The sequence below is a fragment of the Cellulomonas sp. CW35 genome (genome assembly GCF_052378485.1).
GTDB classification, from domain to species: domain Bacteria; phylum Actinomycetota; class Actinomycetes; order Actinomycetales; family Cellulomonadaceae; genus Cellulomonas; species Cellulomonas uda.
Map to the genome: position 1 here is coordinate 3,087,900 of NZ_CP199000.1, position 55,907 is coordinate 3,143,806.

General features: G+C 74.6%; 52 protein-coding genes and 5 pseudogenes (2 of these 57 cut by a window edge). 12 read left to right on the plus strand and 45 right to left on the minus strand.

What is annotated here, in order from left to right; all coding sequences use genetic code 11:
- Nucleotides 1-455, plus strand: the final stretch of a protein-coding gene (locus ACT17Q_RS14070) for an ABC transporter ATP-binding protein (RefSeq protein ID WP_444663186.1). It extends 673 nt beyond the left edge of the window; only the last 455 of its 1,128 coding nucleotides appear in the window; its start codon lies beyond the left edge, outside the window; the stop codon is at nt 453-455.
- 202 nt (nt 456-657) lie between these two features.
- Nucleotides 658-1,947 (plus strand): DUF4032 domain-containing protein, encoded by a 1,290-nt coding sequence (locus ACT17Q_RS14075; protein WP_444663188.1) that lies wholly within the window; start codon nt 658-660, stop codon nt 1,945-1,947.
- 66 nt (nt 1,948-2,013) lie between these two features.
- On the opposite strand, the gene rlmB is transcribed toward ACT17Q_RS14075, so the two are convergent.
- The 5 genes from rlmB to ACT17Q_RS14100 are packed head-to-tail and all read right to left on the minus strand — an operon-like array spanning nt 2,014 to nt 7,572.
- Nucleotides 2,014-3,009 (minus strand): 23S rRNA (guanosine(2251)-2'-O)-methyltransferase RlmB, encoded by a 996-nt coding sequence (gene rlmB, locus ACT17Q_RS14080; RefSeq protein ID WP_444663190.1) that lies wholly within the window; start codon nt 3,007-3,009, stop codon nt 2,014-2,016.
- Complete coding sequence (gene cysS / locus ACT17Q_RS14085) at nt 3,009-4,442, minus strand: cysteine--tRNA ligase (RefSeq protein ID WP_444663192.1); 1,434 nt, start codon at nt 4,440-4,442, stop codon at nt 3,009-3,011. Before cysS ends, rlmB begins: the two co-directional genes overlap by 1 nt.
- 28 nt (nt 4,443-4,470) lie before the next feature.
- A complete protein-coding gene (locus tag ACT17Q_RS14090; RefSeq protein ID WP_141320765.1) occupies nt 4,471-5,649 on the minus strand; it encodes an alanine racemase in 1,179 nt (392 codons plus the stop codon).
- Nucleotides 5,636-6,958 carry an MFS transporter gene (locus ACT17Q_RS14095; protein WP_444663194.1) on the minus strand — a complete coding sequence of 441 codons (1,323 nt, stop codon included), beginning with the start codon at nt 6,956-6,958 and terminating at the stop codon, nt 5,636-5,638. The genes ACT17Q_RS14090 and ACT17Q_RS14095 overlap by 14 nt, the downstream gene beginning before the upstream one ends.
- A complete protein-coding gene (locus ACT17Q_RS14100; protein ID WP_444663196.1) occupies nt 6,955-7,572 on the minus strand; it encodes a TetR/AcrR family transcriptional regulator in 618 nt (205 codons plus the stop codon). Before ACT17Q_RS14100 ends, ACT17Q_RS14095 begins: the two co-directional genes overlap by 4 nt.
- Before the next feature lie 132 nt (nt 7,573-7,704).
- Here ACT17Q_RS14100 and ACT17Q_RS14105 point away from each other — a divergent pair, with 132 nt between their 5' ends.
- Together ACT17Q_RS14105 and ACT17Q_RS14110 are read left to right on the plus strand one after the other, a co-directional pair.
- On the plus strand, nt 7,705-9,027 hold the full coding sequence (locus ACT17Q_RS14105; RefSeq protein WP_444663198.1) for a D-arabinono-1,4-lactone oxidase: 1,323 nt from the start codon (nt 7,705-7,707) through the stop codon (nt 9,025-9,027).
- Nucleotides 9,028-9,122: 95 nt separating this feature from the next.
- Nucleotides 9,123-10,118 (plus strand): NADP-dependent oxidoreductase, encoded by a 996-nt coding sequence (locus tag ACT17Q_RS14110; protein WP_444663200.1) that lies wholly within the window; start codon nt 9,123-9,125, stop codon nt 10,116-10,118.
- Nucleotides 10,119-10,154: 36 nt separating this feature from the next.
- Here ACT17Q_RS14110 and ACT17Q_RS14115 read toward each other — a convergent pair whose 3' ends face one another.
- Nucleotides 10,155-11,060 carry a LysR family transcriptional regulator gene (locus ACT17Q_RS14115; RefSeq protein WP_094181799.1) on the minus strand — a complete coding sequence of 302 codons (906 nt, stop codon included), beginning with the start codon at nt 11,058-11,060 and terminating at the stop codon, nt 10,155-10,157.
- A gap of 72 nt (nt 11,061-11,132) precedes the next feature.
- Here ACT17Q_RS14115 and ACT17Q_RS14120 point away from each other — a divergent pair, with 72 nt between their 5' ends.
- Nucleotides 11,133-12,173, plus strand: coding sequence for an EamA family transporter (locus tag ACT17Q_RS14120; RefSeq protein ID WP_444663203.1), 1,041 nt, complete (start codon nt 11,133-11,135; stop codon nt 12,171-12,173).
- Here the strand turns inward: ACT17Q_RS14120 and ACT17Q_RS14125 are convergent.
- From ACT17Q_RS14125 to ACT17Q_RS14135, 3 genes and pseudogenes are all read right to left on the minus strand, one after another.
- A pseudogene (locus tag ACT17Q_RS14125) lies at nt 12,113-12,556 on the minus strand (2-C-methyl-D-erythritol 2,4-cyclodiphosphate synthase); the annotation flags it as partial. The gene ACT17Q_RS14120 and the pseudogene ACT17Q_RS14125 sit on opposite strands and share 61 nt — an antisense overlap.
- Entirely contained in the window at nt 12,553-13,335 is a 783-nt protein-coding gene (gene ispD / locus ACT17Q_RS14130) for a 2-C-methyl-D-erythritol 4-phosphate cytidylyltransferase (protein ID WP_444665400.1), read from the minus strand. The pseudogene ACT17Q_RS14125 and the gene ispD, both read right to left, overlap by 4 nt.
- Nucleotides 13,336-13,431: 96 nt before the next feature.
- Entirely contained in the window at nt 13,432-13,914 is a 483-nt protein-coding gene (locus ACT17Q_RS14135; protein WP_048341557.1) for a CarD family transcriptional regulator, read from the minus strand.
- A 447-nt stretch (nt 13,915-14,361) separates the two neighbouring features.
- On the opposite strand from ACT17Q_RS14135, the gene ACT17Q_RS14140 reads away from it, so the two are divergent.
- A complete protein-coding gene (locus tag ACT17Q_RS14140) occupies nt 14,362-14,931 on the plus strand; it encodes a hypothetical protein (RefSeq protein ID WP_444663205.1) in 570 nt (189 codons plus the stop codon).
- 110 nt (nt 14,932-15,041) lie between these two features.
- On the opposite strand, the gene pstB is transcribed toward ACT17Q_RS14140, so the two are convergent.
- The 7 genes from pstB to ACT17Q_RS14175 all read right to left on the minus strand — a co-directional run bounded on the left by pstB (nt 15,042) and on the right by ACT17Q_RS14175 (nt 21,675).
- Nucleotides 15,042-15,821, minus strand: a complete 780-nt coding sequence (gene pstB, locus ACT17Q_RS14145) for a phosphate ABC transporter ATP-binding protein PstB (RefSeq protein ID WP_094181797.1) — start codon at nt 15,819-15,821, stop codon at nt 15,042-15,044.
- 10 nt (nt 15,822-15,831) lie between these two features.
- Nucleotides 15,832-16,803, minus strand: a complete 972-nt coding sequence (gene pstA / locus ACT17Q_RS14150) for a phosphate ABC transporter permease PstA (RefSeq protein ID WP_094181796.1) — start codon at nt 16,801-16,803, stop codon at nt 15,832-15,834.
- Nucleotides 16,803-17,831 (minus strand): phosphate ABC transporter permease subunit PstC, encoded by a 1,029-nt coding sequence (pstC, locus tag ACT17Q_RS14155; protein WP_444663208.1) that lies wholly within the window; start codon nt 17,829-17,831, stop codon nt 16,803-16,805. The genes pstA and pstC overlap by 1 nt, the downstream gene beginning before the upstream one ends.
- A gap of 116 nt (nt 17,832-17,947) precedes the next feature.
- On the minus strand, nt 17,948-19,072 hold the full coding sequence (gene pstS / locus ACT17Q_RS14160; protein WP_141321761.1) for a phosphate ABC transporter substrate-binding protein PstS: 1,125 nt from the start codon (nt 19,070-19,072) through the stop codon (nt 17,948-17,950).
- Between the two features lie 125 nt (nt 19,073-19,197).
- Nucleotides 19,198-19,917: a response regulator transcription factor gene (locus ACT17Q_RS14165; RefSeq protein ID WP_141321763.1), complete on the minus strand. Its 720-nt coding sequence runs from the start codon at nt 19,915-19,917 to the stop codon at nt 19,198-19,200.
- Entirely contained in the window at nt 19,914-21,146 is a 1,233-nt protein-coding gene (locus ACT17Q_RS14170; protein ID WP_444663211.1) for a sensor histidine kinase, read from the minus strand. Before ACT17Q_RS14170 ends, ACT17Q_RS14165 begins: the two co-directional genes overlap by 4 nt.
- Before the next feature lie 103 nt (nt 21,147-21,249).
- A complete protein-coding gene (locus tag ACT17Q_RS14175; protein WP_141321767.1) occupies nt 21,250-21,675 on the minus strand; it encodes a DUF6325 family protein in 426 nt (141 codons plus the stop codon).
- A gap of 211 nt (nt 21,676-21,886) precedes the next feature.
- On the opposite strand from ACT17Q_RS14175, the gene phoU reads away from it, so the two are divergent.
- On the plus strand, nt 21,887-22,546 hold the full coding sequence (gene phoU, locus ACT17Q_RS14180) for a phosphate signaling complex protein PhoU (protein WP_444663213.1): 660 nt from the start codon (nt 21,887-21,889) through the stop codon (nt 22,544-22,546).
- A 15-nt stretch (nt 22,547-22,561) separates the two neighbouring features.
- On the opposite strand, the gene ACT17Q_RS14185 is transcribed toward phoU, so the two are convergent.
- The 5 genes from ACT17Q_RS14185 to ACT17Q_RS14205 form a co-directional block, all read right to left on the minus strand.
- Nucleotides 22,562-22,918 carry a hypothetical protein gene (locus ACT17Q_RS14185; RefSeq protein ID WP_268533102.1) on the minus strand — a complete coding sequence of 119 codons (357 nt, stop codon included), beginning with the start codon at nt 22,916-22,918 and terminating at the stop codon, nt 22,562-22,564.
- Nucleotides 22,919-23,075: 157 nt separating this feature from the next.
- The gene (locus tag ACT17Q_RS14190) at nt 23,076-23,813 is read right to left on the minus strand and encodes a phosphoglyceromutase (RefSeq protein WP_141321773.1); all 738 of its coding nucleotides are present in this window, start codon (nt 23,811-23,813) and stop codon (nt 23,076-23,078) included.
- An 89-nt stretch (nt 23,814-23,902) separates the two neighbouring features.
- Nucleotides 23,903-25,234: a glycosyltransferase gene (locus tag ACT17Q_RS14195; RefSeq protein ID WP_444665401.1), complete on the minus strand. Its 1,332-nt coding sequence runs from the start codon at nt 25,232-25,234 to the stop codon at nt 23,903-23,905.
- A gap of 182 nt (nt 25,235-25,416) precedes the next feature.
- The gene (locus ACT17Q_RS14200) at nt 25,417-26,592 is read right to left on the minus strand and encodes a lactonase family protein (RefSeq protein ID WP_444663216.1); all 1,176 of its coding nucleotides are present in this window, start codon (nt 26,590-26,592) and stop codon (nt 25,417-25,419) included.
- Nucleotides 26,593-26,629: 37 nt separating this feature from the next.
- Nucleotides 26,630-27,853: an ROK family protein gene (locus tag ACT17Q_RS14205; RefSeq protein WP_444663218.1), complete on the minus strand. Its 1,224-nt coding sequence runs from the start codon at nt 27,851-27,853 to the stop codon at nt 26,630-26,632.
- An 81-nt stretch (nt 27,854-27,934) separates the two neighbouring features.
- On the opposite strand from ACT17Q_RS14205, the gene xylA reads away from it, so the two are divergent.
- Both xylA and xylB read left to right on the plus strand, forming a co-directional pair.
- Nucleotides 27,935-29,125, plus strand: coding sequence for a xylose isomerase (xylA, locus tag ACT17Q_RS14210; protein ID WP_094181786.1), 1,191 nt, complete (start codon nt 27,935-27,937; stop codon nt 29,123-29,125).
- Nucleotides 29,126-29,154: 29 nt separating this feature from the next.
- Entirely contained in the window at nt 29,155-30,585 is a 1,431-nt protein-coding gene (xylB, locus tag ACT17Q_RS14215; protein ID WP_094181785.1) for a xylulokinase, read from the plus strand.
- Between the two features lie 67 nt (nt 30,586-30,652).
- On the opposite strand, the gene ACT17Q_RS14220 is transcribed toward xylB, so the two are convergent.
- The 3 genes from ACT17Q_RS14220 to lysS all read right to left on the minus strand — a co-directional run bounded on the left by ACT17Q_RS14220 (nt 30,653) and on the right by lysS (nt 32,794).
- Entirely contained in the window at nt 30,653-30,985 is a 333-nt protein-coding gene (locus ACT17Q_RS14220) for a histone-like nucleoid-structuring protein Lsr2 (protein ID WP_094181784.1), read from the minus strand.
- Between the two features lie 76 nt (nt 30,986-31,061).
- Complete coding sequence (locus tag ACT17Q_RS14225; RefSeq protein WP_094182451.1) at nt 31,062-31,256, minus strand: hypothetical protein; 195 nt, start codon at nt 31,254-31,256, stop codon at nt 31,062-31,064.
- 2 nt (nt 31,257-31,258) lie between these two features.
- Entirely contained in the window at nt 31,259-32,794 is a 1,536-nt protein-coding gene (lysS, locus tag ACT17Q_RS14230; protein WP_444663220.1) for a lysine--tRNA ligase, read from the minus strand.
- 146 nt (nt 32,795-32,940) lie between these two features.
- Between lysS and ACT17Q_RS14235 the strand changes: the two genes are divergently transcribed.
- Both ACT17Q_RS14235 and ACT17Q_RS14240 read left to right on the plus strand, forming a co-directional pair.
- Nucleotides 32,941-33,510, plus strand: a complete 570-nt coding sequence (locus ACT17Q_RS14235) for a sigma-70 family RNA polymerase sigma factor (protein ID WP_141321785.1) — start codon at nt 32,941-32,943, stop codon at nt 33,508-33,510.
- The gene (locus ACT17Q_RS14240) at nt 33,507-34,892 is read left to right on the plus strand and encodes a hypothetical protein (protein ID WP_444663222.1); all 1,386 of its coding nucleotides are present in this window, start codon (nt 33,507-33,509) and stop codon (nt 34,890-34,892) included. Before ACT17Q_RS14235 ends, ACT17Q_RS14240 begins: the two co-directional genes overlap by 4 nt.
- 104 nt (nt 34,893-34,996) lie before the next feature.
- On the opposite strand, the gene ACT17Q_RS14245 is transcribed toward ACT17Q_RS14240, so the two are convergent.
- The 14 genes and pseudogenes from ACT17Q_RS14245 to folP all read right to left on the minus strand — a co-directional run bounded on the left by ACT17Q_RS14245 (nt 34,997) and on the right by folP (nt 48,934).
- Nucleotides 34,997-35,629, minus strand: a complete 633-nt coding sequence (locus ACT17Q_RS14245; RefSeq protein WP_268533125.1) for a hypothetical protein — start codon at nt 35,627-35,629, stop codon at nt 34,997-34,999.
- Complete coding sequence (locus ACT17Q_RS14250) at nt 35,626-36,714, minus strand: hypothetical protein (RefSeq protein WP_444663224.1); 1,089 nt, start codon at nt 36,712-36,714, stop codon at nt 35,626-35,628. Before ACT17Q_RS14250 ends, ACT17Q_RS14245 begins: the two co-directional genes overlap by 4 nt.
- 143 nt (nt 36,715-36,857) lie before the next feature.
- Nucleotides 36,858-37,622, minus strand: a pseudogene (locus ACT17Q_RS14255) (ABC transporter ATP-binding protein); the annotation flags it as partial.
- A gap of 36 nt (nt 37,623-37,658) precedes the next feature.
- Nucleotides 37,659-38,156, minus strand: coding sequence for a hypothetical protein (locus tag ACT17Q_RS14260; protein WP_444663226.1), 498 nt, complete (start codon nt 38,154-38,156; stop codon nt 37,659-37,661).
- A 122-nt stretch (nt 38,157-38,278) separates the two neighbouring features.
- Nucleotides 38,279-39,223 (minus strand): carboxylating nicotinate-nucleotide diphosphorylase, encoded by a 945-nt coding sequence (nadC, locus tag ACT17Q_RS14265; RefSeq protein WP_444663228.1) that lies wholly within the window; start codon nt 39,221-39,223, stop codon nt 38,279-38,281.
- Between the two features lie 34 nt (nt 39,224-39,257).
- On the minus strand, nt 39,258-40,994 hold the full coding sequence (locus ACT17Q_RS14270; RefSeq protein WP_444665402.1) for an L-aspartate oxidase: 1,737 nt from the start codon (nt 40,992-40,994) through the stop codon (nt 39,258-39,260).
- 206 nt (nt 40,995-41,200) lie between these two features.
- Nucleotides 41,201-41,635: pseudogene (panD, locus tag ACT17Q_RS14275) on the minus strand (aspartate 1-decarboxylase); the annotation flags it as partial.
- Nucleotides 41,632-42,540: a pantoate--beta-alanine ligase gene (panC, locus tag ACT17Q_RS14280; protein WP_444663230.1), complete on the minus strand. Its 909-nt coding sequence runs from the start codon at nt 42,538-42,540 to the stop codon at nt 41,632-41,634. The gene panC and the pseudogene panD, both read right to left, overlap by 4 nt.
- Nucleotides 42,541-42,796: 256 nt before the next feature.
- Nucleotides 42,797-43,756: pseudogene (locus ACT17Q_RS14285) on the minus strand (Rossmann-like and DUF2520 domain-containing protein); the annotation flags it as partial.
- The gene (locus ACT17Q_RS14290) at nt 43,753-45,291 is read right to left on the minus strand and encodes a PH domain-containing protein (protein WP_444663232.1); all 1,539 of its coding nucleotides are present in this window, start codon (nt 45,289-45,291) and stop codon (nt 43,753-43,755) included. The pseudogene ACT17Q_RS14285 and the gene ACT17Q_RS14290, both read right to left, overlap by 4 nt.
- Nucleotides 45,288-45,899, minus strand: coding sequence for a PH domain-containing protein (locus ACT17Q_RS14295; RefSeq protein ID WP_094182449.1), 612 nt, complete (start codon nt 45,897-45,899; stop codon nt 45,288-45,290). The genes ACT17Q_RS14290 and ACT17Q_RS14295 overlap by 4 nt, the downstream gene beginning before the upstream one ends.
- Before the next feature lie 37 nt (nt 45,900-45,936).
- Nucleotides 45,937-46,416 carry a DUF3180 domain-containing protein gene (locus ACT17Q_RS14300; protein WP_444663235.1) on the minus strand — a complete coding sequence of 160 codons (480 nt, stop codon included), beginning with the start codon at nt 46,414-46,416 and terminating at the stop codon, nt 45,937-45,939.
- Nucleotides 46,416-48,011, minus strand: coding sequence for a 2-amino-4-hydroxy-6-hydroxymethyldihydropteridine diphosphokinase (folK, locus tag ACT17Q_RS14305; RefSeq protein WP_444663236.1), 1,596 nt, complete (start codon nt 48,009-48,011; stop codon nt 46,416-46,418). The genes ACT17Q_RS14300 and folK overlap by 1 nt, the downstream gene beginning before the upstream one ends.
- Complete coding sequence (folP, locus tag ACT17Q_RS14310) at nt 48,008-48,934, minus strand: dihydropteroate synthase (RefSeq protein ID WP_444663238.1); 927 nt, start codon at nt 48,932-48,934, stop codon at nt 48,008-48,010. The genes folK and folP overlap by 4 nt, the downstream gene beginning before the upstream one ends.
- A gap of 207 nt (nt 48,935-49,141) precedes the next feature.
- On the opposite strand from folP, the gene ACT17Q_RS14315 reads away from it, so the two are divergent.
- On the plus strand, nt 49,142-49,498 hold the full coding sequence (locus ACT17Q_RS14315; RefSeq protein ID WP_444663240.1) for a VOC family protein: 357 nt from the start codon (nt 49,142-49,144) through the stop codon (nt 49,496-49,498).
- 65 nt (nt 49,499-49,563) lie between these two features.
- Here the strand turns inward: ACT17Q_RS14315 and ACT17Q_RS14320 are convergent, their stop codons facing one another.
- From ACT17Q_RS14320 to ACT17Q_RS14350, 7 genes and pseudogenes are all read right to left on the minus strand, one after another.
- Nucleotides 49,564-49,968, minus strand: a complete 405-nt coding sequence (locus ACT17Q_RS14320) for a hypothetical protein (protein ID WP_094181773.1) — start codon at nt 49,966-49,968, stop codon at nt 49,564-49,566.
- 399 nt (nt 49,969-50,367) lie between these two features.
- Entirely contained in the window at nt 50,368-50,952 is a 585-nt protein-coding gene (locus ACT17Q_RS14325) for a 1-acyl-sn-glycerol-3-phosphate acyltransferase (RefSeq protein ID WP_444663243.1), read from the minus strand.
- Nucleotide 50,953: 1 nt separating this feature from the next.
- On the minus strand, nt 50,954-51,556 hold the full coding sequence (gene folE, locus ACT17Q_RS14330) for a GTP cyclohydrolase I FolE (RefSeq protein ID WP_444663245.1): 603 nt from the start codon (nt 51,554-51,556) through the stop codon (nt 50,954-50,956).
- The gene (gene ftsH / locus ACT17Q_RS14335; protein ID WP_094181770.1) at nt 51,556-53,589 is read right to left on the minus strand and encodes an ATP-dependent zinc metalloprotease FtsH; all 2,034 of its coding nucleotides are present in this window, start codon (nt 53,587-53,589) and stop codon (nt 51,556-51,558) included. The genes folE and ftsH overlap by 1 nt, the downstream gene beginning before the upstream one ends.
- Nucleotides 53,590-53,769: 180 nt before the next feature.
- Nucleotides 53,770-54,324 (minus strand): hypoxanthine phosphoribosyltransferase, encoded by a 555-nt coding sequence (gene hpt, locus ACT17Q_RS14340; RefSeq protein ID WP_198303619.1) that lies wholly within the window; start codon nt 54,322-54,324, stop codon nt 53,770-53,772.
- A 69-nt stretch (nt 54,325-54,393) separates the two neighbouring features.
- A pseudogene (gene tilS / locus ACT17Q_RS14345) lies at nt 54,394-55,476 on the minus strand (tRNA lysidine(34) synthetase TilS); the annotation flags it as partial.
- Nucleotides 55,477-55,531: 55 nt separating this feature from the next.
- Nucleotides 55,532-55,907 carry the 3' portion of a zinc-dependent metalloprotease gene (locus ACT17Q_RS14350; protein WP_444663248.1) on the minus strand. The gene runs 758 nt beyond the window's last position, so only the last 376 of its 1,134 coding nucleotides appear in the window; the start codon falls outside the window, past its right edge; the stop codon is at nt 55,532-55,534.

The following is a 55,907-nucleotide window of genomic DNA, read 5'->3' on the forward strand; positions in this document are numbered from 1 at the left end:
ACACGCCGGCCAACGTCTTCGTCGCCGGCTTCATCGGCTCGCCGGCCATGAACATCGGCACGTTCCCGGTGCTCGACGGCCACGCGTCGCTCGGCCGCTCGCGCGTGCCGCTGTCGCGTGAGGTCATCTCGCAGCTCACCGAGGACGACAAGAACCACATCACGCTGGGCTTCCGCCCCGAGGCCGTCGACGTCGTGCCCGCCGGCACGCCGGACGCGGTGCCGGTCATCGTGAACATCGTCGAGGAGCTCGGCTCGGACGCGTTCGTGTACGGCTCGCTCACCAACGAGTTCGGCCAGGCCAGCACGGTCCACTCGGGCGCCGGCGACGCGCAGGTCATCGTGCGCGTCGACCCGCGTCAGGTCCCGGCCAAGGGTGAGACGGTCGCGATCCGCATCCGCCCGGGCGAGCAGCACCTGTTCCACGCGGGCTCGGGCGAGCGCATCAACGCCTGACGTTCGCACGCACCTCGGGAGGGGCGGTCGTGGCCTTCGGGCCCGGCCGCCCCTCCTGCCTGTGCGGACCGCCTGACCTGCGTCCTCCCCCCGTCCGCCGCCCGGTCCGCGCGAGACCGGTCGGGGATCTTCACGCCCTCCCCGCGTTCGTTGTGGGGTTCCGACGATCGCGCCGTCGGGCCCCGCTGGCAGGATGGAGCCCATGAGCACCACGCCGCAGCGCCTGCAGATCACGGCGGCCGACCCCGACCCGGCGCTGCTCGACCTGCCCTGGCACATCCCGCTCGAGGAGTGGCCCGCCGAGACGCTCGCGGCGCTCCCCCGCGGCATCTCGCGCCACATCGTGCGGTTCGCACGCCTGTCGGGCCGGGTCATCGCGATCAAGGAGATCGGCGAGACGGTCGCGTACCGGGAGTACGAGCTGCTGCGGCAGCTGCGTCGGCTGGATGTCCCGTCGGTCGAGCCGGTCGGCGTGATCACGGGACGCCGCTCACCGGAGGGCGAGCCGCTCGAGGCGGTGCTCATCACGCAGCACCTGCAGTTCTCCCTGCCGTACCGCTCGCTGTTCAGCCAGTCGCTGCGGCCGGACACCGCGACCCGGCTGATCGACGCGCTCGCCGTGCTCCTCGTGCGGCTGCACCTCGCGGGCTTCTACTGGGGCGACGTGTCGCTGTCGAACACGCTGTTCCGCCGGGACGCGGAGACGTTCGCGGCGTACCTCGTGGACGCGGAGACGGGCGATCTGCACGAGCGCCTCACGGAGGGCCAGCGCGGGTACGACCTCGAGGTCGCGCGCGTGAACATCATCGGCGAGCTCATGGACCTGCAGGCGGGCGAGTTCCTCGACGAGGACGTGGACGCGGTCGCGATCGGCGACGCGCTCGCGGTGCGGTACCGGGACCTGTGGACGGCGCTCACGGAGGTCGAGTCGTTCAGCTACGGCGAGCGGTGGCGCGTGCAGGCACGCATCGACCGGCTCAACGACCTGGGCTTCGACGTGGGCGAGCTGGACATCACCACGGACGTGGACGGCACCACGGTCCGCATCCAGCCGAAGGTCGTGGAGTCGGGGCACTACTCGCGCCGGCTCATGCGGCTCACGGGGCTGGACGTGCAGGAGAACCAGGCGCGCCGCCTGCTGAACGACCTCGACGAGTACCGCGCGGCCACCGACCGTCAGATGGAGGACGAGGCGTTCGTCGCGCACGACTGGTTGACGGAGATCTTCGAGCCCGCGGTGCGCATGGTGCCCAAGGAGATGCGCGGCAAGCTCGAGCCCGCGCAGGTGTTCCACGAGCTGCTCGACCACCGCTGGTTCCTGTCGCAGCAGCAGCACCGGGACGTGCCGCTGCAGGAGGTCGCGCGCAGCTACGTGAAGAACATCCTGCCGAACAGGCCCGACGAGCAGTCGATCCTGGGTGTGCAGCCGGGCGACCTGCGGGACCAGACGGAGGCGATCCCGACGGTCGACGGGGACACGCTGATCGGCTGACGCGGCGCCCGGCAGTGCACGACCCCCGCCACCGGCCACCGGTGCGGGGGTCGTGCGACGACGTGCTCAGGCTCGCTGGCGCGCGACCTCGTACAGCGCGATGCCCGCGGCGACGCCGGCGTTCAGCGACTCGACGTCCGAGGTGATCGGGATCGACGCGATCGCGTCGCACTGCTCGCGCACCAGCCGGGACAGCCCCTTGCCCTCGGAGCCGACGACGAGCACGAGCGGGTCGCCCGCGTACGGCAGGTCGGCGACGGCCACGTCCCCGCCGCCGTCGAGCCCGACGACGAACACGCCGGACTTCTTCCACTCCTGCAGGGTCCGCGCGAGGTTGGTGACGCGCGCGACGGGCACGCGCGCCGCCGCACCGGCGGACACCTTCCACGCGGACGCCGTGACGCCCGCGGCCCGACGCTCGGGCACGATCACGCCGTGCGCGCCGAACGCGCCCGCCGACCGCAGCACGGCGCCGAGGTTGCGGGGGTCGGTGACACCGTCGAGCGCGACCGCGAGCACCGGGGCGCCCTTCGACGCCGCGATGTCGAGCAGGTCCTCGTCGTCCCGGTACGGGTACGGCGGCACCTGGATCGCGACGCCCTGGTGCACGGCGCCGTCGGTGAGGCGGTCGAGCTCGAGCCGCGACACCTCGAGCAGCGGGTAGCCGGCGTCGGCGACGATCGAGATGATCTCGCGCGTGCGGTCGTCGGACTCGAGCCGCGCCGCGAGGTACACGGTGGTGACAGGCACGCCGGTGCGCAGCGCCTCGAGCACCGAGTTCCGCCCGGAGACGATCTCGTGCGTCGACGACTTGCGCCCGCCCTTGCCGCCCGCGGCGGACCGCGACGCGGAGGCCGCGGGGCGCCCGGACGTGCCGCGCCCGCCCGCGACGCGCTCGGCGGCGACCTTGCGCTTGTGCGCCACGTGGTAGACGCGGTCCTCGGCCTTGGGGGTCGGGCCCTTGCCCTCGAGCGCCTTGCGGCTGTGCCCGCCGGTCCCGACCGACGAGCCCTTCTTGCCGCCCTTGCGCGTCGCGCCGCGACGCGAGGAGTTACCGGCCATCAGTCCTCCGATCGGGGTGCGAGCGTCCACCGGGCGCCCGCGGGTGAGTCCTCGACGACGACGCCGGCGGCGGTGAGCCGGTCCCGGATCGCGTCGGCGGTGGCGAAGTCGCGTGCGGCGCGCGCCGCGGCGCGTGCCTCGAGCTGCGCCTCGACGAGCTCGTCGAGCGCGTGCGCGTACCGCTCGTCGGCGCCGTGGGAGCGCCACTGCGGCGAGCCGGGGTCGAGGCCCAGCACGTCGAGCATGGAGCGCACGATGACCATCGCGTCTCGGGTGGCGAGCGAGTCGCCCGCGGCGAGCGCGGTGTTGCCCGTGCGCACGGTCTCGTGGACGACCGCGAGCGCGGCCGGGACGTTGAGGTCGTCGTCCATCGCGGCGACGAACTCGTCGGGCAGGGTCGCGGACGCGACCTCGTCGGCGGACGCGGTGCCCGTGCGCTCGGCGGCCCGCTCGACGAACCCGGCGACGCGGTCCCAGGTGGCCTCCGCCTCGCGCAGCGTGTCGTCGGTCCACTCGAGCATCGAGCGGTACTGCACGGTGGTCAGCGCCCAGCGCAGGACGACGGGCCGCACGGTCTGCAGCACGAGGTCGACGAGCAGCCCGTTGCCGAGCGACTTGCTCATCTTGGCGCCGCCCTGCGTGACCCAGCCGTTGTGCAGCCAGTAACGCGCGAAGCCCTGACCGGCCGCGCGGGACTGCGCGAGCTCGTTCTCGTGGTGCGGGAAGCGCAGGTCGAGGCCGCCGCCGTGGATGTCGAACTCCGACCCGAGGTAGCGCGCCGCCATCGCGGAGCACTCGAGGTGCCAGCCCGGGCGGCCGCGCCCGAACGGCGTGTCCCACGACGCGGTCTCGGGCTCACCGGGCTTGGGGGCCTTCCACAGCGCGAAGTCGTGCGGGTCGCGCTTCGCCCCGCCCGTGGGGGCGTCGTCGGGCGCGGGCACCATGTCGTCGACCGGCTGGTGCGTCAGCGCGCCGTACTCGGGGAACGACCGGACGTCGAAGTACACGTCGCCGGGTGCGGCCTGGTAGGCGTGCCCCTTCTCGACGAGCGTGCTCATGAGCTCGACCATCGCGGGCACGTGCCCGGTCGCGCGGGGCTCGTACGTGGGGGGCAGGACACCCAGCGCGTCGTACGCGGCGGTGAACGCGCGCTCGTTCGTCATCGCCCACGCCCACCACGCGACACCGGCGTCCGCGGACTTCGCGAGGATCTTGTCGTCGACGTCCGTCACGTTGCGCACGAGCGTGACGCGCTGGCCCTGGCGGCGCAGCCAGCGCACGAGCACGTCGAACGCGACGCCCGAGCGGACGTGCCCGACGTGGGGCGGCGCCTGGACGGTCGCCCCGCACAGGTAGATGCCGACCTCGCCCGTGACCCGGGGGACGAAGTCGCGCACCGTGCGGGTGGCGGTGTCGTACAGGCGAAGGCTCACGTCGGCAAGGCTACCGGCGGCCCGCTCGTCAGCCGAACGTCCGGCCCTCACCGCGGTACGTGGGCACGGTGCGCTCGACGGCCTCGCCGCGCACGAGGTGCACCCGGTCGAACCGCTCCATCACCTCGCCGGACTTCGCGTGCCGGAACCACACGCGGTCCCCGATGCGCAGGTCGGCGCGTGCGGGCACGCGCAGCGGGGTCTGGACCTCGCCCGCACCCTCGCGCGGCGTGAGCGCGAGCCCCGCGGGCCACACGGGCCGCGGCTGGCGCGACGCGGTCGGCGGACCGGACGCGACGTACCCGCCGCCGAACGTCGTCGCGAACCCCGGCGCCGGGACACGGACGACGTCGAGGCCGAAGAACGCGGCGGGCCGCGGCTCGAACGAGCGGTAGTGGTCGAACAGCGTGGGCACGAACAGCCCCGACCCGGCCGTGACCTCGGTGACGGTCGGGTCCGACACGGACGTCTCGACCGAGCCCGAGCCGCCCGAGTTCACGAGCTCCAGCCGCTCGCCGGTGACCTGCGAGACCGCGTCGACGACGAGCCCGCGCCGCCGTGCGAGGTCGCGCACCGACAGGCGCTTGACCGCGCGGACGGCGGCGCTCGAGTCGGGCATGCCCGCGACCTGCGCCTCGTAGAACATGACGCCGCGCACGCTCAGGCCGTCGCGCTGCACCACGGCGTGCGCGAGCGCGGCGGCGTCGTCGGGCGTGTGCACGGGCGAGCGCCGCACACCGAGGTGCGCGCGCAGCCGCCCGAGCCCGACGCGCAGCGACGCGTCGACGTCGAGGCACACGCGCAGCGCCGAGCCGTGCGCGGCGGCCGCCTTCGCGGCGAGGTCGGCCTGCGCGACGTCGTCGACCATGAGCGTGACGGCCGCCGCGGCCACGGGGTCGGCGGCGAGCTCGTCGAGCCCGCCCGTGTCGACGCTCGGGTACCCGACGAGCACGTCGGTCACGCCCTCGCGCGCGAGCCACACCGCCTCGCGGACCGAGTACGCCATGACGCCCGCGAAGCCGGGGCGCGCGAGGACGGCGTCGAGCACGGCGCGCACGCGCACCGACTTCGACGCGACGCGCACGGGTGTGCCCGCGGCGCGGGCGACGAGGTCGCTCGCGTTGGCCTCGAGCGCGTCGAGGTCGACCACCGCCAGAGGCGCGGGCAGGTGGCCCGTGGCGGCGTCGAGCCGGTCACCGAGCGTCATGCGACGTCTCCTCGCTGGTGCGTACGCGGACGCCCTGGTCCTGCCGGGTCGGCGTCGGTGCCGGTGCAGGCCCAGGTGCAGGTGCAGGTGCCGGTGAAGGTGCCGGTGCCGGTGTCGGCACGGCGGCGCGGCGGGCGGCCTCGTGCGCCGGCGAGTCGAACCTGCCGGACAGCGCGACGATCACGAGCGACACCGCGACCGGCACCAGGAACGCGTATCGGAACGTGCTGGTCGAGCCGATCGCGCCGACGAGCACCGCGCCGAGCAGCGTCCCCACGTAGTTGAAGACGTTGAGCCGCGCGACGACGGCGTCGGCGTGCTCGGGTGCGAGCTCGCCCGCGGCGGCGAACGCGAGGGGCGCGACGAGGCCGAGCCCGGCACCCGCCACGGCGAACCCGACGATCGCGACGGGGGCACCGGGCGCGACGACGACGAGCAGCAGCCCGACCGCGGCGACCGACCCCGCGACGCGCACGACGCGCACGCGCCCCCACCGCCGCACGGCGCCGTCGCCGACGACGCGGGAGCCGAGCGTCGTCGCGAGGTACGCGCCGAGCGCGAGCGGACCGAGCCAGTCCGCCGCGTCGAGCGTGTCGCGCACGTAGAGGCTGCCCCACGTCTGCGCGGCGTTGTCGGCCACGTAGAACGCGACGAGCGCGACGCCGAGCAGCGTGATCGCACGCCACGGGACGGGGGTCGAGCCGACGAGCCGGACGTGGTCGGAGTCGGCGGGGTCCACCGCGTCGTGCACGCGCAGCCCGTCGCGGCGCACGAGCGTGGCGGCGGCGAGCCCGACGAGCAGGCCGGGCAGGAACACGAGCATCACGGGGTCGACGGACCAGCGCCCGACGGTCGCGGAGCACACGAGGGTCGCGATGATCGCTCCGACGGACCAGGACGCGTAGAAGCTCGACAGGAGCGGGCGGCCGTAGGCGCGCTGGATGGCGACGGCCTGCATGTTGGTGCCCGCGTCGACCATGCCGAGCGCGAGGCCGTACAGCGCGAACGCGGGCACGGCGAACGCATAGCTGGGTGCGACGGCGACGAGCGTGACGGTCAGCCCGATGCCGGCCAGACCGGCCGCGAGCGCGACGCGGCTGCCGGAGCGCCGGCTCACGTAGTCCGCGATGCCCGTGCCGATCGCGGCGGCGACGAGCACGCCGAGCACCGCGGCGGTGATCTGGTCGTCGCCGATGCCGTAGCGGTCCTTCACGTCGGGCAGGCTCGCGAGGATCGTGACCAGCACGTACCCCTGGGCACCGAACGCGACGGACCCGGCGACGCGGGACCGCGTGAGCGTCCCGGTCACTCCTCGATGCCCGCCGGCTCGAGCGGCTCGGCCTGCGTCGCGAGGAACTTGCCGAACCCCGCGATGGTCTGCCGCGCGATCTCGTCGTCGCCGTCGACGAGCCATGCGAGCGACAGCCCGTCGACGACCGCGACCGTCGCGCGGGCGAGGCGCGGCACCGGGACGACCCACTGGACGCGTGAGATGCGTGCGATCTCCTCGAGCACGGCCTCGGCCGCCGACCACTGCCCGCGGTACTGCTCCATCGCGACCTCGCGCAGCTCGGGGTGGCGCAGGGACGACGTCGTGAGCTCGTACGAGAGCAGCTGCGGGCCGCGGGACGCGGTGATCTGCGTCCACAGCGCGGTGACCACCGCCTCGATGACGGCCTCGGTGGGCGAGCCCTCGGGGACGTCGGACAGGTCGGCCTGGGTGTTCTGCTCGGTGATCGCGTGCGCCATCGCACGCATCAGCTCGGACTTGTCCTGGAAGCAGTAGTGCACGACCCCGAGCGAGACACCGGCCTCCGCGGCGACCGCCCGAACGGTCGCTGCCTCGATCCCGTCCCTGCTCGCGACCGTCATCGCGGCCTCGATGAGCTGCTCGCGCCGCTCGGCCACCGGCATGCGGTTCATGCGGTCCCCTCCACTGCACCGGCCAGGGCCCGGGCCCCCGCCCGCGACCGGTGTGCCACCGTGCGACACACGATAGCCAAGCATGGACGTCCCGCTTGACTTGGACAAGCGTTCAGTCCACAGTCGCCAGTGATGGAGACGACGCGCTGGGTCAACTGGGCGCGCACCGCCTCGTCCACGCCCGTGCGCCGCGAGCGCCCGAGCGACGTCGACGAGCTGGCGCGTGCCGTCTCGCGCGCGGTCGACGAGGGCCTCCACGTCCGCGCCGTCGGCGCGGGCCACTCGTTCACGGCCGCCGCGGTGACCGACGGCGTGCTGCTCGACCTCGACGCGCTCGACGCGATCGAGCGCGTCGAGCGCCGCGCCGACGGCTCCGCGCTCGTGACCGTCGGCGCGGGCATCCGGCTCGCGGCGCTCAACGGCGCGCTCGGCGCGCTCGGCCTCGCGATGCGCAACCTCGGGGACATCGACCAGCAGTCGATCGCGGGCGCGATCTCCACCGGGACGCACGGCACCGGCGTGCGCCTCGGCGGGCTCGCCACGCAGGTCGTCGGCGCGCGCCTCGTGACCGCCGCGGGCGACGTCGTCGAGACCTCGCCCACGCAGCAGCCCGAGCTGTTCGAGCTCGCCCGCCTCGGTCTCGGGTCGGTCGGCGTGCTCGCCGCGGTCACGCTCGAGGTGGTCCCCGCGTTCCTGCTCGAGGCCGTCGAGGAGCCGTGGGCGCTGGACGACGTGCTCGAGCAGCTCGACGGCCCGGACGGCCTGGTCGAGGGCAACGACCACTTCGAGTTCTACTGGTTCCCGCACACGCGGCGCGCGCTGACCAAGCGCAACAACCGCGTCCAGGACGGGCCGGGCCTCAACCCGGTGCGCCGGTGGGTCGACGACGAGCTGCTGTCGAACTCGGTGTTCGAGGTGACCAACCGCATCGCGACCGCGGTGCCCGCCGCGACGCGCCGCATCAACCAGCTCGCCGCGCGCAGCCTCTCGGCGCGCCGCTACGTGGCGCCCTCGCCCGAGGTCTTCGCGTCGCCGCGTCGCGTGCGGTTCCGGGAGATGGAGTACGCCGTCCCCCGGGCCGCGCTGCGTGACGTGCTCGCCGAGATCGACCGCTGGGTCGAGACGTCGGGCGAGCACCTGCCGTTCCCGGGCGAGGTGCGGTTCGCCGCGGCCGACGACGTGTGGCTGTCGACCGCGCACGGGCGCGAGACCGCGTACGTGGCGGTGCACCAGTACTGGCGTCTGCCGTACCAGCGCTACTTCTCGGCGGTCGAGCGGATCATGGCGGAGCACGAGGGGCGCCCGCACTGGGGCAAGCTGCACTGGCTCGACGCGCGGCGCCTGGCCGAGCTGTACCCACGGTTCGCGGACGCGCAGCGCGTGCGTGCCGCCGCCGACCCGGACGGCGTCTTCGACAACGACTACCTCACGCGCGTCTTCGGCCCACGTCCCTGACTCGTGTCACCCGGACAGGTGGTCGCCCGGTCCTGACCCGTTTCGGTCGTCCGCAGGTCTGGTACCGCTCCGGCGGGTGCGGCACGCTGCCTTCCGTGCACCCGACCACAGTCGTCGCCGCGGTCGCCTACGGCGGCCCCGAGAACCTCCGCCTGATCGACGCGGACGCGGGCGAGCCCGGTCCCGGCGAGGTCCTGCTCGACGTGCGCGCCGCGGCGGTCAACCCGATCGACTGGAAGGTGTACTCGGGGGCCATGGGCGCCGACCCGGCGCGTCTGCCGATGCGGCTCGGTGCCGAGGTCGCGGGCGTCGTCGCGGCCGTCGGCCCCAACGTGCGATGGCTCGCGGTGGGCGACGAGGTCGTGGCCTGGCCCGTGCGCGGCGGGTACGCGCGCCGGCTCGTCGTGCCCGAGCTCGCGACCGTCCGCAAGCCGCGCGCGCTCGGCTGGGCGCCCGCCGCGGCGCTGCTCGTCGCCGGCACCACCGCGGTGCACGCGCTCACCGCCACACGCACGGGCCACGGTGACGTGGTTCTCGTGCACGGCGGCTCGGGATCGGTGGGTCGCATGATCGTGCAGCTCGCCGAGCTGCGCGGGGCGCGCGTCGTCGCGACCGCGTCCCCCGCGAGCCACGACGACCTGCGCGCGCTCGGCGCGGTCCCCGTCGCGTACGGCGGGTCCAGCGGGTCCGACAGCGGGTCCGACCCAGCGCCCGACGGCCGCACGCTCGCGGACCGCGTCCGGGCCGCGGCGCGCGAGCTCGGCTCCCCGGTGACCACCGCGATCGACGCGGTCGGGTCCGACGAGGCGCTGGACACCTCGGTCGAGCTCGTCGCGGACCGCACACGCATCGCGACGATCGCCGGCTTCGCCCGCGCGCGCGAGCTCGGGATCCTGCTCCTCGGCGGCGGGCCCGGGGCCGACCCGGGCACCGAGGTCCGCGAGGCGGCGCGCGCGCAGCTCGTCGAGCTCGCGACCGACGGCACGCTCGACGTGCACGTGACGCGCACCTACCCCTTGGAGGACGTCGCGCAGGCGCACGCCGACTCCCGGGCGGGCCACGCGCGCGGCAAGCTGGTGCTGCTCCCCTGACGCGCGCTCCCGCCCGGGACCGCGCGGCGCGGGCCGTCAGGTGGCGGGTGCGGTGAGGCTCGCGGCGAGCGCCTCGAGCTCGCCGAGGACGCGCTGCACGACGAGGCGCTCGGCACGGTCGGGGCGCAGCAGGGCCTCCACGTGGCGGCCCGCGCGGACGCCGGCGAGCGGGACCAGCCGCACGCGCGGGTCGGCGCCGAACGTGTAGCGCGGGAGCAGGGACACGCCGTGCCCCGCCCCGACGAGCGCCGCCACCACGTGGAAGTCGTTGATGCGGTGCCGCACGCGCGGGGTCACGCCCGCGCGCGCGCCGATCGCGTCGAGCACGCGTGCCACGGGGAACCCCTCACGCACGGCGACCCAGTCCTCGTCGGCGAGGTCACGCGGTTCGAGCGCGGCGCGCCCCGCGAGGGGGTGCGCGGGGGCGAGCGCGACGTCGAGGGGCTCGCGCAGCAGGTGCCGCACGACGACGCCGGACCCCCAGCCCGGGGAGTCGTCGCCGCGGTGCGCGACCACCACGTCGATCTCGTCGGTGAGCGCGACGAACGCGTCCTGCGCGACGTCGTCGTCCGAGCACTCGACGACGACCCCCGGCAGCGCCGCGGCGCGGGCGAGCAGGCCGGGCAGCAGGAGCTGCGCCCCGCTCGCGAACGCGCTGACGCGCACCGTCCCGCCCGGGTGGGCGCGCAGCCGGTCGACGGCGGCCGCCGCGCGCTCGACCGCGACCGCGACGTCGACCGCCGCATCGGCCAGCGCACGGCCCGCCGCGGTGAGCCGCACGCCGCGGCCGGCGCGCTCGGTGAGCGGGACGCCCACGCCGCGCTCGAGGTGGGCGAGCTGCTGGGACACGGCGGACGGCGTGAGGTGCAGCACCCGGGCCGCGGCGGTCACGCCGCCCTGGGTCGCGACCGCGCGCAGCGCCTGCAGTCCCCGCACGTCCATGAAGCAACGCTACATCGTCGGTTCACGACTTTTCGCTTGTCCTGCACGCTCGGCACGCGCACGCTCGTCGTCATGTCCACCCGCGACCGCCTGCTCGCACTGCTCGTCGCCGTGACGTGGGGCCTGAACTTCCCCGCGATCCACCTCACGCTGCAGCAGTTCCCGCCGTTCCTCGCGGTCGCGCTGCGGTTCGCGGTCATCGCCGTTCCCACCCTGCTGCTCGTGCCCCGCCCGCGCGTCCCCGTGCGGTGGCTCCTGCTCTACGGCACCGGCTTCGGCGTGCTGCAGTTCGTGTTCCTGTACGCGGCGATGGACGCGGGCATGCCGACCGGGCTGGCGTCGCTCGTGCTGCAGTCGTCCGCCCCGTTCACGGTGGTCCTGGCCGCCGCGCTCCTGCGGGAGCGAGTCACGCCACGCCAGGCAGTGGGGGTGCTCGTCGCGGTGGTCGGGCTCACGGGCATCGCGCTGCACCGCGCGGGGCTCGAGGGCGGTGCAGCGCTCGTCCCGGTGCTGCTCACGCTGTGCGGCGGCCTGGGCTGGGCGCTCGGCAACCTCGGGAACCGGCTCGCGACGCGCGCGGCACCGCGCGAGTCGTTCCGCCTGATGCTCTGGATGTCCGTCGTCCCGCCCGTGCCCATGCTCGCGCTGTCGCTCACGCTCGAGGGGCCGGACCGGATCACCGCGTCGTTCGACGGGCTGACCACGCCCACGGGCCTCGCCGCGCTCGGCGGGCTCGCGTTCACGGTGCTCGTCGCGACCGTCGGCGGGTCGGGTGTGTGGACCGCGCTCATGTCGCGCCACCCCGCCGGCGTCGTCGCACCGTTCTCGATGCTCGTGCCGGTGTTCGGCATCGGCTCGTCGTGGCTCCTGCTGCACGAGGCCACCGCACCGGCCGAGCTCGCGTGGGGCGCCCTCGTCGTCGCGGGCGTGCTGCTGGGCAGCACCGCGCGCCGACGACCGGCCGGCCCCGAGCCCGCGCGTCAGCCCTGGGGGACGACGAGCGCCGTCGCGATGGCCGCGACCCCCTCGCCCCGCCCGGTGAGCCCGAGCCCGTCGGTCGTCGTCGCCGAGACGGTCACGGGCGCGCCCACCGCCATCGACAGGACCGCCTGAGCCTCCGCGCGCCGCGGCCCGAGCTTCGGCCGGTTGCCGATGACCTGCACCGACACGTTGCCGATCAGGAACCCGGCCGCGCGCACCCGGCGCGACGCCTCGGCGAGCAGCGACACCCCCGACGCCCCGGCCCAGCGCGGGTCGGCGGTACCGAAGTTCGAGCCCAGGTCACCCTGCGCGGCAGCCGAGAACAGCGCGTCCGCCGCCGCGTGCGCGGCCACGTCCGCGTCGGAGTGCCCCGCGAGCGGTCGCTCGCCCGGCCACTCGAGCCCCGCGAGGTGCAGCACCGCACCCGGCGCGGGGTCCTCGTCGTAGGCGTGCACGTCCACACCGATGCCGGTGCGCGGCAGCGGGACCCGGGCCTGCCCGGAGCCTGTCGTCATGCGTCCCCCAACAGCTCGGCGACCCGCAGGTCGCGTGCGGTGGTGATCTTCGCGGCGCGCTCGTCGCCCGGCACGACGACGACCGTCGCGCCCAGCCGCTCGACGAGCCCCGCGTCGTCGGTCGCCGCGAGCGACTCGTCGTGCGCGTGCCGTGCGGCCTCGTCGTGCGCGCGGCGCAGCAGACCCAGCCGGAAGCCCTGCGGCGTCTGCACCGCACGCAGCTGCGCACGCTCGACGGTGCCGACCACGGGCGCCGCGCCCGCGAGCTCGGCGCCGACGCGCTTGACCGTGTCCGTCACCGGGAGCCCGGGCACCACCGCGTCGTGCCCCGCCTCGACGGCCGCGACGACGCGCGCCACGAGCTCGGGCGGCACGAACGGGCGCGCGGCGTCGTGCACCAGCACCACGTCCGCCGCCTCGTCGTCGTCCGACGACGCCGTGTGCGACGGCCCTGCGCCCGAGGATCCCGCGGGCGGCACGAGCGCCGCGAGGCCGGCCGCGACGGATGCCTGCCGCGTCGCTCCCCCGGCCACGACCCGCACCCGGCCCGGGTCGACCGTGAGCGCGGCCAACGCCGTGCCGAACGCCGCGAGGTGCTCGGGCGACGCCGTCACGACGACCGTGTCGACGAGCGGGCCCCGAGCGTCCCGGGCGTCGAGCAACCGCCGCGCGGCGTGCACGACGAGCGGCTCGCCGCGCACCGGCACGAGCGCCTTGGGCAGCGCGTGCCCGAGGCGGGATCCGCTCCCGGCAGCCGTGAGGACGGCGACGACGCTCACGCGACCGCCACCCGTCCCCCGCCGCAGCAGCACGTCACGCACCGCAGCACGTCGCGCACCCGCGCGTGACGAACCCCGCCCTGACGCCCGAGGGCGTCAGGAGGCGAGGACCTCGTCGAGGATGGCCTCGGCCTTCTCCTCCTCGGTGTGCTCCGCGAGCGCGAGCTCCGAGACGAGGATCTGGCGGGCCTTGGCCAGCATGCGCTTCTCGCCCGCGGACAGCCCGCGGTCGGCGTCACGGCGCGAGAGGTCGCGGACGACCTCCGCGACGCGGATGACGTCACCCGACGCGAGCTTCTCGAGGTTCGCCTTGTACCGGCGCGACCAGTTGGTCGGCTCCTCCGTGTACGGAGCGCGCAGGACCTCGAACACGCGGTCCAGGCCCTCCTGGCCGACGACGTCGCGAACACCCACGAGATCGACGTTCTCGGCAGGGACCTCGATGGTCAGGTCGCCCTGGGCGACCTTGAGCTTGAGGTAGATCTTGTCCTCGCCGCGGATGGTCCGGGTCTTGATCTCTTCGATCAACGCTGCACCGTGGTGCGGGTAGACGACAGTCTCCCCAACCGTGAAAGTCATCTGCAGGTGTCCCCTTTCGCAGGCGGCCCATCCTAGCACGGTATATTTCGGCCCCTTTCGGCCCGTGCTGCCGCCGCGGTACCCCCAGGACGAGCGTCGTCCCAGGTCAGAGGCTTGCAGGACCGCGCGCGCCCGCGCGCGGGGGGCGACGCGGCATCCCGGACGTGCGCCCAGGTAGGGCGGCCGGACAGTCCTCCGACGGGCCCGGCCGCCTCTCCCGCACACCGAAGGGCCCAGGCACCCCCGCCGTCGACACCTTCGTCCCCGATGGTGTGGCCGGTCTCACGCACGCGCGAGGGCCGAAGGTCCCGACCGCGCCCGTCCGGACGCCTCCGGGCCGCCACCGCCCGATAGGCTGACCCCGCTCCACGACGGTCCCGCGAGCCTCGCGTGGGACGCCCGGACCGCCCGAGCGCCGCACCGGCCGTCCCGTCCGCAGGAGTCATCGTGAACTCGCACCATTCCCGTCGGTCCCCTCGGTCCCTCCGGCCCCTTCGGTCCCGCCGGGCCCGCGCCGCCGTCGCGGCGACCGGCCTCGCCGCCGCTCTCGTGCTCGCCGGCTGCTCCGCGACGAACCCGATCCAGACGCAGGACCAGTACGACGCCTCCGACGGCGTCTCGGTCCGCCTGGGCGACGTGCGTGCGTCGAACCTGATGATCCTGAGCGCGGCCGAGGGCGAGGAGGGCGTGCTGCTCGGCGCGCTGACCAACACCGGCGCGGACGGGGTCACGGTCACCGTGACGTTCGGCGCCCCCGGCGAGGGAGGCGACGCGGCCCCCGCCGCCGACGCGACGACCGTCGACGTCCCCGCACGCGGCACCGTGCTGCTCACCGGCAGCCTGGGCAGCGACGAGGACGACACGAAGGTCGACGTGCGCGTCTCGCAGACACCCGCCGCGCCGGGCGGCGTCGCGCTCGTCGGCATCGACGTGGACACGGCCGGCTCGACCGCCGTCCAGGTCCCCGTGCTCGACGGCACGCTGCCCGACTACGCGACGCTCCTGCCGACCCCCTGACGCTGCCCCACTGACGCTGTCCCCCTGACGCCGGCCCGTCCCCCTGACGCCGGGCCGGCTCGTCAGTCGGACTCGTCCGGCCGACGAGCACGTCGGCCGGACGGGGCCCGTCAGCCGAACCGGCCCGAGATGTAGTCCTCGGTGGCCTGCTCGCGCGGTGCCGAGAAGATCACCGACGTGTCGTCGATCTCGACGAGCTGCCCCGGCTGCCCCTGCCCCGCGAGGTTGAAGAACGCGGTGCGGTCGGACACGCGCGCGGCCTGCTGCATGTTGTGCGTGACGATCACGATCGTGTAGTCCGTCTTGAGCTCCGCGATCAGGTCCTCGATCGCGAGCGTCGAGATGGGGTCGAGCGCCGAGCACGGCTCGTCCATGAGCAGCACCTGCGGCTTGACCGCGATCGCCCGGGCGATGCACAGGCGCTGCTGCTGCCCGCCCGACAGGCCCGAGCCGGGCCGGTCGAGCCGGTCCTTGACCTCGTTCCACAGGTTCGCGCCGCGCAGCGACTCCTCGACGAGGTCCTGCGCGTCGCCCTTGGACATGCGGCGGTTGTTGAGGCGGACGCCCGCGAGCACGTTCTCGGCGATGGACATCGTCGGGAACGGGTTGGGGCGCTGGAACACCATGCCGACCTGGCGGCGCACCGCGACGGGGTCGACGTCGGGCGCGTACAGGTCCACGCCGTCGATCTCCACGCGGCCCTCGACGCGCGCGCCGGGGATCACCTCGTGCATGCGGTTCAGGGTGCGCAGGAAGGTCGACTTGCCGCAGCCCGACGGGCCGATGAACGCGGTGACCGAGCGCGGTTCGACGCTCATCTCCACGTCGCCGACGGCGCGGAAGTCGCCGTAGTAGATGTTCAGGTCCTTGACGTCGATGCGCTGTGCCATGGGGGGGTCCTCAGACGGTGGTCTTGGGTGCGAAGAGGCGGGTGACGAGGCGCGCGACGAGGTTGAGCAGCATGACGACGAGGATCAGCGTCAGTGCCGCGGCCCACGCGCGGTCGTAGGTGACGGTCGCGATGCAGGCGGTGTCCTGCGCCGAGCACGGGATGAGGCCCTGCTGGAACTGCCGGTACACGTACACCGGCAGCGTCATCATGCGGCCCTCGAACAGGTTGAAGTTGATCGAGTCGGCGACGCCGACCGTGATCAGCAGCGGCGCGGTCTCGCCGATGATGCGTGCGATCGCGATCATCACGCCCGTGACGATCCCCGCGACGGCGGTGCGCAGCACGACCTTGACCACGACGAGCCAGCGCGGCACACCGAGGGCGAGCGCGGCCTCGCGCAGCTCGTTCGGCACGAGCCGCAGCATCTCCTCGCTCGAGCGCACGACCACGGGGATCATGAGCACCGACAGCGCGACCGACCCGACGACACCCATCCGGATGCCCGGGCCGAGGATCACGGCGAACAGCGCGTACGCGAACAGGCCGGCGACGATCGACGGGATGCCCGTCATGACGTCGACGAAGAACGTCACCGCGCGTGCGAGCGTCCCGCGGCCGTACTCGACGAGGTAGATCGCGGTGAGCAGGCCGATCGGCACCGAGATCAGCGCCGCGAGCGCGGTGATCTCGACCGTGCCGATGATCGCGTGGTAGATCCCGCCCGCGTCGACGCCGCCGAACACGCCGCGCATCGAGTGCGTCAGGAAGTACGCGTCGAACCGCTCGACGCCGTGCGAGACGACCGTCCACGCGACCGAGACGAGCGGGATCATCGCGAGCGCGAACGCACCGGTGATGACGACGCGCATGAGCAGGTCGGTCCGGCGGCGGCGCGGGTCGACCTGCCGCAGCAGCGTCGCGAGCTCGGAGCCGGCGCCCGGACCGGCGGGGCCCGGGGTGCGGGTGTCGGTGGCGGCCATCAGTTGGCTCCCGAGAAGTCCTTGCGCCGCGCGACGATCGCGCGGGCCGACATGTTGACGACGAGCGTGATGACGAACAGCGCGAGACCCGTGGCGATCAGCACCGACATCCCGAGGTCGCTCGCCTCGGGGAACTGCGCGGCGATGTTCGCCGCGATGGTCTGCTGCTGCCCCGCGGCGAGCAGCAGGAAGCTGTACAGGAAGCCCTGCGAGATGATCATCAGCACGGCCATGGTCTCGCCGAGCGCGCGGCCGAGGCCCAGCATCGCGGCGGACACGACGCCCGAGCGCCCGAACGGCAGCACGGTCATGCGGATCATCTCCCAGCGCGTCGCGCCGAGCGCGAGCGCGGCCTCCTCGTGCAGCCGCGGCGTCTGCAGGAACACCTCGCGGCTCACGGCCGTGATGATCGGCAGGATCATCACCGCGAGCACCACCGCGACGGTCGCGATGACGCGCCCCGTGGGCGAGACGGTCCCGCCGAACAGCGGCACCCAGCCCAGGTTCTCGCCGAGCCACGCCCACAGCGGCTGCACCGCGGGCGCGAGGACGATCGCACCCCACAGCCCGAACACCACGGACGGCACCGCGGCCAGCAGGTCCACGACGTAGCCGAGGCCCGCGGCCAGGCGGCGCGGCGCGTAGTGCGAGATGAACAGCGCGATCGCGATCGAGACGGGGACGGCGAGCAGCAGCGCGAGCAGCGCCGCGAGCACCGTGCCGAACACGAGCGGCCCGACGTAGTCGAGCAGCGACGACGAGCCGCGCATGAAGCTCACGCCGTCGACGAGCTCGTCGGACGACGCGGTCATCGCGGGCATCGCCTTGAGCACGAGGAACACCGCGACGGCGGCGAGGACGATCAGGATCAGCGCGCCTGCGCCGGTCGCGGTCCACCGGAACACGCGGCTCGCGCCGCGCTCGACGACGCGCTGCGCGCGCGGGCGGCGGCGCGGCGTGCGGCGCTCGGCGTCCGGGAGGCCACCCGGCTCGGTCCCCGGCGGTGCGGGGCTGGTGATGGCAGTCACGTGAGACTCCTGGTCACGGGGAGGACTGGTGGGGGGACCGGGGGGCTCACCCCCGCACGGTCGTCGGTGGCCGGCCCGCGTCCCCCCCGGGACAGGCCGGCCACCGACTCCTTGCGTCAGCCGACGCTGATCGCGTCGACCGCGGCCTTCGCGTCGGCCGCGAGCTCGGCGGGCAGCGGGGCCGAGCCGGCGGCGGTCTGCGCGGCGGCCTGGCCCTCCTCGCTCACCACGTAGCCGAGCAGACCCTTGACCAGGTCAGCGGTCTCCTGGTCGTCGTAGGTGAGGCACGCGACCGCGTACGACACGAGGATCACCGGGTAGGCGCCGGCCGCGGTCGTCGTGCGGTCGACCTTCACGGCGATGTCGTGCTCGCCGCGCTCCTCGTCCCGCGGGGAGGCCGCGAGCGCCGCGGCGGCCGACTCGGCCGACGGGGCGACGAACGCGTCGCCGACCTTGACGCTGACCTTGCCGAGCTCGGCCGGGACCGCGGACTCGTCGGCGTAGCCGATCGTGCCCTGCGCGGCCTGGACCGCCTGGACCAGGCCCGAGGTGCCCGTGCCGGACTCGCCGCCCTGGATGGGCCAGTCGTCGGCGCCCTCGTCGGTCCACACGTCACCGGCCGCCTTGTTGAGGTAGTCGGTGAAGTTCTTCGTGGTGCCCGAGCCGTCCGCGCGGTGCACGGGCGTGATCGTCAGCGCCGGGAGCTCGACGTCGGGGTTGTCGGCCTTGATCGCCGCGTCGTCCCACGACGTGATGTCGCCGCGGAAGATCTTCGCGACGGTCGCGGGCGCGAGCTTGAGCTCGGTGACGCCCTCGAGGTTGAACGTGATCGCGATGGGCGAGATGTACACGGGGATGTCGATGGCCTCGCAGCGCGCGGCCGCGGCCTCGATCTCCTCGGGCTTGAGCGCCGAGTCCGAGCCGGCCCAGTCCACGCCGCCGTCGATGAACTGCTGACGACCGCCGGACGAGCCGACCGGGTCGTAGTTGACGGTCACGTCCGGGTTGCTCGTCTGGAAGCCGGCGCGCCAGGCGTCCATGGCCTTCTCCTGCGACGACGCACCCGCGCCGTCGAGCTCACCGGACAGGGTGCTCGTCTCGCCGGACGTCGTCTCGCCGGCACCGGGCGCGCCCGAGGCGGCGGTGTCGAGCGGGTCGTCCGATCCGCAGGCCGCGAGCGACAGGGCGAGTGCGCCGACGAGGGCGACCGCGCCCACGCGGCCGTGGAGGGAGAGCTTCACAGTGGGTCCGTCCTTCGATCAGGTGCGCACCGGGGTGTGCGCGCACCGGAAGGTTGCCGCCTGGACGTGACCGCTCCCCGGGCACCGGGTGAACCCCGGGTGAACGCTGGCCGACGATCCCCTGCTCAGGGCTGCGCGGGCAGGTCCTCGAGCTTGTAGCCCAGGCCCCGGACCGTCACGAGCAGGCGCGGCTCGGCCGGGTCCGGCTCGATCTTCGCGCGCACGCGCTTGACGTGGACGTCGAGGGTCTTGGTGTCGCCCACGTAGTCCGAGCCCCAGATGCGGTCGATGAGCTGGCCGCGCGTGAGCACGCGGCCCGCGTTGCGCAGCAGCAGCTCGAGCAGCTCGAACTCCTTGAGCGGGAACGCGACGAGCTCGTCGTGCACGTGGACGGTGTGCCGGTCCACGTCGAGCCGCACGGGACCCGAGACCAGCACGTCGTCGTCCTCGTCGTCCGGCGCGGGCGCGGCGGACGCGGCCGACGACGAGCGGCGGCGCAGCACGGCGCGGATGCGCGCGACGAGCTCGCGCGACGAGTACGGCTTGGTCACGTAGTCGTCGGCGCCGAGCTCGAGGCCGACGACCTTGTCGATCTCGTCGTCCTTGGCGGTCAGCATGATGACGGGCACGTCGCTCGTCGTGCGCAGCGTCCGGCACACCTCCGTGCCGGGCAGGCCCGGGAGCATCAGGTCGAGCAGCACGAGGTCCGCACCGTGCGCGTCGAACTGCGCGAGCGCCTCGGGACCGGTCGCGGCCTCGACCACCTCGAAGCCCTCGCGCCGCAGCGCGTACGTCAGGGGGTCGCGGTAGGACTCCTCGTCCTCGACCACGAGGATGCGGGTCATGAGGCGCTCCGGTGCGGCACGTGCTCTCCCTCGTCGGGGCTCGTCTGGTCGTGCAGGTGCTGGTCCTGCGGGTGCTGGTCGTGCGGGTCCTGGTCCTGCTGCTCGTCGGGGACGCGGGGCAGCCGGATCGTGAACGTCGAACCGCGGCCGGGCTGCGACCACACGGTGACGTCGCCGCCGTGGTCCGCCGCGACGTGCTTGACGATCGACAGCCCGAGACCCGTGCCGCCGGTCTCGCGCGAGCGCGCCGCGTCCACGCGGTAGAACCGTTCGAACACGCGCTCCTGGTCCGCGGCGGGGATCCCGATGCCCTGGTCGACCACCGCGATCTCGACGAGGTCGCCGACCTCGCGCACCCCGATCCCCACGTGCGACGCCTCACCCGAGTACGCCACGGCGTTGTCGACGAGGTTGCGCACCGCGGTCACCAGCAGGTCGTGGTTGCCGAACAGGTGCACGCCCGTGGCGCCGCCCACCTCGAGCCGCACGCTCTTCGCGGTCGCCGCGGTCCGCGCCCGGTCCACGGCCTCCGCGACCACCGCGTCGAGGTCCACCGTCGACAGTGGCCCGAGCGCGCCCGCGACCTGCAGGCGGGACAGCTCGATGATCTCGTGCACGAGCGACGACAGCCGCTGCGCCTCCGACTGCATGCGCCCCGCGAACCGGCGCACCGCCTCCGGGTCGTCCGCCGCGTCCTGGACGGTCTCCGCGAGCAACGACAGCGCCCCCACGGGCGTCTTGAGCTCGTGGGACACGTTCACGACGAAGTCGCGACGCACCGCCTCGAGGCGCCGCGCCTGCGTGAGGTCCTCCGCGAGGACGACCAGGTGCCGGTCGCTGACCTGCGCGACGCGCACCTGCACGAGCGACGTGCCGCGCCCCACGGGGCGGTCGACCTCGAGCTCCTCGTCGCGGATCACGCCGTCACGGCGGACCTGCGCGACCAGGTCCCGGATCGCCGGCGGCGCGATGCGGCCGTTGCGCACCAATCCGAGCGCGTACGCGGGCGCGCTCGCCCGCACCACCTCGTCGGACGCGTCGAGCACGACCGCCGCCGAGCGCAGCACGGCGAGCGTGCGCACCAGCCCGTCGTCGACCTCCGGCTCGGGCTGCGCCGGTGCCGTGCGCTGCGTGCGCTCGCTCCACCGGAACGCGAGCACCGAGCCGAGCCCGACGAGCACGCCGAGCAGCCCGATCACGAGCGGCGTGAGCCCCGTCCCGTCGTTCACGCCTCCACCCTAGGCGTGACCAGCGGGGCGCAACGGCCGCGCGACGCCCCCGCTGCCAGACGCTCGTCCAGCGTTCACCGTGCGTTCACCGCGCCCGCCGCCGTCAGCGCGCGGGCGGCCCCTCGATGACCGCCGCGACCACGTCGTGCGGGATCCGCTCGGTCGACCGGAGCATCCCGCCGGCGTCGCGGACCGAGGCGACCAGCCCCTTGGACCACAGGTGCTCGACCACGATGAGGAGCGCCGAGGTCCCGGGCCGCAGGCCCTCGCCGACCTCGTCGATGTCCTCCTGCCCGACCAGCCCCGCACCGACGAGGTCCAGCCCGTGCACACCGAGCTGCTCCCCGACCTCGAGGGCCTCGGTCACCTCGAGGTCGCCCTCGGCGGTGCGCTGCACGCGCACGAGGTCGATCAACCGCACCTGGGGCTGGCGCGCCAGGCGCGTGATCTCCTCCCGCACCGGCGACGGGATCGCGTCCTGCGGGAACTCGAGCACGACGAGCTCCACCGTGCCGTACGACGTCGCCATCGGCACCTCCGGAGATCAGCCCCCTGCTCCCTGCACCCCCATCGTGTCCCAGACGGGCCGTCCGCGCGCGTCGTGCCGGTCATGGCGGCGGTCCGGGCCGCCGATCCGCCGCCGCGCGTTCACCGCAGCGGCCCCGGGCGTTCACCTCGGTCTGTCACGGTGGGCGCCGACCGGACGGGCCTCGTCGTGCCCGCCGACGGGAAGGACTGACATGCGGGACATCTTCGACGCCGAGCTCACCCAGCTCGGTGAGGACCTCGTGGCCATGAGCCGCCGGGTCGAGCGCGCCGTCACCGACGCCGGTGTGGCGCTGCTGACCGCCGACCTCGCGCTCGCCGAGTCCGTCATCGCCGACGACCTCGGGATCGACGCGATGGAGCGCGACCTCGACGAGCGTTGCGTGCTCCTGCTCGCGCAGCAGCAGCCCGTCGCGACCGACCTGCGCATCGTCGTCTCCGCGCTGCGGATGAGCTCGTCGCTCGAGCGGATGGGCGACCTCGCGCGGCACGTCGCGCAGGTCGCGCGCGGCCGCTACCCCGGCCACGCGGTGCCCGAGCCGCTCACACCGACGTTCGCGCAGATGCACGACGCCGCGGTGCGCGTCGCGCGGCGCACGACGACGCTGCTCGAGAACCGCGACGTCGCGCTGGCCGGCAGCATCGAGGCCGACGACGACCTGCTCGACGGCCTGCACGAGGACACGTTCACCGCGCTGCTCGGCGGCGCGTGGACCGGTACGCCGCAGGAGACCGTCGACGTGACGCTGCTCGGCCGCTACTACGAGCGGTTCGGCGACCACGCCGTCTCGGTCGCGCGCCGCGTCACCTACCTGGTCACCGGCACGGTCGAGGACCTGCCCACCAGCGCCTGACCGGTGCCGACGCGGTCAGCCGCGCAGGGCGGCGGTCCACGCGACCGCGAGGACGCCGGCCGCCACGACGCCCACCAGGATCGCGGCACGGGCCCTGGTGGGCAGCCGTCGCGCCGTGAGCGCCAGGGTCCCGGCGCCGAGCACCGCGCCGAGCCCGACGCCGATCGCGACGACCGCGCTCAGCCCGCGCTCGGGCTCGCACCCCTCGGGCGGAGGGAAGACCGCCGGGCAGGTCGGCCCGGCACCGGCCGCGGTGAGGAAAGCGACCACCGCCACGACGGCGACCACCACGCTCGCGGCGACGAACGCGCCGCGCGTCCGGTGGGGCTCCGTGCGAGCGGGGGCCCGCTCCTGGGTCGTCGACGAGCTCATGGGCCGGCCTCTCCTCGGGGTGCACCTGCCCACCCTCTGTCCCCCGCTGCCCGGATCTTGCCGTCGCGCACCCTCGGCCGTGCGGTACCGGCCGCCGGCCGGGGCGGGGGACGGCGAAGGGCCGCCCCACTCGGGGACGGCCCTTCGGCGGATGGGGTCAGCGGCCCTGGTTGGCGACCGCGGCGATGGCGGCCGCGGCGGCGTTCGGGTCGAGGTACGTGCCGCCCTTGACGACCGGCTTGAAGTCGTCGTCGAGCTCGTACACCAGCGGGATGCCCGTGGGGATGTTGAGTCCGGAGATCGTGTCGTCGTCGATGTCGTCGAGGAACTTCACGAGCGCGCGGATCGAGTTGCCGTGCGCGGCGACCAGGACGGTCTTGCCGGCCTGCAGGTCCGGCACGATGCCCGACTCCCAGTACGGCATCTCGCGCTCGAGGACGTCCTTGAGGCACTCGGTCAGCACGACCGGCTCACCGGCGTAGCGCGGGTCCGTGTCCTGCGAGAACTCCGAGCCGGGCTCGATCGCGGGCGGCGGGACGTCGTACGAGCGGCGCCAGAGCATGAACTGCTCCTCGCCGAACTCCTCGAGCGTCTGCTTCTTGTCCTTGCCCTGCAGCGCGCCGTAGTGGCGCTCGTTGAGGCGCCACGAGCGCTTCACCGGGATCCAGTGCCGGTCCGCGGCGTCGAGCGCGAGGTTCGCGGTGGTGATGGCCCGGCGCAGGAGCGAGGTGTGCACGACGTCCGGGAGGATGCCGGCGTCCTTGAGGAGCGCACCGCCGCGCTTCGCCTCCTCGACGCCCTTCTCCGAGAGGGCCACGTCGACCCAGCCGGTGAAGAGGTTCTTCGCGTTCCACTCGCTCTCGCCGTGGCGGAGCAGCACCAGGGTGTACGTCATGTGCCCATCCTGCCTCAGCACGCCGCGGGGGTCGCAGGGACGTCCGTCCCCCGGGCACGCTCGGGGGCGCGGGTACGACGAGCGCGCGGTCAGCCCTGGGCGCGCGCGCCGCGGGCCTCGCGGGCGACCGCGTAGACCTTGAGCAGCTGGTCCGCGGCGCTCTCCCAGCCGAACCGCTCGGCGGACCGCCGGGCGGCGGTGCCGAACTCCGCGAGCCGGTCCCGGTCGGCGAGCGTGTCGGCGAGCACCCCGGCCCAGCGCCGCGGGTCGTGCCCGCGCACGAGCATCCCGGAGACGCCGTCGTCGACGATGCTGCGCAGCCCACCGACGGCCGCGGCGACGACCGGCACGCCCGCGGCCTGCGCCTCGGCCGCGACGAGGCCGAACGACTCGGAGCGCGACGGCATCGCGACCAGGTCGGCCGCGTGGTACCAACCCGCGAGCTCGTCCCGGGCGGCGGGCGGACGCACGACGAGCGAGTCGCCGACGCCCGTGATCTCCGCGAGCGCCTCGAGCTCGCGGACCGCGGTGGTCCGGCCCGACGGACCGCCGAGCACGACGAGCAGCGGCACCGGGCGGCCGGTCTCGCGCAGCCCCCCGAGCGCGCGGACCAGCACGTCGGGGGCCTTGAGCGGCTGCACGCGCCCGGCGAACAGCACGACGTCGCGGTCCGCGGGCAGTCCGAGCGCGGCCCGGGCGGCGGCACGCTCGGCGGGCGGGACGGGGGCGAAGCGCTCGAGGTCCACCCCGGGCTCGACGACGTGCACGCGCGCGGGGTCGGCGCCGTACAGCTCGACGAGCTCGGCGGCCTCGGCGGGCGTGGACGCGACGAGCGCGTCGGCGTCGGCGACCACCTGCTCCTCGCCGAGCACGCGCGCGGGCGGCTCGGGCTGGTCCCCGGGCGCGAGCGACGCGTTCTTGACCTTGGCCAGGGTGTGCGCGGTGTGCACGAGCGGCACCTCCCAGCGGTCGGCGGCGATCGCACCGACCTGCCCCGAGAGCCAGTAGTGCGAGTGCACGACGTCGTACCAGCCGGGCCGCCGCGCGGCCTCCCACCGCAGGACGCCCGCGGCCATGCCGCACAGCACGCCCGGCAGGTCGTTCTTGTCGAGCCGCTCGAACGGGCCCGCGGGCACGTGGTGCACGACCACGGGCGGGACGACCCCGGCGGGCACGTCGCACGCGGTGAGCACGTCGCGCACGCGCTCGGGCGAGTCCTCGATCGTCAGGGGCGTGCCGTCGGCCTCGACGCCGGGCAGGACGACGTTCTCGGGCAGGTCCGACGAGGTGGCGCGCGTGAAGATCTCGACGCGCGCGCCGCGGGCCGCGAGCGCGCGCGACAGCTCGAGCACGTAGACGTTCATGCCGCCCGCGTCGCCCGTGCCGGGCTGCTCCAGCGGCGAGGTGTGCACCGACAGCATCGCGATGCGCGGTGCGCGTTCCACGGATCCTCCTGCTGGTCGTCCGCTCCGGCGTGGGATGCCGGGCGGGGTGCCGGGCGGGCTGCTGGGCGGGGTTGCTGGGCCAGGGTGCGGGGACATTGTCGCCTCGGCGGCGGCCGCCCGCGCCGCACCGCGCGTCGCGTCCGCCTGCTGGGACGCGCTCAGGGGTGCGGCAGCACGCACGTGGGCGACGGCAGCGGCACGCGCGAGCGCACCGGGTCGGCGCCGGGGGCACCCGCGGGGTCCGCCTGGGCGGTCAGCAGCACGCGGTCGACCACGACGAGCTCGCCCGCACGCTCGAGGGCGACCACCACCCACCGCCCGACGACCGCGAAGTGCCGCGGCCAGGAGCCGCCGAGGTCCGCGGACCTCCCGGCGCCGAGCAGACCGTCGTCGCCGACGGCGTACGCGGTCAGCACGTCGGTGCCGCGCACCGCGACGAGCACCGTCCCGGAGTCGACGACGAGGTGCGACGGCTGACCGGGCGCCGGGCCGGCGGCGCCGCCGACGACCGCGGGGACCGACTGCACGAGCGTGCCGGTCGCGGTGTCCCGGTCCCACGCGAGCACGTGCACCGCGACGTCGAGCTCGCCCGCGACGTAGGCGAACCTGCCGTCGGACGAGAAGTCCAGGTGCCGCGGCCCGGTGCCGGGCGGGAGGGTCGCGGCCACGCCGTCGGGCGTCGCGGTGCGGCCGTCCCACAGGTACCGGCGCACCTCGTCGGTGCCGAGGTCGACGACGAGCACGTGCCGGCCGCCGGGCGCGAGCGCGACGAAGTGCGCGTGCGGTCCCTCCTGCCGGTCCTCGCGCGGCCCGTGGCCCGCGTGGCCGAGCACCGCGGGCTGGTCGGCGCGCAGCGCGCCGGTCTCGTCGAGCGCGAGGACGCCGAGCGTGCCCGAGCCGTAGTTGGCGACGAGCAGCGCGTGCTCGGTCGCGAGCAGGTGGCAGGGGTACGCGCCGCCCGAGGGGACGAACGCGTCGGGTGCGAGCGTGCCGTCGTGCGGCAGCAGGCCCGCGACCCGGCCCGCCTCGTCCTCGAGCACCGCGTACACGCGGGCGCGCACGTCGTCGGGCACAGAGGTCCCGTCGGGCACGGAGGTCCCGTCGGGCGCGAGGACGTCGTCAGGGGCCTTGGTCCCGTCGGGGGCCGGGACCTCGTCGGGCGCGGTGGGCGCGCGCAGCGCGAGGAACGACGGCGCGGGCAGCTCGGTGCGCAGGCGCGCGCCCGTCAGGGCGCCCGTCTCGTCGTCGAGGAGGACGGACCAGACGCCCTCGCCCTGTCCCACCGGCGTGCCGGCCCCGGCGACGGGGTAGGTCCCGATCCACAGCTCAGTCACCGGGCGAGTCTAGGCAGCGAGCGCCCGGACCCGCCGGTCAGGGCGTGAGCCAGGCCGTGGGGTCGGCGACCACGCGGTCGCGCACGGCGTGCGTGGCGCCCGCGACGGCGGCGTGGCTCCCGGCGCGCGCGACGTCGACGCTGGGCTCCGCCCAGGGCGCGGCGAGCACGTGCGCGCGCAGCGCGGCCAGCACGGGCTCGCGCACGTGGTCCGCGAGCCGCGCGTACGTCCCGCCGAGCACGACGTGGGGCACGTCGACCGTGTTGAGCACGTTGGCGAGCGCGACGCCGAGCGCCTCCCCGGCGCTGGCGACCGCCGCGAGCGCGGCCGGGTCGCCCGCGGCGAGGGCGGCGACGAGCGGCTCGACGCCCTCGTCGCGCGGCAGGCCCGCGGCGCGCAGCATCGCGTCCTGGCCCGCGACCTGCTCGAGCTGGCGGGAGCCCGCGACGAGCGTGTGCCCGAGCTCGCCGGCCCAGCCGTGCCGGCCGCCGAACACGCGCCCGTCGAGCACGATCGCGGCACCGATACCGACCTCGCCGGAGACCAGGACGAAGCTCGCGAGGCCCTCGGGCCGCCGCACGCGGGACTCGGCCAGCGCGGCGAGGTCGGCCTCGTTGGCGAGGGTCGGGCGGTGCTCGGCGAACGTGCGGGACGACTCGGCGAGGACACGCACGACGTCGACCTCGCGCCAGCCGAGGTTGGGGGCGAGCAGCAGCGTGCCCGTGCTGCGGCCGACGAGGCCGGGCAGCGCGACCGCGGTCCCGACGACGCGCGGGGGTGGCGGGCAGGGCTGGGGCGGCGGCTCGTCGTCGGGCGCCCGCCGCGCGCGCGCCTCGTCGAGCACCTCGTCGGCGACCGCGCCCAGGACGCGCAGGACCACGTCGGGGTCGGAGCCGCGGTGGTCGGCGTGCCGGACCCGCTCGGCGAGGACGTCCCCGGCGAGGTCGACCGCGCGCACCGCGAGGTAGTCGACGTTCACCTCGGCGCCGATGGCGACGAGCGTGCCGCCCGCGGGGACGAGCGGGACGGCGGGGCGCCCGGCACGCTGGGTGGGGACGGGGTCGAGCTCGGCGAGCAGGCCGCCCGCGACGAGCCGGTCGACGAGCGCGGAGACGGTCGCGCGCGTGAGTCCGGTGGCCGCGGCGACGTCGGCGCGGGACGGTGGGGTGGTGCCCGTCGCCGCCGCGCCGAGCACCTCGCGCAGCACGAGACCAAGGTTGAGCTCGCGCAGGGTGCCCTGCCGCGCCGCCGGACTCTTCACGGGCTTGACCCTAGCCGTTCTCGCGCATAAGTTCATCCATACAACAAATACCCACCCCGCTCGATGACGAGAGGTACCGAGATGGTGCGCAAGCCCACCCCCGCTGACAAGTTCTCCTTCGGTCTGTGGACCGTCGGCTGGAACGCCCAGGACCCGTTCGGCGCCGCCACGCGCCCGTGGCTCGACCCGGTCGAGTCCGTCCACAAGCTCGCCGAGCTCGGCGCGGCGCACGTGACGTTCCACGACGACGACGTGGTGCCGTTCGGCTCCTCGGACGCCGAGCGCGAGAAGATCCTCGACCGCTTCCGCGGCGCGCTCGCCGAGACCGGCATCACCGTCGAGATGGTCACGACGAACACGTTCACGCACCCCGTCTTCAAGGACGGCGCGTTCACCTCGAACGACCGCCGCGTGCGCCGCTACGCGCTGCGCAAGATCCTGCGCAACGTCGACCTGGCCGCGTCCCTCGACGCCGACACGTTCGTCATGTGGGGCGGCCGCGAGGGCGCCGAGTACGACTCCGCCAAGGACCTCTACGCCGCGCACCAGGCCTACGCCGACGGCATCGACACGGTCGCCGCGTACATCAAGGAGAAGGGCTACAAGCTGCGCATCGCGCTCGAGCCCAAGCCCAACGAGCCCCGTGGCGACATCCTGCTCCCGACGATCGGCCACGCGCTCGGCCTCATCGCCAAGCTCGAGAACGGCGACATCGTCGGCCTCAACCCGGAGACGGGCCACGAGCAGATGGCCGGCCTGAACTACACCACCGGCCTCGCGCAGGCGCTGTGGGCCGAGAAGCTGTTCCACATCGACCTCAACGGCCAGCGCGGCATCAAGTACGACCAGGACCTGGTCTTCGGCCACGGCGACCTGTTCTCCGCGTTCGCGACCGTCGACCTCATCGAGAACGGCTTCCCGGGCGGCGGCCCGAAGTACACCGGCCCGGTGCACTTCGACTACAAGCCCTCGCGCACCGAGGACTTCGACGGCGTGTGGGAGTCCGCGCGCGCCAACATGGCCACGTACCTCCTGCTCAAGGAGCGCGCCATCGCGTTCCGCGAGGACCCCGAGGTCAAGGAGGCCATCGAGGCCGCCGGTGTGCTCGAGCTCGCCAAGCCGACGCTGAACGAGGGTGAGACGCTCGCCGACTTCCTCGCGGACCGCTCCGCGTTCGAGGACTTCGACGTCGACGCCGTCGCCAAGCACGGGTTCGGCTTCGTCCGCCTCAACCAGCTCGCGCTCGAGCACGCGCTCGGCGCGCGCGGCTGACCCTCTCCACGGGACAGGACGGAACAGGCATGGCGCTCGTCGCCGGGGTCGACTCCTCGACCCAGTCCTGCAAGGTCGTGGTCCGGGACGCCGCGACCGGGGCGCTCGTGCGCTCCGGTCGCGCGTCCCACCCCGACGGCACCGAGGTCGCCCCCGCCGCGTGGTGGGACGCCCTGCAGATCGCGATCGCGGACGCGGGTGGCCTCGACGACGTCGACGCGATCAGCGTGGGCGGGCAGCAGCACGGCATGGTCACGCTCGACGAGACCGGCGAGGTGGTCCGGGACGCGCTGCTGTGGAACGACACGCGCTCCGCGCAGGCCGCGCTCGACCTGATCGCCGAGGGCGGCGGCCCGCAGGCGTGGGCGGACGCGACCGGCTCGGTGCTGGTCGCCTCGCTCACGGTCACCAAGCTGCGGTGGCTGCGTGACGCCGAGCCGCACAACGCGCAGCGGGTCGCGGCGGTCGCGCTGCCGCACGACTGGCTGACGTGGCGGCTCGCGGGCCACGGCCCGGGCTCGCCCGCGTTCGACGACCTCGTCACGGACCGCTCGGACGCGTCCGGCACGGGCTACTGGTCCCCCGCGACCGACGCCTACCGGCACGACCTGCTCGAGCTGGGCCTGGGCCACGACGCGGTGCTGCCGCGCGTGCTCGGCCCGCACGAGGCCGGTCCGCGCTCGGTCGTCGGCGCGCGTCGCCCGGTCCTCGGACCGGGTGCGGGCGACAACGCGGCTGCGGCGCTCGCGCTCGGGCTGCGCCCGGGTGACGTGGCCGTGTCGATCGGCACGTCGGGCGTCGTGTCCGCCGTGACCGGCTCGGCCGCCGCGGACGGCTCCGGCCTCGTCAACGGCTTCGCCGACGCGAGCGGGCACTTCCTGCCGCTCGCGTGCACCCTGAACGCGTCGCGGGTGCTCGACGCGACCGCCCGGATGCTCGGCGTCGACCACGCCGGCCTGTCCGAGCTCGCGCTGCAGGCCCCCGCGGGTGCGGACGGCCTCGTGCTCGTCCCCTACCTCGAGGGCGAGCGCACGCCGAACAAGCCCGACGCCACCGGTGCCCTGCACGGGCTGCGGCTCGCCAACACCACGCCCGCGCACCTCGCGCGTGCCGCGGTGGAGGGGATGCTGTGCGCGCTCGCGGACGGCATCGACGCGCTGCGGGCGACGGGCGTCGCGGTCGAGCGGCTGTTCCTCATCGGCGGCGGCGCGAAGTCCGAGGCCGTGCGGCGCATCGCGCCGAGCGTGCTCGGGCTCGACGTGCTGGTCCCCACCCCCGGCGAGTACGTGGCCGACGGTGCGGCCCGGCAGGCGGCGTGGGTGCTCTCGGGCGCCGACGAGCCGCCCGCGTGGAGCGCGGCCGGCACGGCCGAGGTGTACTCCGCGGCGTCCGCGCCGCGGGTGCGCGAGCAGTACGCGGCGGTGCGCGACCTCACCGCCACCCGACCCGTGGACGCCTGAGCGGCCACGAACGACGAAGGCCCGGTCCCGTGGCTGCGGGACCGGGCCTTCGTGCTGCGCGCTGCGGTCAGTGCGCCTTGTCGTACGCCTCGCGCACGTCGGCGCTGATGCGACCGCGCTCCGAGACCTCGAGACCCTGGGACTTGGCCCACTCGCGGATCGCCTGGGCGTCGTTCGAGCCGCGACGACGCGCCGCGGGCCGGGCCGCGCCGCTCGTCGAGCGCCCGCCGACCTTGCGCGCGTGGCCGACCCACGTCGCGAACGAGTCCCGGAGCTGGCTCGCACGCTCCGCGGTGAGGTCGATCTCGTAGGTCACGCCGTCGAGCGCGAACGTGACCGTCTCGTCGGCGGCCGCGCCGTCGACGTCGTCGATGAGCAGGACCTGAACCTTCTGAGCCATCCGGTGTTCTCCTGGAGGATGTGGCGCGAATATGCGGGGTGACGCACGTCAGCATCACACCGGATGCATTTGTCGGTCAAACGCTCGGGCGGTTCTCCTGAGAATTCTTCGTGATCGCTGCTTCCGCCGCGTCCTGCTCGGCGTCCATCCGCGCGAGCGCCTGGCGCTCGGTGCGGTCGGCGTTCACGATCGCGCGCATCGCGAACCAGAACAACAGACCGACACCGACCGACGGAATGACCGCCGTCAGCACACCACCGATGCCGTCCATGATCACGCCTGCGGCTTCGTGAGCGGGAACAGGATCGTGTCGCGGATTCCCTGACCGGTCATCGCGATGAGCAGGCGGTCGATGCCCATTCCCATTCCGCCGGACGGAGGCATGGCGAACTCCATCGCGGTGAGGAAGTCCTCGTCGATGCGCATGGCCTCCTCGTCGCCGCGCGCCGCGAGCAGCGCCTGCGCCTCGAACCGCTGCCGCTGGACCACCGGGTCGACGAGCTCGGAGTACGCGGTCGCGAGCTCGAGGCCGCGCACGTACAGGTCCCACTTCTCGACGAGGCCGGGCTTGCTGCGGTGGTCACGCGTGAGCGGGGACGTCTCGACCGGGAAGTCCCGCACGAACGTGGGCGCGTACAGGTGCGCACCCACGTGGTGCTCCCACAGCTCCTCGACGAGCTTGCCGTGGTTGCGCTGTGCGGGCGCGAGGTCGATCTCGGCCTTCTCCAGCAGCGCCAGCAGCGTCTCGTCGTCGGTGTCGTGGGTGATCTCGACGCCGACCGCCTCCGACAGCGACTCGTACATCGTCAGGTGCGTCCAGTCGCCCCCGAGCTCGTACTCCGTGCCGTCCGCGAGCGTCATCGTCGTCGTGCCGAGCGCCTCGAGCGCGGCGGTCTGCACGAGGTCCTGCGTCAGCGCCGCCATCGTGTCGTAGTCGCCGTAGGCCTCGTACGCCTCGAGCATCGCGAACTCCGGCGAGTGCGTCGCGTCGACGCCCTCGTTACGGAAGTTGCGGTTGATCTCGAACACCTTCTCGACGCCGCCGACCGCCGCGCGCTTGAGGAAGAGCTCGGGTGCGATCCGCAGGAACAGCTCGATGTCGAACGCATTCATGTGCGTCTCGAACTGACGCGCCGCAGCGCCCTCCGGACGCGTCTGGAGCATCGGGGTCTCGACCTCGAGGAATCCGCGCCGCGCGAAGTTGTCGCGCAACGAACGCACCACCGCGGCACGGGTGCGCACCATGTCGCGCGCCTTGGGGTTGACGATCAGGTCGACGTAGCGCTGACGCACGCGCGCCTCGTCGGACAGCTCGGCACCCTCGTACAGGTTCGGCAGCGGACGAATGGCCTTCGCGGCCATCTGCCAGGAATCCGCGAACACCGACAGCTCACCGCGCTTGGACATGATCACGCGACCGTGCACGAACAGGTGGTCACCGAGGTCCACGTCGGCCTTGAACGCCGCGAGCCGCTCCTCGCCCACCTCGGCGAGCGAGAGCATCGCCTGCAGGCGCGTGCCCGCGCCGTCCTGCAGCGTGACGAAGCAGAGCTTGCCCGTGTTGCGCAGGAACACCACGCGCCCCGCGACGCCGACCTCGTCGTGCGTCTCCTGGCCCGCCTCGAGGTCCGGGTACGCCGCGCGGACCTGCTCGATCGTGTGCGTGCGCGGCACCGACACGGGGTACGCCGCGGTGCCCTCCGCGAGCAGCCGCTCACGCTTCTCCCGCCGGATACGGATCTGCTCGGGCGTGTCGTCGGGGACGACCGCGGGCGCGTCGGCAGCGGGCGAGGACGGGGACTCGGTCACCGGACCATGGTAATCGGGCCACCGGACGCCTCCGTCCCGCGGTCCGTGCGCCGTGCACCGTGCACCGTGCGGGAAGATCGCCCCAACGCGAGCGACCAGCACGAGCGTTATGGCTACGACATCCCGACGACCTCAGGGGAGACGCCGTGGCGAGACCATGGGAACAGCTGCTCGACCAGGTGGCGCGTGAGCGCTGGCCACGCCTGGTCGCCCACGCCGCGCTCGTCGCCGGCTCGACGAGCGAGGCGCCGGACCTCGTGCAGGAGGCGCTGATCGCGACCTTCCGCGGCCGCGCCCGGTTCACGACCGTCGAGCAGGCCGAGGCGTACGTGCGCCGCGCGATCGCGTCCCGCGCGGTCGACGAGGCCCGCCGACGCCGCCGCGAGCGCCTCGTCGCGCTGCGCGCCGCCGCGCAGCCCGCACCGCCGGACACCGTCGAACCACCCGGCCCGGGACGCGACGTCGTGCGCGCGCTCGCCCTGCTGGCCCCGCGCGAGCGGGCCTGCGTGGTGCTGCGGCAGATGGAGGACCTGTCCGTCGCCGAGACCGCGTCCGTGCTCAACCTCAGCGAGGGCGCCGTCAAGCGGTACACCGCCGACGGCCTGGCGAAGCTCGCCGAGACCCTCGGCACCCACCCGCACACCGCGACGGACGACGAGCGCGTCCCCGTCCGCCCCTCCCCCACCCCGCGCATCGCCCCCGGAGGCGCACGATGAACCTCGACCAGATGCTGAACGGCGCCCGCGACGAGATCGCGCAGGCGACCGCCCCGATCGACGACCGCACCCTGAGGCGCGTGCGCGGCACCGTCCGCCGCGCGCGCATCCAGCGGCACACGTTCGAGTCCGTGGGCGCCGCCGCGTGCGCGGGCGTGCTCGGCCTCGGCGCCTGGACGCTGACCTCGTCGGACTCCAGCACGCCCGTCGACCCCGCCACGGGCAGCACGACCACCGGCCCCACCGGCACGCCGAGCCCGACGGCCGAGCCGACCGCCGAGCCCACGACGGCCGCCGACGACGGCCCCGCGGTCCGCGCCGACGAGATCGACGACGCGACCGTGCTGGCCCGGCTGTCCGCGCCCCGCACGGGCGAGCGCTGGTTCGACGAGGCGATGGACGCGTCCGACGCGCTCGACGCGCTGTTCACCCCGGACGAGATCGCGAACGGCCCCGAGTACCGGCTCACGCTCGTCGGGGACCGCGAGGCCTCGGCGATCTACGCGCTGTCGTTCCCCGCCGCGCAGACCGACGACTCCGTGCTGTGGGCGCCGCGCGTCGAGCTGTACGAGATCGACGAGGACGGCCCCCGCGCGATCGTCTGCCCGAGCGCGCGCACGACCGACGCGTGCGCGTCGGAGTTCTCCTCCTCCAAGGCCGCCGAGGACCGCGACACGTTCTACGACACGCTCACGCTCCCCGCGAGCCTCGCGCTCGGCGACGGCTGGGCGTTGTCCACGGACGTCACGCGGGCCGAGGCGGACCGCGTCGGCGGGGTGGCGGTGCCCGCCGCGGACTCGCCCGAGCACCTCGAGGTGGTCGCGGCGTTCGGGCCGCTGACGGTGGCGCGCCGCGACGTGGTCAGCGACGTCGACGGGCTGCGGTCCTCGTCGTACGTCGTCACCACCCCGTTCGGCTCGATGATCCCGGTCGCGGACGCCGACGTGCCGGGCCTGGACTACCTCGACATCACGTGGGACGACGGCGTGGACCGCAGCACGCGGGTCGCCGACGGCGACTGGGCGAACTACGCGCAGGCACCCGCCGTGGGCACGTGCTCGACCGCGCAGTTCTCCGTCGAGAGCTCGCACGACGCGACCGCGTGGCGCACCGCCGGCCGCACCGCCGACGGGCGCGACGTCGTCGTCCCCGTGGCGGGCAACCCGCTGGCGGCCGCGGTGCACGACTGGCAGCTGAGCCACTCGGGCACGATCGACGAGAAGACGGGCGAGACCGTGACGGGTCTCGACGCCGGCTACCGGTTCGCCACCGCCGAGGAGTTCCTCGCCGCGCAGTCGCTGTACGGCGTGCAGGGCCCGGGCGGCGAGTGGCACCTGCACCTGCGCCCCGAGGCGACGAACGTCGTCTGGGAGTGCGCCTGACCCTCGGGCACCGGCCTCCTCGGCCGGGGCGGTGCAGACCGCTCGACCCGCCGGTGGCACCGTGGATCGCGGTGCCACCGGCGGTTCTCACGCACCCGCCGGCGTCACTCTCCGGAGCCGGCGGTGTGACCGTCCGCGACGACGTAGCGCGCGCCGGCCGCGAGCCAGAGTGCGAGGGACACCGCCGCAGCGGCCGGCACGTCGTACGGGTGGTTCGCCACAGCCCACACGGCAGGGCTCGCCTCGTGGTCGACCGTCCCGAACAGCCAGCACACCAACGAGAACGAGACGGGCGGGATCCAGGAGAGCCGCGGCGACAAGGCGCAGCCCGCCGCGGTCGCCACCGCCACACCGAGCAGGGCGTTCCTCCCCAGCGTGAGTGCGAGCGGAACGCTGTGGTGGACGAGTACGGCGGGAACCGCGGCGACGAGGGCCAGGAGACCTGTTCCGGTCGTGAGCCACGCAGCTCGCCGTACCCGCATGCGGGAGTCCGGGATGAACCGCTCCAGGACCGGTGCCGGCGAGACGACACACAGCGTCCAGGCGCCGGACAGCAGGACCGGAAGCAGGTACACCGGCACGGTCGAGCGCGCGGCACCGAACGACGGCACCTCGACGAGCACGAGCGGCACCAGCGCGACGGCAAGTGAGGTGACCGCGGCCGTCACCACGAGGAGGGGTGCACGCCGGCTCCGCACGAACGCTGTCGCCACCGCGAGCCCGACGTGATGCGTCATGCGACCTCGTCGGCGACGCATGACGGCACCGTCTGCAGCAGTGCCGCCGCGGCGGCATCGTCCAGCGGGGGGACCGGCTCCTGTCCCGGGCTCGCGTAGGTCTGCGAGGTGAGCCACCCGATGAAGCCGAAGTAGGTGTCGAAGTAGACATCCGGGTTTCCCAGGTCCCCGCGCAGCCCGCAGTCGACGACGAAGCTCGACAAGGACTCGGCGGCTCGTCCGCGGATCGTCTCGAACTCGCCGAACGGCACGGGCACGGGCAACGTGACGCCGTCACCGGCCACGGGACCGAGCACCACGCCACCCTCAGGGCTCCATACGCTCCCGATCCGACCCGCGATCGGATCGAGCTCGTCCGCGAGCTGCGGCAGGTCTCGCCGCTGCTCGTCGGGCACGCACACGCGCCCCGCGCCCGACGTCGTCGTCGCGCACGACCACGTGTCGGAGCCTGCCACCACGAACGCGGGCCTGGCGGCGGCCTGACCGAGGAGCACACCGGCGAGGAAGAGCGACCCGACACCGACGACGACTGCGCGCGGACGCACGGTCGTCCAGCCCGCAGTCACGACGAGGAAGCCACCCGCGCAGATGGCAAGCGCAAGCGTGAGGGCGCCGACCGCGGCCACCTCGGGCACGAGGGTGACGGCGCTCCGGCCGTCGCCGACCGCGAAGCGCAGGATTCCGGCACCGCTGTCGGGCGCGAACACGTACAGCAGGTACAGCCCGGTCGCGACCAGCGGCGGAGCGAGCCAGGACCGCACGACCCCGCCGATGCAGCCCCCGAACGCCGCGACGCCAAGCGTCCCGACCATGACGGGCACGAGCCTGGCGTAGGCGACGGGACTCGCGACCGACGAGTGCGCGGCCGCGATCACCGCGGCGCCGACGACCGACAGGAGCAGCCCGCCGAGCGACCACGCCCCGACCGCGCCGGCCTGCCCGATCACGACCCGCAGACGCGCACGATCGGGGAGAGCGAGCACGAGGTCGCGCGTACGTGGACGCCACACGCGGACGACCGCGGCGGCAGCGACACCCGCCGTGATCGGCCAGGCCGACAAGGCTGCGGCGAGGACTTCCTGCATCGCACCCGCACCCGATCGCACGAGCGCCGGATCCCGGAACGCGAGCGCGGCTGCCCCAGCCGCCGGCCATGCGAGTGCTGCGACGACGCCGCCCCATGGCACCGTCGGGACCCGACTGACGGACGGCACGCGCGGACGAGCGCTCACCGAGGTGCCCGTTCGTCGCGCGAGCCGGTCAGAGCGGCGAGAAACCCCCGCTCACCTGCGGAGGCCCCCCGTTGTCGTCCCGAGTCCGCCTGCTTCATCCCCAGCTCCTCGAGCTCGGGGATCGTTCCGCACCATCGCGCACGGCCCTCGTCGAGCACGACGACCCGATCGGCGAGCGAGACGAGATCGTCGACGATGTGCGTCGCCCAGACCACGACGCGGCCGTCAGCGCCTGCGATGACGTGCTCGCGCAGCCGCATCCGCTGGACGGGGTCCAGTCCTGCCGTCGGCTCGTCGAGGACGAGAACCGCCGGGTCGTGCACCAGCGCCTGGGCGAGGAACGCACGGCGGGCCTCCCCGCCTGAGAGGCGGCCGATCCGGACACGCGCCTTGTGACCCAGGTCCACGGCCTCGATCGCATCGACGACGCGTTGGCGCACGGCCCGACGGCGCCCCAGCCGGCTCGCAGCGAAGTACGTCACCAGCTCCTCGACCGTCACCTCGTGCAACCAGTCCGGTGACTGCGGCAGGTACCCCACGGACTCGCGCAGCTCTGACGCGGCCGCGCGGGACGAGATCGGCACGCCGTCGAACACCACGGAGCCACCCTGCGCGAGCTCGAGCCCCGCGAGGATGCGCAGCAGCGTCGACTTGCCCGCGCCGTTGGGTCCGAGGACTCCCGTGATGCCCGGCTGCACGTCGACGGTGAGCTCGTCCAGCGCGGGATGGGCACGGTAGGCGTACCGGACATCGTGCAGCTCGAAGAGGGACTGCGCCTCGCCGGACGTCACCTGGGGTCAGCCGTTGTACACGGACGCGCTCGACTTCCTGGACTCCCGGTCACACTTGTCGGGAGCGAACCTGATGTCGATGCAGATCGAGAACTGCGACCGCACTGCCGTGTAAGGCTCCGGGGCCCATGTCGCCGACACCGAGCCGGACCACCGCGACGAGGTCCGCTCGCTGCTCTTGATCGCGACGGTCTTCGTCCGGATCTGAGGGATGCACTTCCCGCCCGCAAACGGCATGCAGTAGTAGTAGTCGATGTCCGTGACGACGTCTGCGAACGCACTCCGGCCGTCGGACTTCGCGTCCCGCACAGTGAAGTCAGCCGTCGAGTAGTGGCGACCCGCGAGCTGGTACCAGCCGTGGCGCGGGTCGTCAGCGACGCCGGTGGCGACGGTGGTCGACCCATCCTTCGCCGTGAACGACATGTCCGCAAACGTCACCCACGCCTCCGCAGCAGCAGCGCCGCGAACGAGGGCGGGAACGGTCGCCACACTGGTCAGAAACACGCGGACCCTGCCCGCTCCCTGTTGTTGTTTGTCACGATTCGAGACCTTAGCGAGGTCTCGACGTCGGTGGTGCCAGGCCGCGAAGCTGATGTCGTGAACTGGCTGAGCCGCGGCTCCCGCGTCTACACAGGACTGAGGTCGAGGGCCAGGTCCAGGATCGGGGAGGAGTGCGTCAGGCCGCCGACCGAGAGGTAGTCGACGCCCGTCGAGGCGACCTCGGCGGCGCGGTCGAGCGTGAGGTTGCCGGTGGCCTCGAGCTGCGTGGCCGGGGCGACCGCGCGGACCGCGGCGACCACGTCCGCCAGGACCGGCGTCGGCATGTTGTCGAGGAGCAGGAAGTCCGCGCCCGCGGCGACGGCCTCGAGCGCCTGGTCGCGCGTGTCGGCCTCGACCTGGATCGCGACGTCCGGGAAGCGCGAGCGCACCGCCTCGATCGCCGCGGTGACCGAGCCCGCCGCGGCGACGTGGTTGTCCTTGACCATCGCGACGTCGTACAGGCCCATGCGCTTGTTGGTGCCGCCGCCGCAGCGCACCGCGTACTTCTCGAGCGCGCGCAGGCCCGGCGTGGTCTTGCGGGTGTCGAGCACGAGCGCACCCGTGCCCGCGAGCGCGTCCGCCCAGCGGCGCGTGTGGGTGGCGACGCCCGACGCGCGTGAGGCGATGTTGAGCAGCGTGCGCTCCGCGACGAGCAGGAGCTGCACCGGGCCCGCGAGCTCGGCCAGCACGTCGCCGCGCGTCACGCGCGTCCCGTCGGGCACCCGGACGACGACCGTCGCGGGGCTCAGTCCCAGCCGCTGCGCGACCTGCCGGAGCACCACGGGGACGACGACGAGGCCCGCGACGACACCGTCCGCGCGGGCCACCAGGTCCGCGGTGCCGGTCGTCGTCGGGGCGATCGTCGCCTGCGACGTGACGTCCCGGCCGGGCGCAGCACCCAGGTCCTCGTCGAGCGCGGTCGCGACGAGGCGCTCGACCGCGGCCTCGTCGGGCCCGGGGTCGCCGGGCAGCACGCCGGGGCGCGCGCTCGTCGTCGGGACGCCCGTCGGCCCCGTGGTCGTGTCGGTCATCGTCGTCCTCGTCGGTCGGGCGCCCGGTGGCGCGTCAGTCGATGGGCGCTCGGCGCACGACGAGCTGCCCGTCCGGGTCCAGGCTCGCCTCCAGCCGCACCCGCCAGTGCTCGTCGTCGCGCTCGGGGAAGTCGCTGCGCGCATGCCCGCCACGGCTCTCCTGCCGCGCGAGCGCGGTCGCGGTGAGCACCGAGGCGACCTGGTGCACGTTCGTCGTCTCCCACTCGGCGGTCTGCGGCGCGGCCAACGCACGGCCGTCGTCGTGCCGCAGGTGCGCGTCCGTGGGCACCCCGGCCAGACCGCTCGCCGCACGGCGCAGGCAGTCGCCCGAGCGCAGCACACCCGGGCCCTCGGTCGCGAGGCGCTGCACGCGTGCGCGGGACGCCGCGGCGACGAGCGCCTCCGACCCCGAGCGGACCGTGGGCTCCTGGCGGGTCAGTGCGCCCGCCGCGACCTTGTCGGTGATGTGCCGCGCGGCGCGGTGCGCGAACACCAGGCCCTCGAGCAGCGAGTTCGACGCGAGCCGGTTCGCGCCGTGCACACCCGTGCAGGCCGCCTCCCCCACCGCGTACAGCCCCGGCAGCGACGTCCGCCCGACGAGGTCCGTGACCACCCCGCCCGAGTGGTAGTGCTGCGCAGGTGCGACGGGCACCAGGTCCGTGGTCAGGTCGATCCCGTGCTCGAGCAGCCGCTCGTGGATCGTCGGAAACCGGCGACGCAGGAAGTCGCCACCCAGGTGCCGCGCGTCCAGCCACACGTGGTCCGCGCCGGTGTCCGCCATGCGACGCACGATCGCGTGCGCCACCACGTCCCGCGGCGCCAGCTCGGCCATCGGGTGCACGTCCGGCATGAACCGCACGCCGTCCGTGTCGAGCAGCAGCGCGCCCTCGCCCCGCACCGCCTCCGAGACGAGCGTGAGCTGCCCCTTCACGCCCGAGCCGAGCCACAGCACCGTCGGGTGGAACTGCACGAACTCGACGTCCCCGACCACCGCACCGGCACGCAACGCCGCCGCGATGCCGTCACCCGTCGCCTGCGGCGGGTTGGTCGACGAGCGGAACACCTGGCCGATGCCGCCCGTGGCGAGCACCACCGCCTTGCCGAGCGCCGCGCCCACACCGTCGCGCTGACCCTCGCCGATCACGTGCAGCGTCACCCCGCACGCCGCACCCGGGCGACCGTCCGGCCCCGCCGGGCCCGTCAGCACGTCGAGCACGAGCGCGTGCTCGATCACCTCGATGCCCGGGTCGTCCCGCACCGCCTCGATCTGCGCGACGAGCGCCCGGGAGATCTCCGCACCGGTCGCGTCACCGCCCGCGTGCGCGATCCGGTCCGCGTGGTGCCCGCCCTCACGCGTGAGCGAGATCTGCCCGTCCGGCGCCCGGTCGAACACCGCACCGCGCGCAACCAGCTCGCGCACACGCGCCGGCCCCTCGGTCACCAGCACCTCGACCGCCCGCGGGTCGCACAGGCCCACACCCGCGACGAGCGTGTCCTGCAGGTGCGCCGCCGGGGAGTCCTCCGGGTCCAGGGCCGCCGCGATGCCGCCCTGCGCCCACACCGTCGAGCCCGAGCCGAGCAGGTCCTTCGTCACCAGCAGCACCCGCGGCACCCGCGTGCGCAGCTCGAGCGCCGCGGTCAGCCCCGCGATGCCCGAGCCCACCACGATCGCGTCGACCTCGACCGTCCAGCCCGCGGCCGGTGCGGCCAGGCGCGTCGCGAGCCGCGGCGCCGAGTCCAGGCCGCCGTCCGACGAGGGTGCGGTCGCCAGGTCCCGGACCGGCGGCGCGGCGACACCCGCCTGCGGGGTCACCGGCCCGCGCCGTGAGGCACGGAGTCGTCCGCCTGCTCGTCGGACACCGGGGGCGGGGTGCCGCGCCCCGGGTGCGTGTGCGGTCCCTGCACACCGCAGCCGGCATGCGTGTGCGCCGCCGTGCGGTCCACCGGGCTGGGGTGCTCGACCAGGTCACGGCCCTGCGCGAACGGCACGCCGCTCGGCTGCAGACCCGCCGCGGCCGTCCACTCCTCGGGCACCTGACCCGGGTCGTCGGACAGGTCGACGATCCGGTTGTCCGAGTCGACCAGCACCACGTGCGGCTCGTACGTGCGGGCCTCCGCGTCCGACAGCAGCCCGTACGCGATGAGGATGACCACGTCACCCGGGTGCACCAGGTGCGCCGCGGCACCGTTGATGCAGATCTGCCCCGAGCCCGCCTCACCCGCGATCGCGTACGTCGTCAGGCGCGAGCCGTTCGTCACGTCGACGATGTCGACCTGCTGGCCCGGCAGCAGGTCCGCCGCCGCGAGCAGGTCCGCGTCCACCGTCACCGACCCCACGTAGTGCAGGTCCGCCTGCGTCACCGTGGCCCGGTGGATCTTGCCCGTCATCATCGTGCGCATCAGCGAGCTCATGCCCCGCCTCCCGTCCGGCCGAGCACCACGGCCGTGTTGTCGATGAGCCGTGTGGTCCCGAGCCGCGCCGCGAGCGCGAGGACCGCCTCGCCCGCCCGGTCGTCGGCCACCGGCGTGAAGTCGTCCGGGTCGACCAGCACCACGTAGTCGACCGCGTCGAGCCCCGCGTCCGTGAGCACGTCCCGCGTCGCCGCGAGCACCTCCCCCGTCGCCGCGCCACCCGCCGCGGCCTGCTCGCCCGCGCGCAACGCACGCGGCAGCGCCAGCGCGCGTGCCCGCTCGTCGGCCGTCAGGTACGCGTTGCGGCTCGACAGCGCCAGGCCGTCCGCGTCGCGCACCAGCGGCACGCCGACCACCTCCACCGGCACGTCCAGGTCCCGCACCATGCGGCGCACCGCCGCGAGCTGCTGCGCGTCCTTGCGGCCGAACAGCGCCACGTCCGGGCGCGTGAGGTGCAGCAGCTTGAGCACGACCGTGAGCACCCCGTCGAAGTGCCCCGGCCGCACGGCACCCTCGAGGGTCTCCCCCAGCGCGCCCGCGCTCACCCGCACCCACGGGTCGCCGTCCGGGTAGACCACCTCGGGGGTCGGCGCGAACACCACGTCGGCCGGGCCCAGCAGTCCCTCGCCCGTCAGGAGCGCGAGGTCGCCCTCCAGGTCCCGCGGGTAGCGCGAGAGGTCCTCGCCCGCGCCGAACTGCAACGGGTTGACGAAGATCGTCACGACCACGCGGTCCGCGAGCGTCCTGGCGTGGCGGACCAGCGACAGGTGACCCGCGTGGAGCGCACCCATCGTCATCACGACCGCGCGCGCGTGCCGCTCGCGGCGCGCGACGACCGGTGCGGCCAGGGCGGCGTCGAGCTCGGCGCGGGTGCGCGCGAGCGTCGGGCCGGCGGCGGTGGTCATGGGTCCTCCTGCGGTCCCCGCGGGGCGGGGCGGCGTGTCAGTCGTCGTGCTGGTCGTCGTGCTGGTCGTCGTGCTGGTCGTCGTGCTCGTCGGGAGGCTGCTCGTCCTCACGCGGGCGCTTCGAGTGCAACGATCCCGCATCCGGTTCGATGCCCGCGACCGCGGGACCGTGTGACGTGCGAGACGCCCCGCCGCCGACCGGGCCGTCGTCGGCGGCGTCAGGGCCGGTACCAGGAGCGGTCTCGACGGCGGCGTCGGCGGCCGACGAGGGCGGTCCGAGCGCGTCCAGCACACGCGCGGCGGCGTCCTGCGAGAGCAGCCCCGCCGAGAGCGCACGCGCGTCGGCCGCGCGCGCGAGCGCCCGGTACGCGGCCGGGACGTCCGGGGCGCCCGCTCGCGCCGCGAACGCGTCGAGCACCGCCAGGTGCTCCGCGACCGTGCCCGCGTCGCCCCGGCGCACCGGACCCGTGAGCGCCGTGATGGCCCCCGCGCGGGACCCGGCCGCGTCGCCCAGCGCCGCGAGCTCGCCCGGGGACTCGGCGCGCAGCGCGCCGTCGAGCGCCGCCTCGAGCAGCGGTGCGAGCATGCGTCCCGGGTCCGCGACGCCCGCCGCCGCGAGCGCCTGCGCCGCCTGCGCGACGAGCACGACGAGGTGGTTCGCGCCGTGCGCGAGCGCCGCGTGGTACAGCGCCCGGGCGTCCTCGTCGAGCACCGTCGGCTCGCCGCCGATCTCCATGACGAGCGCCTGCCCGATCGGCAGCACCGCCGCAGGCGCGGTGACCGCGAACGGGCAGCCCACCAGCCGCGCCAGGTCGAGCGACGTGCCCGTGAACGTCATCGCCGGGTGCAGCGCGAGCGGGATCGCACCCGCAGCGCGCGCGGGCGTCAACACCTGCGTGCCGTACCGACCGGACGTGTGCGCGACGATCTGCCCGACCTGCCACGCGCCCGTCTCCGCGAGACCGGCGACCAGGTCCGCGAGCGCGTCGTCGGGGACCGCGAGCAGCACGAGCTCCGCGCGGCGCACCACCTCCGGGACCTGGAGGACCGGCACTCCCGGCAGCAGCGCGTCCGCACGGTCGCGCGACTCCTGCGAGACCGCGCTAACACCGACGACCGGGTGGCCGGCGCCGCGCAGCGCGTTGCCGAGCACCGCACCCACGCGGCCCGCACCGACCACGCCGACGCCGAGCCGTCCCGGGCGGCGGTCGCTCACACGCGCTCCCGCATCCACTGCTCCGGGCGGGCCGCCGCGCGCGCCGTGCGCGCACGTTCCGCCTGCTCGTCGAGCAGCGCCGCCGCCACGCGGCCGTCCAGGTGGTTCACGCGCGGCGCGACCGGTCCGGGAGTCGAGTGCACGACGAAGCTCGCCAGCCCCAGCCGGCGCTGCACCGGCCCCTGCTCGAGCCCGAGCGACTGCGTGCGCTCGTGCGGCACCACCGACACCTGCCGGACCACCCGGCCCGAGCGGGCGAGCAGCGCGGTGCGCGTCACGCGCACCCCGTGCCGACGCCACCCGATCGGGTCCACCCAGCGGGCCGCGCGCGGCGCCGGCGTGAAGCCGCCGTCCTCGTCACGACCGGACAGCGCCGCCTCGACGAGCGCGCGCGGGTCCTCGACCCCCAGGTCGGGGAGCACGAGCCACAGCGCGGTCGCGGCCTCGTCCCGCGTCGCGACCGGGTGCAGCACGGTCGCGCGGCTCGCCTCCTGACCCTGCGAGTAGCCCGCGACGTTGATCTCGACGCGCCACCAGTCCGGCCCGCGCCACAGCACCGGCTGCAACAGGCGCACCGCCTGCACGCGCCCCGGCGGGACGGTCTGCGCGCGCTGCTCGGTGAGCCCGTGCCGCAGGCGGATCCCGTCGGGCGACAGCGCGGCGCGGAAGCTCGCACCCCCGTTGACCCGGCCCCACAGCGCGCCGCCGAAGCCCAGGAACGCGGGCAGCAGCACCGCGAGCGGGCTCACGTCACGCGCCACAACCGCCGCGACCACCCCGCCTACCACCAGCAGCACGAGGCCGACGACGGTGCCCGACCGCACCGAGGCGCCGATCAGCCGCGGCATCGGCAGCGCGTACACCTCCTGCTCGGGCGCCTCCTCGAACGCCGCGGGAGCCGGGACCTCGCCCGCGTGCGGTGCGGCATCGACCGGGGCACCCGGGAGCGTCGTCGTGCCGGACCCCGCCACGGCGGGCACCGCGATGCCGGGCCCCGCCGTGCCGGGTGCCGCCGAGCCCGGTGCACCCGCCGCGGACGGTCGACGCAGGCCCGCGGCGAGCGCGAGCAGCTCCGAGCGCAGGCGCTGGGCGTCCGGCTCCCGCAGGTACGCCAGCTGCACGGCCGAGCCGCTGCCGCCCGCGACCTCGAGCCGCAGCTCCGCGAGACCCAGCAGCCGCGCGAGCAGCGGCTGCACCACGTCCACGGCCTGCAACCGGTCCAGCCGCGCCTGCCGCTGCGTGCGGAACAGCACGCCGGAGTGCAGGTGCACCGCCTCGTCCGTCACCGCGAACCGCATGTGCCGCCACGCGAGCGCCGCGTAGCCCCAGCCGACCAGCGCGACCAGCACCACGACGCCCAGCGCGATGAGCCAGCCGCGGCCACCCAGCAGGTCCGCCGCCGAGCGCACGTCGTCCGCCGCCTGGTACCCGACGATCGCGACGACCGCCACGAGCGTCTTCCAGCCCTTGAGCGCGGGCGTCACGGGGTGGACGCGGCGCCACGCCTGCGCGGGCACGCGGTCGTCGTCGCTCACAGCCCCGCCAGCCGTGCCTCACCGCGCGACGCGAGCCGGTCGCGCAGGCGCGCCGCCTCGGCGGGCGGCAGGCCGTCGATCGACGCCGTCGTGGCGGGCGACGCGGTGTGCAGCTGCACGGACGCGATGCCGAAGCGGCGTGCGAACGGCCCCGCGCTCACGTCCACGTACTGCATCCGCCCGTACGGCACGACGACGAGCTGGCGGAACATGATGCCGCGCCGCACGAGCAGGTCGTCGGCGCGCTCGGCGTACCCCAGCGCGCGCACCTGACGCGGCACCAGCAGCGCCCCCCACAGCCCGAGCGCGGCGACGACGGCGGCCGGGACCCACAGCCACGACGCTCCCGTGGCCAGCGCGAGCACGACGAGCAGCGCCAGCACCGGCCCGAGCCACAGCGCGAGCGCCGTGAGGCGGGCCGTGGCGAGGCGCCCCGACACCGGGGTCCAGGTCACGCCCTCGGGCTCGAACGGCAGGCTCGCGCCCGTCGGACGGTCCGTGGTCGGACCGGTCGGGTGGTCGCTCGGGAGATCGGCCGTGCGGTCGCTCGGGTGCGGTGCGGGCTGGTCGGTCGGTCGCTCGGCCGGTGGCGTGGTCACGTCCGTCATCCTCCCATCGTCGTGCGTGCGGTCCGGGCCTCCCGCCTCAGCCCGCGGTGGGGTGCGGCGCCTCGACCTTCTCGTCGTCCTCGGGGGGCGGGACCGCGCAGAACCACTCGACGACGAGGCCGACCGCCGCGAGGACGACCGCACCCGCCGTCGCCGCACCCGCCGCGACGGCACGCCCGCCGTTGCCGTGCGTCGCCAGGTCGGTGACCAGCGCGATCGTCTGCCCGCCGTACCACCCGCTGAGCAGGGCACCGGTGTAGCAGGACGCCTTCGCGAGCACCGCGGTGCGCGCCGCCCGGATCGGGTCCAGCGCCGGCCGCCTGCCCCGCAGGAACTGCCGCACCGCCCAGCCCATCGAGAACACCACGGCCGCGATCAGCACCTCGACCGCCGCGACGAGCCACGGGACCTGCGGCGGCAGCCCGCCCCGACCCGCGACGACCCGCCACCCCAGCCACGTCAGCGCCGCGACCCCGACCGCGACGAGGACGAGCGTCTGCCAACGCGTGCGACGCATCACGCCCCCGGACCGGGCTGCCCCGACCCGTCCTCGTCGACGTCCCACTGCGCCGCCGGCACCGGGGCCGTCAGCCAGTCGAGCGCGAGCCAGCGCACGCCCTCACGGTCCGGCGCCGTCGCCGCGAGCGCCGCGACGGGGCCACCGCCGAGACCCGGGAGCACCGCGTCGGGGTCGACCTGCGCCCACGGCTGCAGCACGAACGCGCGCTCGTGCGCGCGCGGGTGCGGCAGCTCGAGGTCGTCGGTCACCGCCAGCACCGAGCCGTACACGATCACGTCCACGTCCAGCGTGCGCGGACCCCAGTGCTCGAGCCGCTCGCGCCCGTGCGCGTGCTCGACCGCCTGCACCGCGTGCAGCAGGTCCCGTGGCGAGAGCAGCGTGCGCACGAGCACGACCGCGTTGAGGAAGTCCGGCTGCTCCGGTCCCCCGACCGCGGCCGTCCGGGCGAGCGGGGACACGTCGAGCACGTCGATGCCCGGCGTGCGGTCGAGGTCCCCGACCGCCTGGCGCAGGGTCTCCTGCGCGTTGCCGAGGTTCGCCCCGAGCGCGAGGACCGCCTCGACGGGCGCGGCGGGCGCCTCGTCGAGCCGGTCCGAGACCAGCTCGCCCGGCACCACCTCGTCGTCGCGAGCCGGTGCCTCGTCGGGACGGCCCACCACCACGGGCTCGCGGTACGCGTCCCCGTACGCGGCCTGGTCGCGCTGGGCGGCCGCGTCGAGCTCCGCGAGCGAGAGCGGCGGCATGACCTGGGTCGCGTCGGCCGGGGCCGGCGGTGCGGGGGCGGCAGACGGTGCGGGCGCGGGGGTGGGTGCGGGCGCCACCGCGGGGTTCGACGTCGTCGGCGGGCCGGACGCGACGATCGACGTCTCGTCCGCCGGGCGCAGCGTCGCGCCACCGCCGAGCGGACCGCCGACGACGAGGTCGCCCGGCTTGGGCAGCGGGACGAGCGGCGGCGCGACCGCCGCACCGCCCAGCGGACCCGCGAGCGCACCGATCGCGGGTTCGACGACGGGCGCGACCAGCGGGGGCGCGGGGACCGTGGCGGGCGCGGCCGGCGGCCCGGCCACGGGCGCCTCGGGACCCGCGTGGAGCGCGGGCGCCTGCTGGGCCGGCGCGACCGGGAGGGCCGCGGTGTGCGTGATTGCGCGCGTGGCCGGCTCCGCGCGGGGCTCCGCGCGGTGCGGCTCGGCCGCGGGCAGCTTGCCGCGGTCCCGGCGGATCGCGACGACCACGTCCCCGAAGGGCACCGGGATGGGCGCCTGCGGCTTGTGCACCGCGACGTCGACCGCCGCGACCGAGCCGTCTGCGAGCACCGTGGCCGCGATGCGCTCCGCGACCGTCTCGATGAGGTCGGCGGGCGGCCCCTCGATCACCGCGACCACCTGCTGCGCGAGCGCGCCGTAGTCGAGCGTGTGCTCCAGGTCGTCGCGCGCCGCGGCCCGCCGCGTGTCCAGGTGCACGACCACGTCGACGACGAACGTCTGCCCCTCGCGGCGCTCGTGCTCGAACACGCCGTGGTAGCCCGTCGCGCTCACCCCGACGAGGCGGATCTGGTCCAGGCGATGACCCTGGCCGTCGGTCACGTCGCTCACGCGTCCTCCTGTCGCTCGTCGTGGCGCTCGTCGTCGTGGCGCTCGTCGTCGTGGCGCTCGTCGCTCGCCACACCCTGCCATGCCGCGGCCACACGCACGGCGTCCACCGAGGCCGCGACCTCGTGCACCCGCACGCACCACGCGCCCGCCGCCGCGGCGAGCGCCGAGATCGCCGCCGTCGCGTGGTCGCGCCGCAGCGGCGGCGCGGGGGTGCCGTCCGGCGCGGCGAGCAGGTGCCCGAGGAACCGTTTGCGGCTCGCGCCGACGAGCACCGGGAAGCCGTCCGCGACGAGCTCCGGCAGCCGCGCCAGCAGCGGCCAGTTGCTCGCCCCCGACTTCGCGAACCCGAGGCCCGGGTCGAGCACCACCTGCTCGTCGCGCACGCCCGCGGCCCGCAGTGCCGCGACCCGCTGCGCGAGCTCGCGTCGCACGTCGTCCACCACGTCGTCGTACCGGTCCATGCCGTCCATCACGTCCGCGTGGCCGCGCCAGTGCATCGCGACGTACACCGCGCCCGTCGCGGCGACCGCCTCGTACATCGCGTCGTCGGCCAGACCGCCCGAGACGTCGTTCACGACGAGCGCGCCCGCCTCGACCGCCTCGCGCGCCACCTGCGCGCGCGTCGTGTCGACGCTGACCGTCGCGCCGCGGCGCACGAGCTCGCGGATCACCGGCAGCACGCGCTCGCGCTCCTCGTCGACGGGCACGCGACGCGCGCCCGGACGCGTGGACTCGCCCCCCACGTCGAGCAGGTCCGCCCCCTGCTCGAGCAGCGCGAGCCCGTGCGCGACGGCGGCGGCGGGCGTGAACCACCGGCCGCCGTCGGAGAACGAGTCCGGCGTCACGTTGACGACGCCCATGACCAGGCAGCGGTCGGCGCGGCTCAGCTCCGCGGGCAGGCCTGCGGGTCCCCTGACGGTCATGCCCCGAGCCTAGGACCCCGGCCGCTCCCCCGACCCCGCCATCTCACGCTCTCGGCGGACACCGCGCGAGATCCCTCCCTCGGCAGTGCCGCGGGGCCGCGCGGGCGCGCGCTCGGGTGGGGCGTGTCGGTGGGGAGGCCTAGCGTCGTCAGGGTCCGATTGGTGCGGTTCGGGAGGGACCACTCCCGGCCTGACGGAGGAACCGACATGCCACACGGAGACATCACGCACATCGACATCCCGGTGAGCGACCTCGCCGCCGGGGCGAGGTTCTACGGGGAGCTGTTCGGCTGGCAGATCGCGGAGGTGCCCGGCTTCGAGGGGTACCCGATGTGGCAGGCGCCCAACAAGATCAGCGGCGGCGGCCTCGCGCCGCGCGACGAGTCCTTCACGCAGCCGCGCAGCTACGTGGAGGTGGACTCGATCGACGAGGCGCTGGCCAAGGCGGTCGAGCTCGGCGGGACGGTCCTGCAGGGGAAGCAGCCCATCACCGAGACGAGCTGGTGGGCCTTCTTCCGGGACCCGGACGGCAACGTCATCGGGCTCTACGAGGGCACCACCTGAGCGCGACCGCGAGGGTCGTCGGCGTGCCGGGTGCAGACCAGCACCCGGCACGCCGTCCCGAGCGGTCAGTAGTACGTCTTGGGGAGCAGGACGAGCTCCTTCTCCCAGGCGAGGCCGGCGAGGATCCGGTGCGCCGGGATCGCACCGCCGGGAAGGGTGCCGGGCGAGAGGTACGTCGTGAGGATCTTCGCCGTCACGCCACCCGTGAGCGTGGGGGGGACCTCGATGTCGAACGTGCTCTCCTCCTCGTTCAGGAGGAAGCCGAGGCCGTCCTCGCGGCGGTCGCCGGTGCGGCGCTCGCGCAGCGCGGCGCAGCGGTCCGCGACCTGGCGCAGCCACTCGCCGTCGCGGATGTGTGCGGGGTCGGTCGTGTAGAGCAGGACGGCCGGCGCCCACGTCGCCTCCGCGGGGTCGAACAGCGCGCTGTTCGCCTGCACGACGGCCGCGAACACGAGCGGCGCGTTCGCCATCTCGTGCTCCCACGTCTTGACCGCCTTGCGCAGGAGGCCGAACGGCTTCCCCTTGATCGTCGTGAGCTCGTCCGTCAGCGGCCGCGGCGTCGCGACGAACTTCTCCCATCACTTCGGGGGATTACCGGCCGGTACCGGTTCCGGCGCGCCAGCAGAGCACTCAGGATGGACGGCCGCCGCGAACGGCCACCCCGCGCGGGCACCGCGCCGGGACACCGCCCGCGGGCACGACGACGAGAGCGGCCCCGCGGGGTCGGACGTCAGACGAGGGGCCCGGCGGCCAGGGTCGCGACGAGGGCGACGGACGTCAGACGAGCAGCCCCACGGCCAGGGTGGCGACGAGGGCGACGGCCGCGACGATCGACACGGTCATGAGCACCGCGCGCGAGCGCAGGAACCTCATACGGACTCCTGCCCGTCCTCCGCGCGCAGGCGCGGCTCGGTGCGCCGGGACGGGCGCAGGCCCGACTTGTCGGCGTAGAACGCGCGCACCACGTCCATGTCGGCGCGGACGTCCCCCGTCAGCCGGATCGTCGGGCCGAGCCCGGTGGTCATGGTGGGCCGGTCGACGTACCCGAGCGTCACGGGCCAGTCGGCGTCCCGCGCGATGCGGTAGAACCCCGATTTCCAGCCCGAGCCGCTGCGCGACCCCTCGGGCGTCACGACCAGGTAGAACCGCTCGCCGGCGCGCACGCGCGCGAGGAGCTCCTCGACGAGCCCGGCCGGGTCCCGACGGTCGACGGGGATGCCGCCGATCGAGCGCATGAGCGGTCCGGCGAGCCCGCGGAACAACGTGTGCTTGCCGAGCCAACGGAACCCGAGCCCCTGCTCCCACGCGATCGCGAGCATCAGCACGAAGTCCCAGTTCGACGTGTGCGGCGCGCCGATGATCACGCCCGCGCCGTCCTGCGGCAGCCGCTGCGTGGACAGACGCCACCGGCTCAGGGCCCAGTAGAGGCGCGCGAGCGCCCGGCGGACGCGCATGTCAGCGCGCGTGGATGAGGCTCATCGCCTCGGCCCGGGTCGCGGCGTCGCGCATCTGCCCGCGCACGGCGGACGTGACGGTCCGCGAGCCGGGCTTGCGCACCCCGCGCATCGACATGCACAGGTGCTCGCACTCGACGACGACGATGACGCCGCGCGGCTTGAGCTGCTCGACGAGCGCGTCGGCGACCTGCGAGGTCAGGCGCTCCTGGACCTGCGGACGCCGCGCGAACACGTCGACCAGCCGCGCGAGCTTCGACAGGCCGGTGATCCGCCCGTCCTCACCCGGGATGTACCCGACGTGCGCGACGCCGTGGAACGGCACGAGGTGGTGCTCGCAGGTGGAGTACACCTCGATGTCCTTGACCAGCACCATCTCCTCGTGACCGAGGTCGAACGTGGTGGTCAGCACGTCCTGCGGGGCCATGCGGAGCCCGGCGAAGATCTCCCGGTAGGCGCGCGCGACGCGCGCGGGGGTCTCGCGCAGGCCCTCGCGCTCGGGGTCCTCGCCGACCGCGAGCAGCAACTCACGGATGGCCGCCTCGGCGCGGTCCTGGTCGTACTCGCCGACGGCCTGGTCGGGCGCGGTGATCGGGTCGACCATCAGGACAGCTCGGGCGTCTGGGACGGGGGGACCTCGACCGTCTCGGTCGGCGGGCGCTCCGGGTTCGCCGCGGCGGCCTCGTCCTCGGGGACGACGGCGTGCCCGTTGCGCGACGCGACCTCCGCGGGCGTCTGCACCGGCGGGCGGTCGGAGACGGCACGCTGGTCGCTGGACAGCCACACCTGGCGCGGTGCGCGCTTCTCGACCGGCCGGAAGATCTCCGCGAGCTGCGCCGCGTTGAGCGTCTCCTTCTCGAGCAGCTCGAGCACGAGCGCGTCGAGCACGTCGCGGTACTGGACCAGGATCTCCCACGCCTCGTCGTGCGCGTGCTCGATGAGGGCCCGCACCTCGGCGTCGATCCGGCCCGCGACCTCCTCGGAGTAGTCGCGCTGGTGGCCCATGTCGCGGCCGAGGAAGACCTCGCCGGAGTCCTGGCCGAGGCGGATGGCGCCGAGCGTGCTCGACATGCCGAACTGCGTGACCATGCGGCGTGCGGTCGCGGTGGCCTTCTCGATGTCGTTGCCCGCGCCCGTCGTCGGGTCGTGGAACACGAGCTCCTCGGCGACGCGGCCACCCATGGCGTACGCGAGCTGGTCGAGCAGCTCGTTGCGGGTCACGGAGTACTTGTCCTCGACGGGCATGACCATCGTGTAGCCGAGGGCGCGGCCGCGCGGCAGGATCGTCACCTTGGTGACCGGGTCGGTGTAGCGCAGCGCCGCGGCGACGAGCGCGTGGCCGCCCTCGTGGTATGCGGTGAGCTTCTGCTCCTTGACGTTCATGACGCGCGTGCGCTTCTGCGGGCCGGCGACGACGCGGTCGATCGCCTCGTCGAGCGCGTGGTCGTCGATGATCTGCGCGTTCTTGCGCGCGGTGAGCAGCGCGGCCTCGTTGAGCACGTTCGCCAGGTCGGCGCCGGTGAAGCCCGGCGTGCGCCGCGCGACGGCGGTCAGGTCGACGGCCGGGGCCATCGGCTTGCCCTGCGCGTGGACCTGCAGGATGCGCTCGCGCCCCTTGAGGTCCGGCGGCTCGACGGCGACCTGGCGGTCGAACCGCCCGGGCCGCAGCAGCGCGGGGTCGAGGATGTCGGGCCGGTTGGTCGCGGCGATGAGGATGACGTTCGTCTTGACGTCGAAGCCGTCCATCTCGACGAGCATCTGGTTGAGCGTCTGCTCGCGCTCGTCGTGCCCGCCGCCCAGGCCCGCACCGCGGTGGCGGCCGACGGCGTCGATCTCGTCGACGAAGATGATCGCGGGCGAGTTCTCCTTGGCCTGCTGGAACAGGTCGCGCACGCGGCTCGCGCCGACGCCGACGAACATCTCGACGAAGTCCGAGCCGGAGATCGAGTAGAACGGCACGCCGGCCTCGCCCGCGACGGCGCGCGCGAGCAGCGTCTTGCCGGTGCCGGGCGGGCCGTACAGCAGCACGCCCTTGGGGATCTTGGCGCCGACGGCCTGGAACTTGGCGGGCTCGGAGAGGAACTCCTTGATCTCCGTGAGCTCCTCGACGGCCTCGTCGACGCCCGCGACGTCCGCGAACGTGACCTGCGGCGACTCCTTGGAGACGAGCTTGGCGCGCGACTTGCCGAAGCTCATGACGCGCGAGCCGCCGCCCTGCATGTTCGCCATGAGGAACCAGAAGATCGCCAGGATGATGATGAACGGCAGCACCAGCGACAGCAGGCTGCTCCACCACGACGTCTGCGGGTTCTCGGACGTGAAGCCCTTGTCCAGGTCGGCCGACTGCACGGCCTCGACGACGGTCTCGCCCTGCGGCGCGACGTACTGGAACTGCACGAGCTTGCCGTAGTCGTCGTCACCCTCGACGAAGTTCTTCTTCAGCGTCAGCTGCACGCGCTGCACGCCGTCGGTGATCTTCGCGGACTCGACGGTGTCGCCGCGCAACAGCTCGAGGCCGTCGGACGTGTCGATGGACTTGACGCTGGGCTGGGCCAGCGTGCTCACGCCGATCCAGAGCAGCACGACGGCCAGCACGATCCACAGCACGGGACCACGGGCGAGGCGCTTGACGTTCATAGGCGTTCGGGGCCGAGCCCCACATCCTCCTGCTCGAGCGGGCTTGTCGGTCGAACGTACACGGTGATCCTGACGTTCCCGGCCGGTGTTCGCGCAGGGCACAGCCCGCCGGTCACGGCCCGGACCACCGCGGCGACGGCCGGGCGGTGCGTGCGGACGGGCAGGCGGACGGGCAGCGGCTCAGGAGGTGTACACGTGCGGTGCCAGGGTGCCGACGAACGGCAGGTTCCGGTACCGCTCGGCGTAGTCGAGGCCGTACCCGACGACGAACTCCGACGGGATGTCGAAGCCGACGTACCGCACGTCGACCTCGACCTTCGCCGCGTCAGGCTTGCGCAGCATGGTCGCGATCTCCACGCTCGCCGGGCCGCGGCTGCGCAGGTTCGACACGAGCCAGGACAGCGTCAGGCCCGAGTCGATGATGTCCTCGACGATCAGCACGTGCTTGCCCGTGAGGTCGGTGTCGAGGTCCTTGAGGATCCGCACGACGCCGGAGGACTTGGTGCCGGAGCCGTACGACGACACCGCCATCCAGTCCATCGCGACGGGCGAGTGCAGCCGGCGCGCGAGGTCCGCCATGACCATCACGGCACCCTTGAGGACGCCGACGAGCAGCAGGTCCTTGTCCGCGTAGTCCGCGTCGACCTGCGCCGCGATCTCGTCGAGCCGACCGTGCAGCTGCTCCTGCGTGAGCAGGACCTTCTCCAGGTCGTCTCCCATGTCCGCAGGGTCCACAGCTGCTCCTGTCCAGAGGCTCTCGGGGTCGCTCGGGCGGTTCGTCCCGGGTCGCGCCGCGCGGATGGCGGGTCCGACCACAAGCCTGCCACAGCGCCGGGCCGCGACCACGCGCCCGGGCAGGGTGAGCGGGCCCTGGCCGTGCCAGCGGGTGAGCAGCGCGTCGAGCTCGAGCACGTGCACGCGGTGCACCGAGCCGGCGGGTGCGCCCGCGGCGACGAGCGCGGCGCGCAGGGCCCGGCGGCGCACCGCGGGCGGGGCGTCGGCGAGCGTCGCGACGTCGAGCACGACGGCGTCCGCGTGCTCGTCGTGACCCGGGCGGGCGCCCGCGTCGCCGTCCCGGGCCGCGTGCTGCGCGGTGTCCCGACGAGCGTGCTCGCGCGCGTCGTGCAGCAGCGCGGCGGCCTGCTCGTCGAGCGCCTCCGCGTCCTCGCGCAGCTGCGTGGCGGTGCGGGCGAGCGCCGCCGCGACACCGGGCCCGAGCTCGCGCTCGAGCACGGGCAGCACGGTGGCGCGCACGCGGCTGCGCAGCGGGTCGCCGCAGCGGCCCGCGTTGGTCGGGTCGTGCCACGGGTCGAGGCCCAGGGCGTCGCAGACCGCGAGCGTGTCGGCACGGCGGACCGCGAGGAACGGCCGGCGCAGCCGGCCGCGCACGGCGGGCATCCCGGACAGGGACCGCGCGCCCGACCCGCGCGCGAGCCCGAGCAGCACGGTCTCGGCCTGGTCGTCGAGCGTGTGGCCGAGCAGCACCGCGGCGGCGCCGGTCTCGTCGGCGGCGCGCTCGAGGGCGGCGTACCGCGCCGCGCGCGCGGCGGCCTCGGGGCCGCCCGGCCCGGCGACGTCCACGCGCACGACGAGCACCGGGTCGAGCCCGAGCGCACGGCACTGCTCGGCCGCGCGCGCGGCGACGTCGCCGGAGCCCGCCACGAGCCCGTGGTCGACGACGACCGCGCCGGCCCGCGGCCGCACCTCGTCGGACCGCCGGTGTGACCCGCGGCCACCGGGCACGGCGAACGCCGCGGCGGCCGCGAGCGCGAGCGAGTCGGGACCGCCCGAGCACGCGACGAGCACGAGCGCGTCGTCGGGCAGGTCGGCGACCGCGGCGCGGACGGCACGCCGGGCGGCCGCGACGCGCGGGTCGGGTCCGGTCACGGTCGGCGTCCGGCCACGAGCGGTACCCGCCGACGAGAACGCGCGTGGGCGCGCATCAGCCGTGCACGCGGCGCACCCAGGCGCCGGGGTCGGCGATCTCCGCGGCGGTCGGCAGGTGCGCGGGGTCCGCGAACACCGCGTTGAACCCGGTCACACCGACGCGCGAGCGGACGGCCCGCACGAACACGGCACCGTCGCGGTACTGCGCGAGCTTGGCGTCCATGCCGAGCAGGCGCCGCAGCACCGACTCGAGCCCGCGCACGCGTGACTGCGCGTCGCGCCGCGCCTCGAACTTGCGCCGGATCTCGTCGACGGACGGCACGACGCTCCGCCCGACGGCGTCCATCGCGACGTCCGCGTGCCCCTCGAGCAGGGACATGACGGCGCCGACCTCGTCGACGACCTGGCGCTGCTCGGGCGTCAGGACGTCC

What these genes read in the sequence shown, in the direction of transcription:
- ACT17Q_RS14075 (WP_444663188.1), top strand. Translation starts at nt 658, where the DNA reads ATGAGCACCACGCCGCAGCGCCTGCAGATCACGGCGGCCGACCCCGAC.
- rlmB (WP_444663190.1), bottom strand. Translation starts at nt 3,009, where the DNA reads ATGGCCGGTAACTCCTCGCGTCGCGGCGCGACGCGCAAGGGCGGCAAG.
- ACT17Q_RS14090 (WP_141320765.1), bottom strand. Translation starts at nt 5,649, where the DNA reads ATGACGCTCGGTGACCGGCTCGACGCCGCCACGGGCCACCTGCCCGCG.
- ACT17Q_RS14100 (WP_444663196.1), bottom strand. Translation starts at nt 7,572, where the DNA reads ATGAACCGCATGCCGGTGGCCGAGCGGCGCGAGCAGCTCATCGAGGCC.
- ACT17Q_RS14105 (WP_444663198.1), top strand. Translation starts at nt 7,705, where the DNA reads ATGGAGACGACGCGCTGGGTCAACTGGGCGCGCACCGCCTCGTCCACG.
- ACT17Q_RS14115 (WP_094181799.1), bottom strand. Translation starts at nt 11,060, where the DNA reads ATGGACGTGCGGGGACTGCAGGCGCTGCGCGCGGTCGCGACCCAGGGC.
- ACT17Q_RS14120 (WP_444663203.1), top strand. Translation starts at nt 11,133, where the DNA reads ATGTCCACCCGCGACCGCCTGCTCGCACTGCTCGTCGCCGTGACGTGG.
- ACT17Q_RS14135 (WP_048341557.1), bottom strand. Translation starts at nt 13,914, where the DNA reads ATGACTTTCACGGTTGGGGAGACTGTCGTCTACCCGCACCACGGTGCA.
- pstB (WP_094181797.1), bottom strand. Translation starts at nt 15,821, where the DNA reads ATGGCACAGCGCATCGACGTCAAGGACCTGAACATCTACTACGGCGAC.
- pstA (WP_094181796.1), bottom strand. Translation starts at nt 16,803, where the DNA reads ATGGCCGCCACCGACACCCGCACCCCGGGCCCCGCCGGTCCGGGCGCC.
- ACT17Q_RS14165 (WP_141321763.1), bottom strand. Translation starts at nt 19,917, where the DNA reads ATGACCCGCATCCTCGTGGTCGAGGACGAGGAGTCCTACCGCGACCCC.
- ACT17Q_RS14175 (WP_141321767.1), bottom strand. Translation starts at nt 21,675, where the DNA reads ATGGCGACGTCGTACGGCACGGTGGAGCTCGTCGTGCTCGAGTTCCCG.
- phoU (WP_444663213.1), top strand. Translation starts at nt 21,887, where the DNA reads ATGCGGGACATCTTCGACGCCGAGCTCACCCAGCTCGGTGAGGACCTC.
- ACT17Q_RS14185 (WP_268533102.1), bottom strand. Translation starts at nt 22,918, where the DNA reads ATGAGCTCGTCGACGACCCAGGAGCGGGCCCCCGCTCGCACGGAGCCC.
- ACT17Q_RS14190 (WP_141321773.1), bottom strand. Translation starts at nt 23,813, where the DNA reads ATGACGTACACCCTGGTGCTGCTCCGCCACGGCGAGAGCGAGTGGAAC.
- ACT17Q_RS14195 (WP_444665401.1), bottom strand. Translation starts at nt 25,234, where the DNA reads ATGCTGTCGGTGCACACCTCGCCGCTGGAGCAGCCCGGCACGGGCGAC.
- xylA (WP_094181786.1), top strand. Translation starts at nt 27,935, where the DNA reads ATGGTGCGCAAGCCCACCCCCGCTGACAAGTTCTCCTTCGGTCTGTGG.
- xylB (WP_094181785.1), top strand. Translation starts at nt 29,155, where the DNA reads ATGGCGCTCGTCGCCGGGGTCGACTCCTCGACCCAGTCCTGCAAGGTC.
- ACT17Q_RS14220 (WP_094181784.1), bottom strand. Translation starts at nt 30,985, where the DNA reads ATGGCTCAGAAGGTTCAGGTCCTGCTCATCGACGACGTCGACGGCGCG.
- ACT17Q_RS14225 (WP_094182451.1), bottom strand. Translation starts at nt 31,256, where the DNA reads ATGGACGGCATCGGTGGTGTGCTGACGGCGGTCATTCCGTCGGTCGGT.
- ACT17Q_RS14240 (WP_444663222.1), top strand. Translation starts at nt 33,507, where the DNA reads ATGAACCTCGACCAGATGCTGAACGGCGCCCGCGACGAGATCGCGCAG.
- ACT17Q_RS14245 (WP_268533125.1), bottom strand. Translation starts at nt 35,629, where the DNA reads ATGACGCATCACGTCGGGCTCGCGGTGGCGACAGCGTTCGTGCGGAGC.
- ACT17Q_RS14250 (WP_444663224.1), bottom strand. Translation starts at nt 36,714, where the DNA reads ATGCAGGAAGTCCTCGCCGCAGCCTTGTCGGCCTGGCCGATCACGGCG.
- nadC (WP_444663228.1), bottom strand. Translation starts at nt 39,223, where the DNA reads ATGACCGACACGACCACGGGGCCGACGGGCGTCCCGACGACGAGCGCG.
- panC (WP_444663230.1), bottom strand. Translation starts at nt 42,540, where the DNA reads ATGACCACCGCCGCCGGCCCGACGCTCGCGCGCACCCGCGCCGAGCTC.
- ACT17Q_RS14295 (WP_094182449.1), bottom strand. Translation starts at nt 45,899, where the DNA reads ATGACGGACGTGACCACGCCACCGGCCGAGCGACCGACCGACCAGCCC.
- ACT17Q_RS14300 (WP_444663235.1), bottom strand. Translation starts at nt 46,416, where the DNA reads ATGCGTCGCACGCGTTGGCAGACGCTCGTCCTCGTCGCGGTCGGGGTC.
- folP (WP_444663238.1), bottom strand. Translation starts at nt 48,934, where the DNA reads ATGACCGTCAGGGGACCCGCAGGCCTGCCCGCGGAGCTGAGCCGCGCC.
- ACT17Q_RS14315 (WP_444663240.1), top strand. Translation starts at nt 49,142, where the DNA reads ATGCCACACGGAGACATCACGCACATCGACATCCCGGTGAGCGACCTC.
- ACT17Q_RS14320 (WP_094181773.1), bottom strand. Translation starts at nt 49,968, where the DNA reads ATGGCGAACGCGCCGCTCGTGTTCGCGGCCGTCGTGCAGGCGAACAGC.
- ACT17Q_RS14325 (WP_444663243.1), bottom strand. Translation starts at nt 50,952, where the DNA reads ATGCGCGTCCGCCGGGCGCTCGCGCGCCTCTACTGGGCCCTGAGCCGG.
- folE (WP_444663245.1), bottom strand. Translation starts at nt 51,556, where the DNA reads ATGGTCGACCCGATCACCGCGCCCGACCAGGCCGTCGGCGAGTACGAC.
- ftsH (WP_094181770.1), bottom strand. Translation starts at nt 53,589, where the DNA reads ATGAACGTCAAGCGCCTCGCCCGTGGTCCCGTGCTGTGGATCGTGCTG.